This window comes from Nocardioides terrae (assembly GCF_900112345.1).
GTDB lineage: Bacteria > Actinomycetota > Actinomycetes > Propionibacteriales > Nocardioidaceae > Nocardioides > Nocardioides terrae.
Genome location: NZ_FOLB01000005.1, coordinates 114,953 through 171,243 on the forward strand (window position 1 = coordinate 114,953; position 56,291 = coordinate 171,243).

53 protein-coding genes and 1 tRNA gene (2 of these 54 running past the window's edge) are annotated in these 56,291 nt (G+C 72.0%); 19 read left to right on the forward strand and 35 right to left on the reverse strand.

Annotated features, from left to right (window positions below; genetic code table 11):
• Positions 1-2,705 carry the 5' portion of an IPT/TIG domain-containing protein gene (locus BM236_RS08495; RefSeq protein ID WP_091122478.1) on the reverse strand. The gene continues 850 nt to the left of window position 1, outside the view, so 2,705 of the gene's 3,555 nt are visible here — the first part of the coding sequence; it begins with the start codon at positions 2,703-2,705; its stop codon lies beyond the left edge, outside the window.
• 158 nt (positions 2,706-2,863) lie between these two features.
• The gene (gene hflX, locus BM236_RS08500) at positions 2,864-4,375 is read right to left on the reverse strand and encodes a GTPase HflX (protein ID WP_139230063.1); all 1,512 of its coding nucleotides are present in this window, start codon (positions 4,373-4,375) and stop codon (positions 2,864-2,866) included.
• A gap of 219 nt (positions 4,376-4,594) precedes the next feature.
• Between hflX and BM236_RS08505 the strand changes: the two genes are divergently transcribed.
• Positions 4,595-7,723: a patatin-like phospholipase family protein gene (locus BM236_RS08505; protein ID WP_091122480.1), complete on the forward strand. Its 3,129-nt coding sequence runs from the start codon at positions 4,595-4,597 to the stop codon at positions 7,721-7,723.
• On the opposite strand, the gene BM236_RS08510 is transcribed toward BM236_RS08505, so the two are convergent.
• On the reverse strand, positions 7,666-8,442 hold the full coding sequence (locus tag BM236_RS08510; RefSeq protein ID WP_091122482.1) for an SDR family oxidoreductase: 777 nt from the start codon (positions 8,440-8,442) through the stop codon (positions 7,666-7,668). The two genes, BM236_RS08505 and BM236_RS08510, sit on opposite strands and share 58 nt — an antisense overlap.
• Before the next feature lie 37 nt (positions 8,443-8,479).
• Between BM236_RS08510 and BM236_RS08515 the strand changes: the two genes are divergently transcribed.
• Complete coding sequence (locus BM236_RS08515; protein WP_139230064.1) at positions 8,480-9,460, forward strand: alkaline phosphatase family protein; 981 nt, start codon at positions 8,480-8,482, stop codon at positions 9,458-9,460.
• A gap of 18 nt (positions 9,461-9,478) precedes the next feature.
• On the opposite strand, the gene BM236_RS08520 is transcribed toward BM236_RS08515, so the two are convergent.
• The 6 genes from BM236_RS08520 to BM236_RS08545 all read right to left on the reverse strand — a co-directional run bounded on the left by BM236_RS08520 (position 9,479) and on the right by BM236_RS08545 (position 17,225).
• The gene (locus BM236_RS08520) at positions 9,479-11,638 is read right to left on the reverse strand and encodes a bifunctional diguanylate cyclase/phosphodiesterase (protein ID WP_091122486.1); all 2,160 of its coding nucleotides are present in this window, start codon (positions 11,636-11,638) and stop codon (positions 9,479-9,481) included.
• Between the two features lie 164 nt (positions 11,639-11,802).
• Positions 11,803-12,645, reverse strand: coding sequence for a diaminopimelate epimerase (dapF, locus tag BM236_RS08525; RefSeq protein ID WP_091122488.1), 843 nt, complete (start codon positions 12,643-12,645; stop codon positions 11,803-11,805).
• Positions 12,645-13,268 carry a pyridoxamine 5'-phosphate oxidase family protein gene (locus BM236_RS08530; RefSeq protein WP_091122491.1) on the reverse strand — a complete coding sequence of 208 codons (624 nt, stop codon included), beginning with the start codon at positions 13,266-13,268 and terminating at the stop codon, positions 12,645-12,647. The genes dapF and BM236_RS08530 overlap by 1 nt, the downstream gene beginning before the upstream one ends.
• A gap of 132 nt (positions 13,269-13,400) precedes the next feature.
• The gene (gene ggt / locus BM236_RS08535) at positions 13,401-15,242 is read right to left on the reverse strand and encodes a gamma-glutamyltransferase (RefSeq protein ID WP_091122493.1); all 1,842 of its coding nucleotides are present in this window, start codon (positions 15,240-15,242) and stop codon (positions 13,401-13,403) included.
• A gap of 30 nt (positions 15,243-15,272) precedes the next feature.
• A complete protein-coding gene (miaA, locus tag BM236_RS08540; protein ID WP_091122496.1) occupies positions 15,273-16,253 on the reverse strand; it encodes a tRNA (adenosine(37)-N6)-dimethylallyltransferase MiaA in 981 nt (326 codons plus the stop codon).
• Between the two features lie 201 nt (positions 16,254-16,454).
• Positions 16,455-17,225: a DUF559 domain-containing protein gene (locus BM236_RS08545; protein WP_175507615.1), complete on the reverse strand. Its 771-nt coding sequence runs from the start codon at positions 17,223-17,225 to the stop codon at positions 16,455-16,457.
• 354 nt (positions 17,226-17,579) lie between these two features.
• Here BM236_RS08545 and BM236_RS08550 point away from each other — a divergent pair, with 354 nt between their 5' ends.
• Positions 17,580-17,927 (forward strand): hypothetical protein, encoded by a 348-nt coding sequence (locus BM236_RS08550; RefSeq protein WP_091122499.1) that lies wholly within the window; start codon positions 17,580-17,582, stop codon positions 17,925-17,927.
• 88 nt (positions 17,928-18,015) lie between these two features.
• Here the strand turns inward: BM236_RS08550 and miaB are convergent, their stop codons facing one another.
• Entirely contained in the window at positions 18,016-19,488 is a 1,473-nt protein-coding gene (miaB, locus tag BM236_RS08555; RefSeq protein ID WP_091122501.1) for a tRNA (N6-isopentenyl adenosine(37)-C2)-methylthiotransferase MiaB, read from the reverse strand.
• A 104-nt stretch (positions 19,489-19,592) separates the two neighbouring features.
• Here miaB and BM236_RS08560 point away from each other — a divergent pair, with 104 nt between their 5' ends.
• The 4 genes from BM236_RS08560 (at position 19,593) to BM236_RS08575 (ending at position 22,879) form a co-directional block, all read left to right on the forward strand.
• Positions 19,593-20,354 (forward strand): amino acid ABC transporter ATP-binding protein, encoded by a 762-nt coding sequence (locus BM236_RS08560; protein WP_091122504.1) that lies wholly within the window; start codon positions 19,593-19,595, stop codon positions 20,352-20,354.
• Positions 20,355-20,383: 29 nt separating this feature from the next.
• Complete coding sequence (locus BM236_RS08565; protein WP_245750218.1) at positions 20,384-21,268, forward strand: glutamate ABC transporter substrate-binding protein; 885 nt, start codon at positions 20,384-20,386, stop codon at positions 21,266-21,268.
• A gap of 85 nt (positions 21,269-21,353) precedes the next feature.
• Positions 21,354-22,007 carry an amino acid ABC transporter permease gene (locus BM236_RS08570; RefSeq protein ID WP_091122509.1) on the forward strand — a complete coding sequence of 218 codons (654 nt, stop codon included), beginning with the start codon at positions 21,354-21,356 and terminating at the stop codon, positions 22,005-22,007.
• The gene (locus BM236_RS08575; RefSeq protein WP_091122511.1) at positions 22,004-22,879 is read left to right on the forward strand and encodes an amino acid ABC transporter permease; all 876 of its coding nucleotides are present in this window, start codon (positions 22,004-22,006) and stop codon (positions 22,877-22,879) included. The genes BM236_RS08570 and BM236_RS08575 overlap by 4 nt, the downstream gene beginning before the upstream one ends.
• A gap of 6 nt (positions 22,880-22,885) precedes the next feature.
• Here BM236_RS08575 and BM236_RS08580 read toward each other — a convergent pair whose 3' ends face one another.
• A complete protein-coding gene (locus BM236_RS08580; RefSeq protein ID WP_091122514.1) occupies positions 22,886-23,350 on the reverse strand; it encodes a hotdog fold domain-containing protein in 465 nt (154 codons plus the stop codon).
• 37 nt (positions 23,351-23,387) lie between these two features.
• Positions 23,388-24,143 (reverse strand): methyltransferase domain-containing protein, encoded by a 756-nt coding sequence (locus BM236_RS08585; protein ID WP_091122849.1) that lies wholly within the window; start codon positions 24,141-24,143, stop codon positions 23,388-23,390.
• A 91-nt stretch (positions 24,144-24,234) separates the two neighbouring features.
• Here BM236_RS08585 and BM236_RS08590 point away from each other — a divergent pair, with 91 nt between their 5' ends.
• On the forward strand, positions 24,235-24,720 hold the full coding sequence (locus BM236_RS08590; protein ID WP_091122515.1) for a MarR family winged helix-turn-helix transcriptional regulator: 486 nt from the start codon (positions 24,235-24,237) through the stop codon (positions 24,718-24,720).
• 94 nt (positions 24,721-24,814) lie between these two features.
• On the opposite strand, the gene BM236_RS08595 is transcribed toward BM236_RS08590, so the two are convergent.
• From BM236_RS08595 to rsmI, 6 genes are all read right to left on the reverse strand, one after another.
• Positions 24,815-26,614, reverse strand: coding sequence for an ABC-F family ATP-binding cassette domain-containing protein (locus BM236_RS08595; RefSeq protein ID WP_091122518.1), 1,800 nt, complete (start codon positions 26,612-26,614; stop codon positions 24,815-24,817).
• Between the two features lie 40 nt (positions 26,615-26,654).
• Entirely contained in the window at positions 26,655-27,587 is a 933-nt protein-coding gene (locus BM236_RS08600; RefSeq protein WP_091122520.1) for a 4-(cytidine 5'-diphospho)-2-C-methyl-D-erythritol kinase, read from the reverse strand.
• A gap of 22 nt (positions 27,588-27,609) precedes the next feature.
• On the reverse strand, positions 27,610-28,464 hold the full coding sequence (gene rsmA, locus BM236_RS08605; RefSeq protein ID WP_091122522.1) for a 16S rRNA (adenine(1518)-N(6)/adenine(1519)-N(6))-dimethyltransferase RsmA: 855 nt from the start codon (positions 28,462-28,464) through the stop codon (positions 27,610-27,612).
• 189 nt (positions 28,465-28,653) lie between these two features.
• Complete coding sequence (locus BM236_RS08610; protein WP_281247636.1) at positions 28,654-29,799, reverse strand: resuscitation-promoting factor; 1,146 nt, start codon at positions 29,797-29,799, stop codon at positions 28,654-28,656.
• Positions 29,800-30,032: 233 nt separating this feature from the next.
• A complete protein-coding gene (locus BM236_RS08615; protein WP_091122525.1) occupies positions 30,033-30,872 on the reverse strand; it encodes a TatD family hydrolase in 840 nt (279 codons plus the stop codon).
• Entirely contained in the window at positions 30,869-31,699 is an 831-nt protein-coding gene (rsmI, locus tag BM236_RS08620; RefSeq protein WP_091122528.1) for a 16S rRNA (cytidine(1402)-2'-O)-methyltransferase, read from the reverse strand. The genes BM236_RS08615 and rsmI overlap by 4 nt, the downstream gene beginning before the upstream one ends.
• A 94-nt stretch (positions 31,700-31,793) precedes the next feature.
• Here rsmI and BM236_RS08625 point away from each other — a divergent pair, with 94 nt between their 5' ends.
• The 3 genes from BM236_RS08625 to BM236_RS08635 all read left to right on the forward strand — a co-directional run bounded on the left by BM236_RS08625 (position 31,794) and on the right by BM236_RS08635 (position 35,928).
• On the forward strand, positions 31,794-33,503 hold the full coding sequence (locus BM236_RS08625) for a dolichyl-phosphate-mannose--protein mannosyltransferase (RefSeq protein WP_091122530.1): 1,710 nt from the start codon (positions 31,794-31,796) through the stop codon (positions 33,501-33,503).
• A 114-nt stretch (positions 33,504-33,617) separates the two neighbouring features.
• The gene (locus BM236_RS08630; protein ID WP_139230066.1) at positions 33,618-34,334 is read left to right on the forward strand and encodes a hypothetical protein; all 717 of its coding nucleotides are present in this window, start codon (positions 33,618-33,620) and stop codon (positions 34,332-34,334) included.
• 157 nt (positions 34,335-34,491) lie between these two features.
• Positions 34,492-35,928, forward strand: coding sequence for a PepSY-associated TM helix domain-containing protein (locus BM236_RS08635; protein ID WP_091122535.1), 1,437 nt, complete (start codon positions 34,492-34,494; stop codon positions 35,926-35,928).
• A gap of 21 nt (positions 35,929-35,949) precedes the next feature.
• Here BM236_RS08635 and nicT read toward each other — a convergent pair whose 3' ends face one another.
• Positions 35,950-37,086 carry a Nickel transporter NicT gene (nicT, locus tag BM236_RS08640; RefSeq protein ID WP_245750219.1) on the reverse strand — a complete coding sequence of 379 codons (1,137 nt, stop codon included), beginning with the start codon at positions 37,084-37,086 and terminating at the stop codon, positions 35,950-35,952.
• 168 nt (positions 37,087-37,254) lie between these two features.
• Between nicT and BM236_RS08645 the strand changes: the two genes are divergently transcribed.
• From BM236_RS08645 to BM236_RS08675, 7 genes are all read left to right on the forward strand, one after another.
• Complete coding sequence (locus BM236_RS08645; RefSeq protein WP_217645278.1) at positions 37,255-38,115, forward strand: cation diffusion facilitator family transporter; 861 nt, start codon at positions 37,255-37,257, stop codon at positions 38,113-38,115.
• Between the two features lie 49 nt (positions 38,116-38,164).
• Positions 38,165-39,619 (forward strand): NADP-dependent phosphogluconate dehydrogenase, encoded by a 1,455-nt coding sequence (gene gndA, locus BM236_RS08650; protein WP_281247637.1) that lies wholly within the window; start codon positions 38,165-38,167, stop codon positions 39,617-39,619.
• Positions 39,620-39,646: 27 nt separating this feature from the next.
• Positions 39,647-41,011: a cryptochrome/photolyase family protein gene (locus BM236_RS08655; RefSeq protein ID WP_091122542.1), complete on the forward strand. Its 1,365-nt coding sequence runs from the start codon at positions 39,647-39,649 to the stop codon at positions 41,009-41,011.
• Between the two features lie 34 nt (positions 41,012-41,045).
• Positions 41,046-42,572 carry a molybdopterin-dependent oxidoreductase gene (locus BM236_RS08660; protein WP_091122545.1) on the forward strand — a complete coding sequence of 509 codons (1,527 nt, stop codon included), beginning with the start codon at positions 41,046-41,048 and terminating at the stop codon, positions 42,570-42,572.
• 89 nt (positions 42,573-42,661) lie between these two features.
• Positions 42,662-43,303 (forward strand): fasciclin domain-containing protein, encoded by a 642-nt coding sequence (locus BM236_RS08665; protein WP_091122547.1) that lies wholly within the window; start codon positions 42,662-42,664, stop codon positions 43,301-43,303.
• Between the two features lie 36 nt (positions 43,304-43,339).
• Positions 43,340-43,951, forward strand: a complete 612-nt coding sequence (gene sigK, locus BM236_RS08670) for an ECF RNA polymerase sigma factor SigK (protein ID WP_091122549.1) — start codon at positions 43,340-43,342, stop codon at positions 43,949-43,951.
• Positions 43,941-44,660 (forward strand): anti-sigma factor, encoded by a 720-nt coding sequence (locus BM236_RS08675; RefSeq protein WP_091122551.1) that lies wholly within the window; start codon positions 43,941-43,943, stop codon positions 44,658-44,660. Before sigK ends, BM236_RS08675 begins: the two co-directional genes overlap by 11 nt.
• Positions 44,661-44,684: 24 nt before the next feature.
• On the opposite strand, the gene BM236_RS08680 is transcribed toward BM236_RS08675, so the two are convergent.
• The 5 genes from BM236_RS08680 to BM236_RS08700 form a co-directional block, all read right to left on the reverse strand.
• Positions 44,685-45,290 carry a PALP domain-containing protein gene (locus tag BM236_RS08680; protein WP_091122554.1) on the reverse strand — a complete coding sequence of 202 codons (606 nt, stop codon included), beginning with the start codon at positions 45,288-45,290 and terminating at the stop codon, positions 44,685-44,687.
• Positions 45,291-45,377: 87 nt separating this feature from the next.
• Positions 45,378-45,881, reverse strand: a complete 504-nt coding sequence (locus BM236_RS08685; RefSeq protein WP_091122556.1) for a GNAT family N-acetyltransferase — start codon at positions 45,879-45,881, stop codon at positions 45,378-45,380.
• Positions 45,878-46,273, reverse strand: a complete 396-nt coding sequence (locus tag BM236_RS08690; protein ID WP_091122559.1) for an arsenate reductase ArsC — start codon at positions 46,271-46,273, stop codon at positions 45,878-45,880. Before BM236_RS08690 ends, BM236_RS08685 begins: the two co-directional genes overlap by 4 nt.
• A complete protein-coding gene (locus tag BM236_RS08695) occupies positions 46,273-46,950 on the reverse strand; it encodes an aquaporin (RefSeq protein ID WP_091122561.1) in 678 nt (225 codons plus the stop codon). Before BM236_RS08695 ends, BM236_RS08690 begins: the two co-directional genes overlap by 1 nt.
• Positions 46,947-47,354 (reverse strand): ArsR/SmtB family transcription factor, encoded by a 408-nt coding sequence (locus tag BM236_RS08700; RefSeq protein WP_245750220.1) that lies wholly within the window; start codon positions 47,352-47,354, stop codon positions 46,947-46,949. Before BM236_RS08700 ends, BM236_RS08695 begins: the two co-directional genes overlap by 4 nt.
• Before the next feature lie 29 nt (positions 47,355-47,383).
• On the opposite strand from BM236_RS08700, the gene BM236_RS08705 reads away from it, so the two are divergent.
• Positions 47,384-47,821, forward strand: a complete 438-nt coding sequence (locus BM236_RS08705) for an ArsI/CadI family heavy metal resistance metalloenzyme (RefSeq protein ID WP_091122565.1) — start codon at positions 47,384-47,386, stop codon at positions 47,819-47,821.
• 325 nt (positions 47,822-48,146) lie between these two features.
• Here BM236_RS08705 and BM236_RS08710 read toward each other — a convergent pair whose 3' ends face one another.
• The 11 genes from BM236_RS08710 to BM236_RS08760 all read right to left on the reverse strand — a co-directional run.
• Positions 48,147-48,434 (reverse strand): HepT-like ribonuclease domain-containing protein, encoded by a 288-nt coding sequence (locus tag BM236_RS08710; RefSeq protein WP_245750221.1) that lies wholly within the window; start codon positions 48,432-48,434, stop codon positions 48,147-48,149.
• A 29-nt stretch (positions 48,435-48,463) separates the two neighbouring features.
• On the reverse strand, positions 48,464-48,784 hold the full coding sequence (locus BM236_RS18950) for a nucleotidyltransferase family protein (protein ID WP_175507617.1): 321 nt from the start codon (positions 48,782-48,784) through the stop codon (positions 48,464-48,466).
• Positions 48,785-48,978: 194 nt separating this feature from the next.
• A tRNA-Ala gene (locus BM236_RS08720) sits at positions 48,979-49,051 on the reverse strand.
• Positions 49,052-49,106: 55 nt separating this feature from the next.
• Positions 49,107-50,225: an ABC transporter permease gene (locus tag BM236_RS08725; RefSeq protein ID WP_217645269.1), complete on the reverse strand. Its 1,119-nt coding sequence runs from the start codon at positions 50,223-50,225 to the stop codon at positions 49,107-49,109.
• Positions 50,226-50,233: 8 nt separating this feature from the next.
• Positions 50,234-51,118, reverse strand: coding sequence for an ABC transporter ATP-binding protein (locus BM236_RS08730; protein WP_091122855.1), 885 nt, complete (start codon positions 51,116-51,118; stop codon positions 50,234-50,236).
• Between the two features lie 47 nt (positions 51,119-51,165).
• Positions 51,166-52,071, reverse strand: coding sequence for a divisome protein SepX/GlpR (gene sepX, locus BM236_RS08735; protein ID WP_091122573.1), 906 nt, complete (start codon positions 52,069-52,071; stop codon positions 51,166-51,168).
• 91 nt (positions 52,072-52,162) lie between these two features.
• Positions 52,163-52,759 (reverse strand): GNAT family N-acetyltransferase, encoded by a 597-nt coding sequence (locus BM236_RS08740; RefSeq protein WP_091122856.1) that lies wholly within the window; start codon positions 52,757-52,759, stop codon positions 52,163-52,165.
• A complete protein-coding gene (locus tag BM236_RS08745; RefSeq protein WP_091122575.1) occupies positions 52,752-53,231 on the reverse strand; it encodes a MogA/MoaB family molybdenum cofactor biosynthesis protein in 480 nt (159 codons plus the stop codon). The genes BM236_RS08740 and BM236_RS08745 overlap by 8 nt, the downstream gene beginning before the upstream one ends.
• Positions 53,228-53,707 carry a cyclic pyranopterin monophosphate synthase MoaC gene (gene moaC / locus BM236_RS08750; RefSeq protein ID WP_091122578.1) on the reverse strand — a complete coding sequence of 160 codons (480 nt, stop codon included), beginning with the start codon at positions 53,705-53,707 and terminating at the stop codon, positions 53,228-53,230. Before moaC ends, BM236_RS08745 begins: the two co-directional genes overlap by 4 nt.
• Positions 53,707-54,921, reverse strand: coding sequence for a molybdotransferase-like divisome protein Glp (gene glp / locus BM236_RS08755; RefSeq protein WP_091122580.1), 1,215 nt, complete (start codon positions 54,919-54,921; stop codon positions 53,707-53,709). Before glp ends, moaC begins: the two co-directional genes overlap by 1 nt.
• Positions 54,911-56,291 carry the 3' portion of a UTP--glucose-1-phosphate uridylyltransferase gene (locus tag BM236_RS08760; RefSeq protein ID WP_091122582.1) on the reverse strand. 5 nt of this gene lie beyond the right edge of the window, so only the last 1,381 of its 1,386 coding nucleotides appear in the window; its start codon lies off the right edge, out of view — the gene reads right to left on this strand; it ends in the stop codon at positions 54,911-54,913. Before BM236_RS08760 ends, glp begins: the two co-directional genes overlap by 11 nt.

Genomic DNA, 56,291 nt, shown 5'->3' on the forward strand with positions numbered 1-56,291 from the left:
TGGGCCGGGATCATGAACGGCAGCACCATCGAGTTGCCGTAGAACCCGAGCAGCTGGTTGGCCACGCAGGCGAGCAGCGGGATGTCCTGGGTGTCGTCCTCGACCCCGCCGGCGACGCCGATCGTGTAGCCCTCGAGCAGCATCACCCGCTCCTCGGACGTGAGCGACATCCACACCGCCTTGGAGTAGGTGACCGTGTTCGAGACGACGTGCTGGAGGGTCTTCTCGATCTCCAGCAGCGCGGTGTAGGCCAGCTCCGGCGGCAGCATCGTGGCGGGGAACGGCAGCGGGGCGGGCGTGAACTCGGCGCCACCGAGCGCCTCGTCGAGCAGGGTCGGCCCGGTCCCACCGGTCGAGGGCTCGATGATCGCGGCCTTGACGTTGTCCAGGTGCGGCCCGCCGACCTCGCGCTCGAGCCGGTCGGGCGCGAACCAGACGTCCCGCGCCGGGATGACCCGGCTGGCCAGCGTCTCGAGCAGCCCCTCGAACGCGACGCCGCCCTGCGCGAGGCGGGAGGCCTCGCTGGCCACCGAGGAGGCGAAGTGGCGCTGAACGCCGCGGAACTGGCGGGTCAGCTCCACCCCGACCACGTCGGTACGGGGCAGCCACTCGGGCAGCATGATCGAGCGCGAGATCGTCGCCGGGCTCCCGTCGCGGCGGTCGCGCAGCGCGCCGATGATCTCGGCCTCGCTCGCCAGCGCGGTCGTCGGGTCGGTGCCGTCGGGCAGGCCCGGGATCCCCGACGTCGGGACGGGGTACGGGCCGAGCCGACGACCGCCCGTGGCGAGCAGGGTGACCCGCACGTCGTCGTACGGCAGGAAGGTGCCGGTGAGCGAGACGGTCACCATGTCGGCCGCGGAGTCGGTCGGCGACTGCACCGTCGCGCGCGGGTCGGCGGCGAACTCCTCGAGGACCGCCAGTCCCTTGCGGTAGGGCCGCTCGACCGAGCGGCGCAGGATCGCTGCGTAGTTGAGCAGCTGCTCATAGCGCCGCAGGACCGAGGTGCGGTCGAGCGAGGCCCCGCCGAGCACAGTGGGCTCACCGGCCGGGAGGAACCGGACCGGGTCCAGCGGCACGAAGCACACCAGCGTGGTGCCCTCGACGGCCGAGCGGACATCGAAGATCCGCAGCACCTCCCAGTACTGCATGGTCAGCGCGCGGGTGCGGTTGTGGTTGGCGATCACCTTGGTGACGACCTCGGTCCGCTCCGAGGCTGCGGCCAGTCGCACGCTGAGCCGCTGCAGACTGCGGTTGGCGTTGGCCGCCCGCTCCACCGAGGCGTGGCTCGCCTGGGCGGCGTTGGACGCGTAGTTGCTCACGCCCTGCATCCAGTTGTTGGTCTCGCCGCTGGAGTCCGAGGAGCCACTGCCGCCGGCGGCGCCGCCGCCGATCGCGATCGGGCCGAGGGCGAAGCCGATGCCGCCCGCGGCGCCCCACGACGACGAGTGCGCCTCGGTGCTGAAGCTCGACCCGCCGGAGGCCTGCTGCGACATGCCGGACTCGAAGGTCGCCCGCGTCGAGGCGTCGTCGCGCTCGCGGAAGGACTGCGCCTCCTGCACGTCGAGCCGCTCGGACTCGCTGACGGTGCTGGTGGCCCGACGGTCCACGATCGCGATGCGCTGCTGCTCACCGGGAGCGAGCGGGAGCGAGTAGACGAGGTCGCCCAGCGCCAGCGCCTTGGGCGTCCACGTCTGGGCCATGTGCACGATGTAGCCGAGCCCGAGGGTCCCCGCGATCGGCACGGTCGCCGCGTCGCTCCCGAACCCGCCCGGGGTGATGCCGGCGACGCCGTCGCGGAAGGCGTCGACGTTGACCGGCTGGTCGATCGGCAGCCGCTCGACGTGGCGGTAGGGGTGGTCGGCCGCGTTGAGGGTCTGCAGGTAGGCAGCGGAGACCCGCACGCGGTGGTTGTCGTCGCCGAGCACCACGCCGAGGCTGCCGACGCTCGGTCGCGGCTCGACCAGCCGCACCAGCACCCCATAGGGGAACCGGTCGACGGAGAGGTCGGTGCGGAAGACCTGCGCCGCGGCGTCGACACCGAGGGCGACGGCGCGCGACGCCTCCGGACCCGGCTCGGGCGGTACGCCGGGCAGGTTGCCGTCGAGCCCGCCGACGACGGCGCCCAGCTGGCTGATCACCGAGAGCGGCAGCGGATCCACCGCGCCGCTGAGCGCGAGGACGCCGGCGGATCCGGTGGCGTCCAGGTCCGCGAGCGCGATCTCGAGCTCGGCGGACCTGGTCCCTCCGGTGACCTTGAGTGCCAGGGACTCCAGGTTCTCGACCGAGCGCACCGCCTGCGGCACCGCGATCGTGAAGGAGCCGTCGGTCCCGGTGACGGCCGTGCCGGCACCCGGACCGCCCGGGAACGGACGGGTGATCGTCACCTGCACGCGCGCCGCGGGCAGGCCGTTCGGCTGCTGGAGGACACCGGAGAGCTGCCCCGGCACCGTCGGCGCCTTCGTCGTACCGATGTCGAACGCGGGGTCGGCGATCAGCTGGCCGAGGCGGTCGGAGAAGTGGGTGGCCGCGAGCAGGCGTTGCTGCACGAGGTCCTGGGCGAGCTGGGGGTTCTTCTCGAGCAGTGCGTCGAGGTTGCCGTCCAGCGGGTCGATGCGCGGCGCAGCGCCGCGACGGAACGGGGTGACGTCCGGGTCGATGTCGATCACGGGGCGTCCGAGCCCGTCCTTGGGCAGACGAGTGGCCATGGTGTTGTCCTCCTCGGGCCCCGACGTGCCGGGACCCTGTCAGGTCCGGTGCTGTCAGACGCACAGCCGACCCGAGTCGGCTCTTCGCCTTGGGGTGAGGAGGAGACGCGACGCCGGGGAGATACCCCGGCATCGCGGGCAGGATCAGACGGGCAGGATCAGACGGCGGCGATCGAGTACGGCTCGAGCTCGCCGGCCAGCGCCCCGGTGGCGCGGCCCTTCACGAGGGTGCCGTCGGCGGTGTGCTCGAGGGTGTCGATCTCGCCCTGCTGGTGGATCTTGTTGACCAGGTCGCCGCGGGAGTAGGGCAGCAGCACCTCGAAGGCGACGGCCGGGCGGGGCAGGTCGGCCTCGACGGCGGCGAGCGCCTCGGCGATGCCCTGGCCGGTCCTGGCCGAGACGGCGACGGAGTGCGGCTCGGTGCGCAGCAGCCGCTGCACGACGAGCGGGTCGGCCGCGTCGATCTTGTTGATGACGACGAGCTCGGGCACGTCGGCGGCGCCGATCTCCGCGAACACCTCGCGGACGGCCGAGAGCTGCCCCTCCGGGTCCGGGTGGGAGCCGTCGACGACGTGCACGACGAGGTCGGCGTCGGCCACCTCCTCCAGCGTCGACCGGAACGCCTCCACCAGCTGGTGCGGCAGGTGCCGCACGAAGCCGACGGTGTCCGACATCGTGTAGACCCGGCCGTCCGAGGTCGTCGTACGCCGCGTGGTCGGGTCCAGCGTGGCGAAGAGCGCGTCCTCGACCAGGACGCCGGCGCCGGTCAGCCTGTTGAGCAGCGAGGACTTGCCTGCATTGGTGTAGCCGGCGATGGCGACGGCGGGGATCTCGTGGCGCTGGCGGGAGGCCCGCTTGGTGTCGCGGGTGCCCTTCATCTCGCCGAGCTCGCGGCGGAGCTTGGCGATGCGGTTGTTGATGCGGCGGCGGTCGGTCTCGATCTTGGTCTCACCGGGGCCACGGCCACCGATGCCGGCACCGCCGGCGACCCGGCCGCCGACCTGTCGGGAGAGGTTGCCGCCCCAGCCGCGCAGGCGCTGCTTCATGTAGTTGAGCTGCGCGAGCTCAACCTGGGCCTGGCCCTCCTTGGACTTCGCGTGCTGGGCGAAGATGTCGAGGATGAGTGCGGTCCGGTCGACGACCTTGACCTTGAGCCGGTCCTCCAGGTTGCGCAGCTGCGACGGGGCGAGCTCGCCGTCGCAGATGACGGTGTCGGCGCCGGTCACCTGGACGATCTCGCCGAGCGCCTCGACCTTGCCGCGGCCGATGTAGGTCGCCGGGTCGGGCGCCTGCCGACGCTGGTAGATCGCCTCGAGCACCTCCGAGCCCGCGGTCTCGGCGAGCAGCGCGAGCTCGGCCATGGAGTTGTCGGCGTCGGTCGAGCTGCCACTGGTCCACACGCCGACCAGCACGACGCGCTCGAGGCGCAGCTGGCGGTACTCGACCTCGGTGATGTCCTCGAGCTCGGTCCGCAGGCTCGCGACGCGGCGCAGCGCGTGCCGCTCGGCCAGCTCCATGGCGCCGATCGTCGGGTCGTCCTCGGGGTCGTCCCCGGTCACCCCGATCTCGACGGGCTCGTCGTCGGGATCCCAGTCGGCCGTCACCTCGAGCTCGTCGTCGAGGGTGAAGTCGGGGCTGGCGTCTGGGCGGGGTTCAGGTCGGTTCGTCATACGGGTCCAAGGATACGGCGGCACGCCAGCGTGCGGCGAACGGTTTGAGGGGCGAGGGCTGCGATGGTCTCGAGACGGTCGCTGCGCGACCTCCTCGACCCAGCGGGAGCGGAACGCGTCTAGTCATTTCGGACTATGCACCCCAGGCCCTAGCGGGATCACACTCGGAGGATGCCACGGCGCGAACGCCCGCCGTGACGAGCCGAGGAGGGCAGGCTCGTGAGGACAACGACAGCATGGACACCGACCGCGCTCTACGAGCGGCTGCAGGAGCGCAGCGCCCGCAGACGCGCGTACGCCGCTCTGGCGGCCCTGACCGTGGCGGCCGCACTCCTGGCCTGGCCCGGCGCCGCGGCCGACCCGGGCGCCCGGCGGGTCCCCGACCGGCTGCTCCTGTCCGTGGCGGGCTCGCAGGAGGTCGCCGACGCATGGGCAGAGGGCCGCTACCCGCTCACCTCGATCACCGAGGCGCTGGTCTGGGACCTGCCTTTCGCCGTCGCCTGGTCGGCCCTGCTGGCGCTCGCGGTGCTGCTGGCCGCCCGCTACTTCCGCACCGTGACGATCAGGCGCTGGGTGGCACCGCTGACGATCGCGGCGCTGTCGGCCGGTGCGCTCAACCTGGTCGCCGACCTCGTCCTGCTCCGCCAGGTCCACGGCGGCCTGCCGCTGGGCTGGCGCATCGCCGCCATCGCCTCGTGGGGCGGCCTGCTCATCCTGCTCGGGGTCGTGGTCTACGTCATCGGGGGCTTCCTGTCCGCGCTCACCGGCCGCGCCATCATCGAGGCGCTCCACGACGCCGACCGCGCCGACGACGGCACGACCGACTCGGGCGAGGTCAAGCACGCGGACGAGGAGTGGATCCGCGACGACCTGGGGCTCGCCTTCTCCGGCGGCGGCATCCGGGCGGCCTCGATCAGCCTCGGCGCCCTGCAGGCGTTGGAGGAGACCGAGCCCGGTCTGGACTGGGCCCGCGCCAAGCGGGTCACCGCGGTCTCCGGCGGGTCCTACATGACGGGCGGGTGGAGCCTGGCCCGCACCCTCGACAGCCAGCACCTGGAGCCGCGGCCGTGGGTCGACGTACCCACCGGCGGACCGGGGCCGGAGGAGCAGCACCTGCGGGCCAACCTCGGCTACCTGCTGTCCAACACGCCCCGGCGAAGCACGCGCGACAAGATGACCGACAGCAACGGCGAGGGCCCGGCCACGCGGTCCCGGCTGGACCGCGCCGAGCGCACGCCGGGCGTGATCGCCACCGTCATCACGGGCATCGTCTTCAACTGCTTCGTCTTCCTGGCGATGCTGTGGACGGCGGCCCAGCTCACCGGCTGGGTCTACCGCTGGTACTACGGGCTGGCCTGCCCGGACTGGCGCTCGCACACCCAGGCGCTGACCTTCGCCGACCACGGCTGCCTCACCGCGACCAGCCGGCCGGGCTGGCCGATCCTCGGCTGGCTGGCGGTCGGCGTCGTCGGCGTCCTCGTCTGGGTGCTGGCCGCGAAGGTCGCGGAGGTCCGCGGGGTCGCCGAGCCCCCGACCTGGCTCACCCTCCCCAAGTACGTCGGCTACAGCGGTCTCGGACTGGCGGCGGCGCTCGCCGTGCTGCTCGCGGGCGTCCCCGCGGCGATGGACCTGCTCTGGCGCCCGGTCAGCGCGCACGCGGTGATCACCCACCTCGTCGCCGTCGTCGGCGGGCTGGGCTCCGGCGGCGCCGTGCTCCGCCTGCTGCGCAAGCCGCTCGCCAACGTCGCGCCCGTGCTCGGCGGGACCCTCTTCGGCCTCGCGCTGGCCTACATCGGCGTGCTGTGGACCCTCGAGGGGATGACGGCCGACCCGGCCGACCGGCACCGCACGATCATGCTCGGGCTGATCGTCGGCCTCCTGCTCATCCACTTCCTCGGCGCCATCGAGTTCTGGTCGCTCGCCGCGTTCTACCGCGGCAAGATCCGGGCCGCGTTCGCGACCTACCGCCCGAACGACGAGCACAGGCAGGGATCCGGCCCGCTCGAGGCCCGGCCCTACGACAACGGCGGGGCGGTGCGAGGCCGGACGCCCGAGCCCCTGCTGCACTCGCTGACCCTGCGCGGCGACGACCTCGTCGGCACCCCGCTCAAGATCTGCGCGTCGGCGACGGTGACGGGGCGCAGCGTCCGCACCCATGCGGGTATCCCGGCGCTGAGCGTCACGTTCGACCCCGAGCACGTGCGCATGTACGTCCCGCTCGAGGGTGACGGCCGGTGGAAGCAGTACTCCGCCCCGACCGAGGCGATCGACGCCCTCCTGCAGCGCGACGCCGGCCCGGTCGGCCGTGACCTCCGGCGACTCGCGACAGGGCTGCGACCGCGCCTCACGACGATGCTGGCGGTCGGCCTGTCCTCCGCGGCCGTCTCCCCCGCGATGGGCCGCTTCCGGATCGGCCCGGTCAGCATGCTGCTGGCGTTCTTCAACGTCCGACTCGGCATGTGGATCCCCAACCCGCGCTACGCCGAGCAGCTGGCCGCGCAGGGCGTCACCCTCCCGCGCCCGGGGCTGGGCTACCTGCTCAAGGAGTTCATCGGCTTCCACGACCCCAGCGACCTCTACCTCTACGTCACCGACGGCGGCCACTGGGAGAACACCGGGCTCGTGGAGCTGCTCCGCAACCGGCTCTACAAGGAGGTCGTCTGCGTCGACGCCGACTCCGGGCCGGGCAACACGGCGCGGTCGATCTCGAAGGCCATCGACTTGGCCCAGCTCGAGTGCGGCGCGACGGTCTCCATCAACCTCGACTGCCTGCGCAGCGACCCGGCGCCGACACCGGGCCGCGACTACTCCCACCGCTCGGTCAACCTCGGCCTCGTGCGGCGCCGGGTCGGCGACGGCGACCACCTGACGGTGCTGTGGTACACCAAGCCGGCCCTGACGCAGGACATGCCGCCCCAGCTCCTCGCCTACCGCGAGGTCGACCCGACCTTCCCGCGGGTGAGCACCGTCGACCAGTTCTTCCACGTCGCCCAGTTCGCCGCCTACCGCGACCTCGGCCGCTACAACGCCCGCGTGGTCCTGCAGGCGCGCGCCGAGCTGTCCCGGCGACTGGCCGAGCACCCGACGTACGAGGCCTTCCGGAGCTGGTGCGCGGCCCAGACCCTGGCCGGCGGTACGCCGCCCCAGCACTGGATCCTCGAGGAGCTGGTCAGCCTCGTCGACCAGCTGGGCCGGGCGAACCCCTGCGAGCCGGACTACGTGGAGCGGGCCTACCGCCAGGTGCGGGCGATCCTCGTCGAGGACGCCCCCGACGACCCGGGCTCCGAGACCTACTTGGGAGGCATGCGGATGCCGCCGTCGACGCGGACCGTCTCCCCGTTCATGTAGTCGTTGGTGAGCAGCTCGACCACCATCGACGCCAGCTCGTCGGCCGAGCCGAGGCGGTGCGGGAACAGCACGCTCTCACCGAGCTTGGCCTTGAACTCCTCGGGATCGGGGAAGCCGTCGTAGATGGGGGTGTCGATCAGCCCCGGCGCCACGGTGTTGACCCGGATGCCCACGGCGGCCAGGTCGCGGGCGAGCGGGAGGGTGAGCCCGACGATGCCGCCCTTGGACGCGGAGTACGCCGCCTGGCCGATCTGGCCGTCGAACGCTGCCACGCTGGCCAGGTTGACGATGGCGCCACGCTGGCCGTTGGCGTCGGGCTCGTTGCGGCTCATCACCGTCGCGGCCTGGCGGACCACGTCGAAGGTGCCGATCAGGTTGATCTCGAGGACCTTGCGGAAGTTGTCGAGCGGGAACGCGCTCTCGATCTGACCGTCGCGCCCGATGGTGCGGAAGGCGCTTCCGATGCCGGCGGAGTTGACCGCCGCCCTCAGGGGCGCGATCGACGCGGCCTGCTCGACGGCGGCGGTGATCTGCTCGGTGTCGGTCACGTCGACCCGGGCGAAGACGCCCTTGATCTCGTCGGCGAGCGCCTCGCCCTTGTCGGCCTGCAGGTCGGCGATGATCACCGTCGCGCCCCGAGCGGCGAGCGCCCGGGCGCAGCCGGCGCCGATGCCGCTGGCGGCGCCGGTGACGAGGGCTGTGCTGTTGGTCAGATCCATGGCCGGGATCTAACCACCATCGACTAGCGTCGTGGAGGTGGCCCCGGACGCGAAGCTCCTCACCCGCCTGCTCGCCGGTTGTGCGGTCGGCACGCTCCTCCTCGGCGTCGCCGGCTGCGGCAGCGACGCCGACTCGACCGCCGCGCCGTCGGAGGCCGCCTCGCTGACGGCGGCTGCGCCCGGCTCACCCGCCGCGCCCGTCTCCCCCGCGGCGCCCGCCCGTGCCGACAGGTCCGCCGGCGTCACGAAGGTCGTCGTCTTCATGGTCGAGAACCACTCCCTGGTTCAGATGCGGGCCGGCATGCCGAAGGTCTACGGCTTCGCCGCCCGGCATGCCTACGCCACCGACTACCGCGCCATCCGGCACCCGTCGCTGCCCAACTACATCGCGATCGCCGCCGGCTCGACGCTGGGCGTCGCCGACGACGCGGACCCCTCCGCCCACCGGCTGACCGGCAACAACGTCTTCCGTCAGGCGCTGCGCTCGGGCCACACCGCCAAGGTCTACGCCGAGTCGATGCCGCGGCGTTGCGCGCTCACCAACAGCGGCCGCTACGCCGTCCGGCACAACCCGTGGACCTACTTCTCCGCGTCCGCCGACCGCGCCGCCTGCAAGAAGTACGACGTCCGGGCCGGCCGACTGGCCCGCGACTCCCGCGCCGGGAGCCTGCCGAACGTCGGCTTCGTGATCCCCGACATCGTCGACGACGCCCACGACGGCACCCTCGCGCAGGCCGACGCGTGGATCTCGCGCCAGATCGGAAGGCTCACCGCGGGCCCCGACTGGAGGGCCGGCCGGCTCGCGATCGTGGTCACCGCCGACGAGGACGACTCCCGCAGCGGCAACAAGGTGCTCACCGTCGTGGCGACGAAGGACCAGCCGCGGCGCGCGGTCGCGACGCCGCTCGACCACTACTCCCTGACCGGCTTCCTCGAGGACGTGCTGCACGTGCGGCACCTGCGCCACGCCCGGACCGCGCCCTCGCTCGCCCAGGCGTTCGGCGTGAAGGTCGGCTGACCCGACACCCGTGTGCGGTCAGCGCGACCCGAGCACGTCGAGGCTGTCCGCCGGGGCCGGGCGGCCCAGCAGGTAGCCCTGCCCGAGCACCACGCCCAGGTCGATCAGGCAGCGCAGCTCCTCCTCGGTCTCGATGCCCTCGGCGACGACCCTGGTGCCGGTCATGTTCTGGTAGAGCAGGCAGCCGCTGACGACGGCCTGCAGGGTCTCGTCGGCGTCGATGCCGCGGATGAGGGACATGTCGATCTTGACGAGGTCGGGTCGCATCCTCGCGACCCGGTGCATGTTGGAGAACCCGGCGCCGAAGTCGTCGATGGCGATGCGCGCACCACGGGCGCGGGCCCCGTCGAGAGCCTGGGCGATCTCGGCGCCGAAGTCCAGCACCTCGCCCTCGGTGATCTCGAGGACCAGCGAGCTCAGGTCGTCGGGCAGCGCGGCCTGCACCGCCGGGCTGGCCAGGCTCGACAGGCCGACGTTGACCGAGAGGAAGCCCTCGCCGCTCCATCCGCTGATCGCCTTCGCGATCGCGGCGGCCTCCAGCGCGGCGGCCGTGCCGTCGCGCTCGGCCCGGTCGAAGACCGCCCGCGGGTTCTGCCCCTCGAAGCGGCTCAGCGCCTCCGCGCCCACCACGGCACCCGTCCGGAGGTCCTTGATCGGCTGGTAGACGACACGCATGGCGTTCAGCGACGCGGCCTCGTAGGACGCCGGCGTGATCACGGTGATCGACCCCTCCTCGTGGACGGCGATCCGGTCACGACCCGACCGCTTGGCGCGGTAGAGGGCGTCGTCCGCACGCGCCATCAGCTCGGCGGTGGCCTCCACCCCGTCCCAGGTCGCCACGCCGATCGAGCACGACTGCCCGTGCGTCACCGCCAGGCGCAGCCGGTCGAGCACCGTGCTGGCCTCGGCCACCTCCAGCTGAGGCAGGAGCACGGTGAACTCCTCGCCGCCGTAGCGGGCGAGCAGGCCCCGGCCCCCGAGGATCGACGCCCACGCGGCAGCCGTCTCCTTCAGAGCCACGTCGCCGGCCAGGTGCCCGCGGCTGTCGTTGAACTCCTTGAAGTGGTCCATGTCGAGGACGGCGACGGTCAATCGCGAGTCGTTCTCGAGCGCGAAGGAGCAGGCACGGGCGAGCTCGTCGTCCCACCTGCGCCGGTTGGCGACACCGGTCAGCGCGTCGCGACCGGCCAGGCCGGCCAGCTGGACCGCCTTGCGCTGCAGGTCCTTGAGCAGGTCCCACAGCCGCGCGACGACGAGCACGGCGGCCACGCAGCAACCGACGAACACGATCCACGGGTAGTCGCTGAACCGGCTGACGTCGGCGACCAGGCCGGTGAGCGGTGCGAGCACGAGCGCGACGCCCAGCCAGGAGATGCGCACGGCGGTGATGCCGCCGGCCCGGTCGGGCGCGGCCTGGGAGAGCGTCCGCGCCGACGGGTGCAGGGACGCGAAGCCGATCAGCAGGTAGGAGAGGAGGTAGCCGCAGTCGATCCAGGACGGGTAGTCCAGGGCCAGGGTGACGCTGATGCCGTAGGCGATGTCGATCACGAGGAGCGAGACCAGCGAGGCGAGCATGGCCTGCAGGGACACGTTGCGCGCCATGCCGTCCGCCAGGAGTCGGAACGCGACCGCGAGCACGAGCAGGTCCCCGACCGGATAGGCGGCCGACACCACCTGCTCGCCGAGGGTCAGGTCGGCGGCCGCGAAGGCCGGCAGGATCAAGAAGACCAGCCCGGCGACGGTGACGCCCGTGGTGAGGATGGCGGCGTCGAGGAAGGCGGCGCGGTCGCGACCTCGCCGCCGGGTCCGGACCAGCCACAGGATGCCCAGCGCGAAGGCCGGATATTGCGCGAGGTAGCCGGCGTCCGCGAGGGAGGGCGAGGGACTCACGTCCAGGACGTTGTCGTAGATCGTCCAGAGCACGTCGCCGGTCAGGAAGAAGACCTGGGAGACGGCGAAGGCCACCCAGGCGAGCCGGTGGGAGCGCGGCATCCGGATCGCGCCGGTCACCGTCAGCGCCGTCCCGTAGACGGCACCGACCAGGTAGACCCACGGGTTCGCCGCGGTGTCCTGCACGCCGGCGAAGATGGCGATGATCAGCAGACCGACCGCCAGGGCGACGTACGCCAGCCGCGCCGGCCACGGGTTCGCGACCTGCGGCTGTTGTACGGCCTCCATGCGGTGCATGGTTCCTCCCGGGCTGCTACTGCTCCGACGACCGCCCTCGCGGGCGGCGTCTGGATGTCCGGTCATTCCCCATCAGTGACCAGGGAGGCCACCGTGCACACCGGACGAGCCGCAGATCGGCGGTGCGGCGCGCCACCTGAGCGGAACCGGCGGAGTCAGAGGTCGGTCTCACCAGCGGCGACGATGAGCGCGGGGCCCGTGAGCAGCACCCGGCCGGCCGTGGTCCAGGTGACCCGGAGCCGTCCGCCCGGCACGTCCACGACGTACGTGGCCGGGGCGATCGCGCCGTCGCCGATCATCGCGGCCACACCGACCGCGCCGGCACCGGTCCCGCAGGAGCGGGTCTCGCCGACGCCGCGCTCGTGGACGCGCATCGCGACGTGCCGCTCCCCGACCCGCGCGACGAACTCGACGTTGACGCCCTCCGGGTAGACCGCGGCGTCGTGGTCGGGCGCCTCGAGCAGGCTCCCCACGGGTCCGTGCGGGTCCAGCGAGTCGACGAACGCGATCGCGTGCGGGTTGCCCATGGAGACGTGCTGCGCGGGCCAGGTGTAGTGCCCGACGCCGACCTCCGTCTCGCCGAGCAGGGTCGCCTCGCCGAGGTCGACGGTCCAGTCGGCGCCGTCGAAGGTGAGGGTCTTGTCCCCGGCCCGGGTGGCGATCGTGATGCGGTCGCCGGTGTCCCGGCCGCTCTCCCGCAGGTACTGGACGAAGACGCGGGTCCCGTTGCCGCACATCTCGGCGACGGACCCGTCGGCGTTGCGATAGTCCATGAACCACTCGGCGTCGCTGCCGCCGGTCTCGGCGGGGTCCACGGCCGACGTACGCACGAGCCGGAGGACGCCGTCGCCGCCGATGCCGGCGTGCCGGTCGCACAGGGCCTGCACCCGGGCCGCCATCCGGTCGGGCGCCAGGTCGCCGTGGGCGGTGCCGTCCGGGTCGGGGAGCAGCACGAAGTCGTTCTCCGTGCCGTGGCCCTTGAGGAACGGGTAGGTCATCAGTACAGGCCGTCCGCGTAACTGTCGCCGTAGTAGGCGTCGAGCTCCTCCAGGGTGCCCGGAGCGTGCTCGACCTCCTTGGCGATGACCGCCCGGCGCGGGACGCCCGCCTCGGGAGCCCAGGTCTCCGGCTGCCACAGGCCCGAGCGCAGGAGCGCCTTGGCGCAGTGGAAGAAGACCTCCTCGACGTCGACGACCAGCGCGAGGAGCGGTCGCCGGCCGCGCACGGCCATGTCGTCGAAGAACGGCGCGTCCCTGACGAGCCGGGCGCGACCGTTGACGCGCAGGGTGTCGCCGCGACCGGGGATGAGGAACTCCAGCCCGACGTGCGGGTTGGCGAGCACGTTGCGGTAGCCGTCGACGCGCTTGTTGCCGGGCCGCTCAGCGATGGCGATCGTCCGGTCGTCGAGGACGTGGACCAGCCGCCCCGCCGGGTCGCCCTTCGGGGAGGCGTCGCAACGGCCGTCGGCGTCGGCGGTGGCGAGCACGCAGAACGGCGTGGCCGCCAGCCAGGCGCGGTCGACGGCGAGCAGCCGGTCGCGGCCCTTGGTGCGGGCCCGCTCGTTCGGCTGTCCCACCAGCTCGACGAGCTCGTCGACGGTGGCGATCTCGGTCCAGGTCACCGCCCGATCGTACGGGGGTCGGCGTCGCCCTTCACCCGCGTTTCGCCGCCGCCGCCCCGGTCACCGCCTCGGTCACCGCCCCGGTCACCGCCCCGGTCACCGCCCCGGTCACTGCACCGGTCACCGCACCGGTCACCGCCTGGCCGGCCTGACCACCCGTGCGGAGCCTCCTCCGCGCCGGGTGGGCTCGGCCACCGCGATGAGCCGCCCGTGCCGCCCGATCTGGATCGCCGTCGCGGCCCCGATCTCCTGCGCGCTCGTGGGTCCGGTCAGCTGCTTGAGCGTCTGGCCGAAGGGCGCCAGCGCCGCGGCGTACTTGGCGACGAAGGCCGGCTCGGCGCTGCTCGCCGTCGTGTTGGCGTTGGCCAGCCGCGGCTCGGTGATCGCCTCGGCGATCGACATGCCGCGGTCGATGCGGTCGACCAGCAGCTGGCTGACGGTGTTGATGATCGTCGCGCCGCCGGGCGAGCCGAGCGCCAGCCACGGCTTCCTGCCCTTGAGCACGATCGTCGGCGAGATCGAGCTGCGCGGGCGCTTGCCGGGCTCGATGCGGTTGGGGTCGCTCGGGTCGTAGGCGGCACTGAAGTCGGTCAGCTCGTTGTTGAGCAGGAAGCCTCGGCCGGGCACCACCATGCCGGAGCCACCGGTCTGCTCGATGGTCAGCGTGTACTCGACGACGTTCCCCCAGCGGTCGACGACCGTCATGTTGGTGGTCTCGACGTTCTCGGTGTCGGGGCGGGCGGCGCCACGGGCGGGGGCCGCAGCGCACTTGCCGTCGTACGACGCCACGTTGCCCGCGGGCACCGGCTTCGGCGCGGCGGTCTGCTCGTTGATCGAGCAGGCGCGCTCGGCGGCGAACGTGTCGCTGAGCAGCTGGCGCAGCGGCACCTTCACCGACCGCGGGTCGCCGACGTAGGCGTTGCGGTCGGCGAACGCGAGGGCCGAGGCCTCGATGTAGTGGTGGTAGAGCGCGCCCGCATCCATGCCGTGGAGGTTGTAGTGCTCGAGGATGTTGAGCATCTCGCCCACGGTCGAGCCGCCGGACGACGACGGTGCCATGCCGTAGATCCTCAGCCCGCGGTAGCCGATCCTCGTCGGCTTGCGATCGATCGTCCTGTAGCGGCGCAGGTCGCGCAGCGTCATCCGGCCGGGTGTGGCGGGCAGCGTCGCGCCGGCGACCTTCGGCGGGTGCTGGACGGTGTGCACGATCTGGCGGGCGAGCCGGCCGCGGTAGAGGCCGTCGACGCCCTTCCGGGCGATCAGGTCGTAGGTGCGGGCGAGGGCGCGGTTGCGGAACCGGCTCCCGACCGCCGGCGGCTGGCCGCCCTTGAGGAAGAGCCGCCTGGTCGACGCGAACTGCGCGAACCGCGCCTGGTTGTCGGCGGTCTGGTCGTGGAAGGTCTGGTCGACCACGAAGCCCCTCCGGGCCAGCCTCGTCGCCGGCTTGAGCGACCGGGCCAGGCTGCGGGTGCCCCAGCGGTTCAGCGCGCGCTGCCAGGTCTTCAGCGACCCCGGCACGCCGACGGCGACACCGCTCGAGACCCGCTCGGGGGTGAAGTTGTAGGGCTCGCCCGTGGCCGGGTCGATGAAGGAGTCGTGCCGCATCCTCCGCGGCGCGGTCTCGCGGCCGTCGATCGTGCCGACCTTGTGGGTCCGCGCGTTGTAGTGGACGAAGTAGCCGCCACCGCCGATGCCCGAGCTGTAGGGCTCGGTCAGGCCGAGCGCCGCCGCGGCCGCCACCGCTGCGTCGACCGCGTTGCCGCCGTGCTTCAACACCTGCAGGCCGATCCTGGTGGCGTCCGGGTCGACGGTGCTGATCGCGCCACCGCGCCCGATGCTGGTGGCGATCCTGGGTGGCGCCTTCGGCCGCGTGGCGTCCGGTGCGGCGGCACCGGCGTGCGGCGAGGTCGTGAGCACGAGGGCTGGGCAGATGAGGGCCGCGGCGAATGCGGCTGCGGAGGTCCGAGAACGCATGAGTTGTTCAGTCCCCCCTTGAGACCTACCTCACACCTCCTGGATCGCCCGGATCGCTTCGATCGCCGTCCCGGCCCGGTCGGGGTCGTCGTACCTCACCCAGACCACGCGGGGGTCCTTGCGGAACCACGCGTCCTGGCGGCGCGCGAACCGGCGGGTCTTCACCACCGTCTGCTGCTTCGCCTCCGGCAGGGTGAGTACGCCGGCCAGGAGCTGCGCCACCTCCCGGTAGCCGATCGCCGTCGCGGCCGTCCTCGAGGTCGCCAGGCCGGCGTCGAGCAGCCGCTCGACCTCCTCGACGAAGCCGGCGTCGAACATCTCCTCCACGCGCTGCACGATCCGGGTGTCGAGGGTCTCCCGGTCGATGTCGACGCCGATCTGGATCGAGTGCGGGTCGACGTACTCCTGCACGGGGAGGCGGGCGCTGAAGGCGTCGCCGGTGAGCTCGATGACCTCGAGCGCGCGGACGATCCGGCGGCCGTTGCCCGGTGTCATCTCCTCGATCCGGGCGGCCGCGACGGGGTCCTGCTCGCGCAGCCGCTCGACGAGGGGCTGCACCCCGTCCCGGGCCAGCTCCTGCTCGAGCCGCTCGCGGACGGCCGGGTCGGTGCCCGGGAAGTCGAACCGGTCCAGCACGGCCCGGGTGTAGAGCGCGCTGCCGCCGACCAGCACCGGCGTCCTGCCGCTGCCGCGGAGGTCCGCGATGACCGCACGGGCCACCGCCTGGTACTCGGCGACCGTGGCGGCCTCGGTGATGTCGAGGATGTCGAGCAGGTGGTGCGGGATGCCGCGTCGCTCGCTCTCGGGCAGCTTGGCCGTGCCGATGTCCATGCCGCGGTAGAGCTGCATCGCGTCGCTGTTGACCACCTCGCCGCCGAGCCGCTCGGCGAGGTCGAGGCTGAGCCCCGTCTTGCCCGCGGCGGTGGCGCCGACGACCGCGACGACGGGTGGGACGACGGGTGGGACGACGGGTGGGCCGCTGGCCTCGCGCCCTGCCCCCGCCGCCGTCATGAGGGCTAGTGTTCCAAACGGCTCGGTCCCCGCTCGGTGGCCACTGACCTGATGGAGAACGACATGAGCTTCCTCGACAAGGCCAAGGACGCGCTCGACGGTCTCGACGGCCGCAACGACGACATCCGCTGACGCACGCTCCGGCACCGCGCTTCGTGGTTGCTGCGTACCGATCGGTGACGAAGTGACCTCTGAGGCTGTTCATGCCGCGCTTCCGCCTCCCGCGCCCCGATTGGTACGCCGCTCGGTGATCGCCCCGAGCAGGATCCTGCGCACCTGCTCGGGCTGGAACATCACCTGCTCCCAGGTGAAGCGCAGGACGAGCCAGCCGTTGATGACGAACTCGTTGTAGCGGCTCGCATCCCGCCGCAGCGCCGCCGGTGTCCCATGGCTCTCGAACGAGTCGGCTTCGAGGATGATCCGAAGCTCGATGTCGACCAGGTCGGGCCGACCGAGGTAGTAGTCGCCTCCCAGCCTGACCTGGGGCTGCACCCGGAGGCCGACGCTGAGAGCGAGCGCTCGCAGGACGGACTCGAACGGGTTCGCTGCGAGCGGCGACGCATGGTGGGCCACCCATCGGATCCGGCGCGATCCCGGGCCCTTCGCGCCGGCGGCGAGGTCCAGGAGCCGCTGCTTCGACATGCCGGAGCGAAGCGCTGAGTCTGCGACACACAGCCCTTCGTCGAAGCTGAGCGAGCGCGTGCAGTCCAGCACCGTCCGCTCGATGGAGGTGACCGCCCCTCGTTCGACGTCGCGAGGCGGCAGGTCCAGCCGCCTGATCTGGACGTTGGCGGCTCGGTCCCGGTCGACACGCTGATTGCGACCTACCGTGATCTGAGGGCGCGTCGGCAGCGCCTTGATCTGCCACCGATGGACGAGCGCCGCACACAACAGGCTGATGACACCGTGGAACTCAGCAGCGGCATCGGCCGTCTGCGCGAGGAGCAGCTCCCGCTGTTCGTCTGGCGTCATGGAAGCCACCCTGATGGAGGACCGCGACGGGCGCAGGTCGTCATCCACAGGCCGAGGCTCGGCGTACCGATCGGTGCTGGAGAGACCAGAGGGGCGGATCATCGCCACAGCAGCCACAGGGACCTCGATCGGTACGCAGAGGATCGCCCGCGCGTACCGATCGGGGCGGAAGTGGCTCCAGGACCGAGTTCTCGCCTCATACGCCTCGCCAACCCCGATCGGTACGCACACCATCGGCCACACCCGCCCCGCGAGCGGCGCGGCGCACCGAAACAGCAGAGCGTCAGTGAGCGATACGACGCCGCCGACCGGTTACCGGACCTCGGAGCAAGATCCGATCAGGGAGGAAAACGCATGGAGCTGGGACCGCAGCCACCGGCGAAGACGGAGCCGCCGGAGATCGTGCCGGGCGGGCCGGACGCCCTCGACCACGAGGGCGGCGGGGTCGTCCGCGACATCCGCGCGTCCAACCCACCAACCCCGGGCGACGAGGAGGTCGGGATGGGGGTCAGCAGCGAGCGGGTCGGCCACACCGGGCCCGGTCAGACCGGCACCGACGGCGTCAAGGACACCTCGGTGACCGAGGACGGCGACACCGACGTCCCGCCCGAGCAGCGCCCGGGCAACGTCGAGACCAATCCTGAGGGTCTCGAGCCGAAGGCCGGCTACCCCTCCCTCGACCCGCGGTCGAAGGACGAGTAGCACCCCGGGTAGCGGTCATGGTGTGGCCGGACGCGCGTCACGTGCGCACCGGCACGCACGATGACCACGAGAAGGACCACGAAAAGGATCAGGATCCGCAGACGGGCGCGTCCGGCAACGGCGCGGGTACGCCGACCACGGGCATGCCCAGCGAGACGCCGGCCGCGGCGGCCGGTGCTGCGGTGCGCGCCTCCCAGGCGTCGCCCGACCGCGTCCGGCGGATCGAGAGCACCGCGCCGTCCGCCTCGAGGTAGTGCGGCGCGCCGCGGGTGATCGCGACGGTCACCACGTCTCCGGGTCGGACGCCGTCGACGCCGACCGACGAGAAGTGCACGAGCCGGTTGTCGGGCGCGCGCCCGGACAGCCGGCCGGTGGCGCCGTCGCGCCGGCCCTCGCCCTCGGCGACCATCACCTCGACGACGCGGCCCTCCTGCCGCTGGTTCTCCTCCCAGGAGATCTGGTTCTGCAGTGCGGACAGCCGCTGGTAGCGGTCGGCCACCACGTCGGGCGGGACCTGGTCGAGCAGGTCCGCGGCCGGCGTACCGGGCCGCTTGGAGTACTGGAACGTGAACGCGCCCGAAAAGCGCGCCTCGCGGACGACCTTCAGCGTCTCCTGGAAGTCCTCCTCGGTCTCGCCGGGGAAGCCCACGATGATGTCGGTGGTGATCGCCGCGTCGGGGATCGCCTCCCGCACGCGCGAGATGATGCCGAGGAACTTCGACTGGCGGTAGGACCGCCGCATGTCCTTGAGCACCTTCGACGAGCCCGACTGCAGCGGCATGTGCAGCGACGGCATGACGTTGGGCGTCTCGGCCATCGCCTCGATGACGTCGTCGGTGAACTCGGCCGGGTGCGGGCTCGTGAAGCGGACCCGCTCGAGGCCCTCGATCCCCCCGCACGCGCGCAGCAGCTTGGAGAACGCCTGCCGGTCGCCGAACTCGACACCGTAGGCGTTGACGTTCTGCCCGAGCAGGGTGATCTCGGAGACGCCCTCGGCGACCAGCGCCCCGATCTCGGCAAGGATCTCGCCCGGCCGGCGGTCCTTCTCCTTGCCGCGCAGCGCGGGGACGATGCAGAAGGTGCAGGTGTTGTTGCAGCCGACCGACACCGACACCCAGGCGGCGTACGCCGACTCGCGCTTGGTCGGGAGCGTCGAGGGAAAGACGTCGAGCGACTCGAGGATCTCGACCTGCGCCTCCTCCTGCACGCGGGCGCGCTCCAGCAGGACCGGCAGCGAGCCGATGTTGTGGGTGCCGAAGACGACGTCGACCCAGGGCGCTTTCTGCGTGATCGTGGAGCGGTCCTTCTGGGCCAGGCAGCCGCCGACGGCGATCTGCATGCCCGGCCGCTGCGCCTTGACCGGCGCCAGGTGGCCGAGGTTGCCGTAGAGCTTGTTGTCGGCGTTCTCGCGCACCGCGCACGTGTTGAAGACGACCACGTCGGCGTACTCGCCGTCGGGCGCCGCGACGTAGCCCGCGCCCTCGAGCAGCCCGGAGAGCCGCTCCGAGTCGTGGACGTTCATCTGGCACCCGTAGGTGCGGACCTCATAGGTGCGCGTCATAGCAGTTCACAAGCGTACGGCGACCCGCCGACCGCTCCCGAATCGAACGGCCGCACGACACCGGTGATGGCCGCTGACCTCGTGACTGGATAGGGTCTTGCGCCATGACAGACGTCGGAACTGTCGGCCGTGAGCCGCTGGTGGCCCTGGACCACGTCGACAAGTGGTTCGGCCAGCTCCACGTGCTGCAGGACATCAACCTCGTCATCGGGCGGGGCGAGGTCGTCGTGGTCATCGGCCCCTCCGGGTCGGGCAAGTCCACGCTCTGCCGCGCGATCAACCGCCTGGAGACGATCGACAAGGGCACGATCGCGCTCGACGGCCAGCCGCTCCCCCAGGAGGGCAAGGCGCTGGCGCAGCTGCGCGCCGAGGTCGGCATGGTCTTCCAGAGCTTCAACCTCTTCGCCCACAAGACGATCCTCGAGAACGTCATGCTCGGACCCGTCAAGGTCCGCAAGCAGCCGAAGGCGGACGCCGAGAAGAGGGCCCGCGAGCTGCTCGACCGCGTCGGCGTCGGCCACCAGGCGGAGAAGTACCCCGCCCAGCTCTCCGGCGGCCAGCAGCAGCGCGTCGCGATCGCCCGGGCGCTCGCGATGGAGCCGAAGGTGATGCTCTTCGACGAGCCGACCTCGGCGCTGGACCCCGAGATGATCAAGGAGGTCCTCGACGTCATGGTCGACCTCGCTCGGGGCGGCATGACGATGGTGGTCGTCACCCACGAGATGGGCTTCGCGCGCACGGCCGGCGACCGGGTGGTCTTCATGGCCGACGGCCGCATCGTCGAGGAGAACACCCCCGAGGAGTTCTTCGACAACCCGCGCAGCGAGCGGGCGAAGGACTTCCTCTCCAAGATCCTCAAGCACTGACAGCAACCTAGGGAGACAGAACGATGCGCATGACCAGGATCAAGGCCACCGCGGTCGCGACCCTCCTGGCGCTCGGGCTCGCAGCCTGTGGCAACGCCGGGAGCGACGACGACAGCGGGCCGGACGTCAAGGTGAGCGACAACGCTGCCGCCAGCTTCCCCGACGGCAGCCGGATGAAGGCGCTCGCCGACTCGGGCACCATCAACATCGGCGTGAAGTTCGACCAGCCGGGCATCGGCTTCAAGGGAGCCACCGACGACATGCCCCAGGGCTTCGACCCGGAGATCGGCAAGATCCTCGCGGCGTCGCTCGGCATCGAGCCGGACAAGATCAAGTGGACCGAGACGATCTCGGCCAACCGCGAACCCTTCCTCCAGAAGGGCCAGGTCGACCTGGTCATCGCGTCGTACTCCATCACCGACGAGCGTCGCCAGGTCGTGGGCCAGGCCGGCCCCTACTACGTGACCGGCCAGCAGCTCCTGGTCAAGAAGGACAGCGACATCTCCTCGATCGACGACGTCAAGGGCAAGGAGGTCTGCTCGGTGACCGGCTCGACGTCGCTCGACCAGATCGAGGCGAAGGGCGCCACGCCGCGCGGCTTCGACACCTACTCCGAGTGCGTCGACCAGGTCCTCAACGGCACCGTGGACGCGATGACGACCGACGGCGCGATCCTGTTGGGCTACGCCGCCGAGCACCCCGACGACCTGAAGGTCGCCGTCGACCCGTTCTCCGAGGAGCGCTACGGAGTGGGCTACGGCAAGGACCACCCGGAGATGTGCCAGTGGATCGTCGACACGATCAAGAAGGCGCAGGACGACGGCGACTGGGCGAAGGCCTTCGAGTCGACGCTCGGCAAGTCGGGCGTGGAGACGCCCGAGCCGCCGACCATGGATGCCTGCCCGGCGTCGTGATCTCCGCGCACCTGACCTTCTGCACGACCGACCGGCCTGTCGTCGTACAGAAGGTCAGGTGCCTGACCCATGGTGAGGTGATGACGTGAACGAGGTCTTCTCCAACTTCGACCTGGTGCTGCGCGCGTTCTGGCTGACCGTCCAGATCGCGGCACTGTCCGGTGTCGTGTCCCTCGTGCTCGGCACGGTGCTCGTCGCGATGCGCATCGGCCCGATCGGCGTGCTGCGGCAGTTCGCGACGACCTACGTCACGCTGGTGCGCAACACGCCGCTGCTGGTCGTCTTCATCTTCATCTTCATCGCGGCGCCGAACGTCGGCTGGTTCGTGCACACGCCGTTCCTGCTCAAGGGCGTCATCGCCGTCTCGCTCTACACCTCGACCTTCGTGTGCGAGGCGCTGCGCTCGGGCATCAACGCCGTGCCCGTCGGGCAGGCCGAGGCCGCGCGAGCGATCGGCATGACCTTCAGCCAGAACCTCGCCCACGTCGTCCTCCCGCAGGCCTTCCGGGCTTCGGTCCCGCCGCTCGGCTCGACCATGATCGCGATGACGAAGAACACCTCCGTCGCCGCGGTCTTCGGACTCATGGAGGCCACCGGCCGAATGCGCTTCTTCACCAACCGCCACGCAGACGACGCGGTGGGGATCCTCATCGTGTTCGCGGTCGGCTACATCGTGATCGTCGAGCTCATCTCACTGGCCTCCTACGGCCTCGAGCGGCGCTGGAGGGCCGCCCGATGAGCACCTCCGTCCTCTTCGACGCGCCGGGACCCCGCACCCGCGCCCGCCATCGCGCCTACTCGGTCGTCGCCATCGTCGCGGTCGCCGCGCTCGTGGTCGCGCTGGTTCTGTTCCTCAACGCCAAGGGAGAGCTCTCCTACTCGCTGTGGGAGCCGTTCCTCACCCCGGACTTCGTCCGGGTGCTGCTCGTCGACGGTCTGCTCAAGACGCTGGAGATGGCGTTCTCCTCGGTGGTCCTGGCGGTCGTCTTCGGTGCGCTGTTCGGTGTCGGCAAGCTGTCCGACCACGCCTGGGTGCGCTGGCCGTGCCTACTCGTCGTGGAGTTCTTCCGTGCCGTGCCCGTGCTGCTCCTGATGATCTTCATCTTCTTCTTCTGGGGCATCACGCACGGCGACTCGGGCCGCTACTGGACGGTCGTGGCCGCGCTCACGCTCTACAACGGCGCCGTGCTCGCCGAGGTCTTCCGCGCGGGCGTGCTCGCCCTGCCGAAGGGGCAGTCGGAGGCGGCGTACGCCATCGGGCTGCGCAAGACGCAGGTGATGACCTCGGTGCTGCTGCCGCAGGCGGTGAAGATCATGCTGCCCGCGATCATCAGCCAGTGCGTGGTGGCGCTCAAGGACACCAGCCTCGGCATGTATGTGGTCGCGCCCGGCCTGACCCGCGTCGGCAAGCAGATCTACACGCAGTTCAACAACCAGCTGCAGACCGCGATCGTGCTGGCGGCGCTCTACGTCATCGTCAACCTGCTGCTGACGCTGGTGGCGACCTGGCTCCAGAGGCGCCTGGTCGGCGAGCAGAAGCCGCTCGATGTGGGGATGACCGCCCTCGTCAACACCGGCGAGAACACAGGCGGAGCGGCCGGCGGGATCTGACCGGGGTCACTTCTTCGGCGTGACCCAGAGCCGGATGACGCCCTCGACGACCACCGTGCCGTCGTCGCGAACGCCCTTGACCCGGACGGCGAGGTCGCCGTTCGCCTCGTCCCACTGGGTCTGGTCGGTCTCGGCGATGCAGCGGATGTCGCTGGATGCCTTGGCGGTGTAGGCGACCTCCATCCCCTTGGGGATCCAGCGCTTGTCGCTGGGGATGGTGACCTCGGCCAGCGCGCCCATCGCCATCTCGAGACCGTTGCACAGTGCGATCGCGTGCACGGTCCCGATGTGGTTGTGCACGCGGCGCCGGTCGGGAATCCGCACCTCCGCGTAGTTGGGCCGCAGCTCGGTGACCGTCGGGCGGATCGTCGCGAAGTAGGGCGCCTTCTGGCTGAACGCGATCGAGAAGATCCTCCTGCCGACGACCGGCACCCGGTTGGTCGTGTTCCACAGTGACGCGAGCTGGCTCATGGACCCGACATTACTGGCCGGTAACTATGCGCGGCAACTAGGCGCGGGTGGCCACGACGAAGATCCGGCGGAACGGCAGCACCACCTGGCCGTTGCGCGCCGGGTAGGCCAGCCGGAGGCGACGCCTGAGCTCGGCCGCGAACCGCTCGAACAGCTCCTCGGGGAGCGCGGCGCGGGTCGGGAGGAGGCTGGTGCCGCTGATCCAGTCGAAGACCGCGTCCTCGCCGTCGAGCACGTGCAGGTACGTCGTCTCCCAGGCGTCGACCTCGAACCCCTCGCCCTGCAGGAGCTGGAGGTAGGTCACCGGATCGTGGCTGCTCGGCCGGGCGAGGCCGCGGGTGTGCTCGCGGTAGGGGTCCTCCGCGGCGAGGTCCTCGCGGAGGGTGTGGCTGGGCTCGGCGAAGTTGCCGGGCACCTGGAACGCGAAGACCTGGCCGGCCCTCGCCGCGAGCCGGGGCAGCAGGTCGAGGTGGCCCGGCACCCACTGGAAGGTCGCGTTGGAGACGATGACGTCGGCGCTTCCCCGCCAGTCGGCCACGTCGGCGAGCTGCCAGTCGATGTCGCCATCGGTGGCACGGGCGCGCTCGATCATCGGTGGGCTGCTGTCCACGCCCGCGATCCGGGCGCCCGGCCAGCGCTGCCGCAGCAGCGCGGTGAGGTTGCCCGGACCGCAGCCGAGGTCGACCACGGTGGCCGGGGCCTCCGCCGGGATGCGGCCGAGCAGCTCGACGAAGGGTCGGCCACGCTCGTCGGCGTACGCGAGGTAGCGGTCGGGGTTCCAGGGCTGGGTCATCGCCTGCTCCATGTCTCTTGACGTCAAGATACTTCCACTGTCCTCGCACCATGTCTCGATGTCAAGAATCTCGATCGGCTAGGATCGGGCCATGAGGGACGAGGTCGACGACCTGGCCGAGGCGTGGGCGCGGGAGCGGCCGGACCTCGACCTGGCTCCGGTCGCGGTCTTCTCGAGGCTCTCCCGGCTCTCGCGGCACCTCGACCTGGCCCGCCGCGAGGCGTTCACCGCTCAGGGCATCGAGCCGTGGGAGTTCGATGTCCTCGCCGCGCTGCGGAGGGCCGGGTCGCCGTACGAGCTCTCCCCTGGCCGGCTGCTGCGCGAGACGCTCGTGACGAGCGGGACGATGACCAACCGCGTCGACCGGCTGGCGACGCGCGGCTTCGTCGAGCGCTACCCCGACCCCGAGGACCGGCGCGGTGTCTTGGTGCGGCTCACGCCCGAGGGCAAGGCCGCCGTCGACGGGGCCTTCACCTCGCTGCTCGAGGCCGAGCGCGGCTTCCTCACCGACCTGACCCCGCGCCAGCAGTCCGAGCTCGCCGACCTGCTCCGCAAGCTGCTCACGCCGTTCAGCTGAGCCGCTGGTTCATCGAGGTATGCAGCCGAACCGCTACTTCCCGTGCGGAGCTCCGCACGGGAGCCGACCGTTTCCCTGCATACCTCGATGACCATCACTCGAGCAGCTCGGCGGCCTCGAGCCACTCCAGCTCGAGGGACTCCTTCTCATCCAGGACGGCCTGGAGCCGGGCGCCGAGGTCGGCGAGGCGCTCGTAGTCGGTGGTGTTGGCCTCGAGCTGGGTGTGCAGGGTCGCCTCCTGCTCGGCGAGCCGGGCGAGCTGCTTGTCAATGCGGGCGATCGCCTTCCGCGCCTCGCGCTCCTCGGCGGAGCCTGCCTTCGCGGTGCGTACCGATCGGGGCGCGTGTGCCTCCTGGGGCGCCGGATCGGCGACAGGCGGCGCACCGGCACCGATCGGTACGCCGGACCCCTGCCGACGCTCGAGGTACTCCTCGACGCCGCGCGGCAGCATCGCGATCTGCCCGTCGCCCATCAGCGCCCAGATCGAGTCGGTCACCCGCTCGAGGAAGTAGCGGTCGTGGCTGACGACGACGAGGGTCCCCGGCCAGCCGTCGAGGAAGTCCTCCAGGACCGTCAGCGTCTCGATGTCGAGGTCGTTGGTCGGCTCGTCGAGCAGCAGGACGTTGGGCTCGTCGAGCAGCAGCCGCAGCAGCTGGAAGCGGCGCCGCTCACCACCGGAGAGGTCGCCGATCCGGGTCGTCAGCCGGTCGCCGATGAAGCCGAACCGCTCCAGCAGCGACGTCGCGGTGATCTCGCGTCCGTCGGCTGTCCGGTTGACCTGCCGGATCTCCGAGACCGCGTCGAGCACGCGCTTGTCCGTGTCGACGATGTCCAGGTGCTGCGTGAGGTGCGCGAGTACGACGGTCCGGCCCTGCTTCACCCGGCCGCGCTGCGGCTCATGGGTGCCGTCGATCAGCCCCAGGACCGAGGACTTCCCGGCGCCGTTGACGCCGACGATGCCGATTCGGTCGCCCGGGCCGATGCGCCAGGTGGCCCGGTCGAGCAGACGGCGCTCGCCGCGGGCGAAGTCGACGTCCTCGATGTCGACCACGTCGCGACCGAGCCGTTGGGTCGCGAACCGCTCCAGCTCGAGCCGGTTGCGTGGCGGCGGCTCGTCGGCGATCAGCGCGTTGGCCGCGTCGATGCGGAACTTCGGCTTCGAGGTGCGCGCCGGCGCCCCGCGGCGCAGCCAGGCGAGCTCCTTGCGGACCAGGTTCTGGCGACGCTGCTCCGACGCGGCCGCCTGACGGCTCCGCTCCGCCTTGGCGAGCACGAAGGCGGCGTACCCGCCCTCGTAGACGTCGACCTGGCCGTCGTGCACCTCCCAGGTCCACTGGCAGACCGCGTCGAGGAACCAGCGGTCGTGGGTGACGACGACGAGCGCCGACGGCCGCGCCGCGAGGTGTGCAGCGAGCCAGGCGACGGCCTCGACGTCGAGGTGGTTGGTCGGCTCGTCGAGGATGAGCAGGTCGTGGTCGCCGAGGAGGAGCTGGGCGAGAGCGCAGCGGCGACGCTCGCCGCCGGAGAGGCTGTGGACGATCCGGTCGAGCGAGACTCCGGCGAGGAGCACCTCGACGACCTCCCGGGTGCGGGCGTCGGCGGCCCACTCGTGGTCCTGCATACCGCCGAGGACGGCCTCGCGGACCGTGTGGGTGTCGTCGAGCCGGTCGCCTTGGTGCAGGTAGCCGACCAGCAGCCCGCGCTGGCGCGAGACCCGACCGGTGTCCGGCTCCTCGAGGCCGGTCATCACCTCCAGCAGCGTCGTCTTGCCGTCGCCGTTGCGACCGACGATGCCGACACGGTCGCCCGCGTCGAGGCCGAGGCTGACGTCGTCGAGCAGCGGACGGATGCCGTAGGACTTGGAGACGTGCTCGAGGTTGAGAAGGTTCGCCATGACCGGCCCAGTCTCGCAGCCGAACGGCCGGGGGCGTGATTCAGAGCAGCTCGATGACGTGGCACCCGGCGACCGGAGCGGGCGCCAGCCAGTGCAGGATCCCCAGGCCGGTCAGCCGGGCCGCGGCGTCGCGGGCCAGGTCGACGTCCTCGAAGAGGGCGAGCTGCGTCGGCCCCGAGCCGGACAGCAGCACCGCTTCGGCGCCGAGCTCCTCGAGCCGGGCGCGCAGCTCCGCGAGGTCGGGGCGCAGGTCGTACGCCGCCGGCTCCAGGTCGTTGGACAGCAGGTAGCCGATCGGCTCGCCGACCTCGAGGGCGTCGAGCAGGTCACTCGGGACCTTCGGATCGGCCGGCGTGACGGCTCCGCGCTCCGCCAGCACGTCGAAGTGCCGGTAGACGCCCGGCGTCGACAGCCCGATCTCGTGCGGCACGACGAGCCACCACAGCTGGCTGGTGTCGGGGACCGACCTGACGACCTCCCCGCGGCCCGAGCCGACGGCGGTGCCGCCGATGAGCGCGAAGGGTACGTCGGACCCGAGCTCCGCCGCGATGGCGAGCAGGTCCTCGTCCGACGTCTCCAGGCCCCACAGCCGGTCGAGCGCGACCAGGGTGGCGGCGGCGTCGGCGGACCCGCCGGCCATGCCGCCGGCCACGGGGATCCCCTTGTGGATCTCGATCTCCGCAGTCAGGCCGAGGCCGTGGTGGGCGGTCAGCGCCCGCCCGGCCCGGATCGCGATGTTGTCGTCGCCCTCGGGCACCGAGCCCAGGTCGATGCCCGCGTCGGCGGCGACGTGGACCGACCACTGCGGGCCGTCGGTGACGGTCACGTCGTCGTAGAGCCCGATCGCCTGGTAGACGGTCTCGAGCGGGTGGAACCCGTCGTCGCGGACCGGCCCGACGGCGAGGTGGAGGTTGATCTTCGCGGCAGCGCGGACCGTGACCGAGCTGCTCTCGGGCTCGGCCAGCTGGCTCATCGGGCCTGCCCGTTCGCCCCGGTCACCGGAGCTCCTCCGCGATCCGCACGAAGTCGCCGATCTGCAGCGACTCGCCGCGGGCGAGCGGGTCGATGCCGGCCCGCTCGAGCGCGGCCTCGGTGTCGCCGCCGAGGCCCTTGAGCGCACCGCGCAGAGCCTTGCGGCGGTGTGCGAAGGCCGCGTCGACGACGGCGAAGACCCGCTCGCGGGAGACCGCCGTGGACGGCGGGTCGCGGTGGACCCAGTGGACCAGGCCGCTGTCGACGTTGGGCGCGGGCCAGAAGACGTTGCGGCCGATCGAGCCGGCCCGGCGTACGTCGGCGTACCAGGCGGCCTTCACGCTGGGGATGCCGTAGACCTTCGACCCCGGGGTGGCGGCGAGCCGGTCGGCGACCTCGGCCTGGACCATGACGAGCCCGTGCCGGAGCGAGGGCAGCAGCGCCATGAGGTGGAGCAGGACCGGGACGGAGACGTTGTAGGGCAGGTTCGCGACCAGTGCGGTCGGCGGCGGTCCGGGGACCTCGGCGATCCGAAGCGCGTCGGCGAGGACCACCTCGAAGGACGCCGCCTGGTCGGGCGCGAACTCCTCGATCGTGCGCGGCAGGCGGTCGGCCAGCACGGGGTCGACCTCGATCGCCGTCACCCGGCCGGCCACCTCGAGCAGCGCCAGGGTCAGCGAGCCGAGCCCGGGTCCCACCTCCAGCACCACGTCGTCGGGTCCGACACCCGACTCCCGGACGATGCGGCGGACGGTGTTGGGGTCGATGACGAAGTTCTGCCCGCGCTGCTTGGTCGGCCGCAGGTCGAGCTCCGCGGCCAGCGTCCGCACCTCGCCCGGGCCCAACAACCGGGGCAGGCGCGGAGCAGTCGCAGGCATGGGGGCCACCCTATCGATGCGCCGAGGAGTCGATCCCCCCGCATCGAGGAGTCGATCCCCCCGCACCGAGGAGTCGATCCCTCAGCACCGAGGGGTCGATCGCGGGACGGCGATCGACCCCTCGATAGCGAGCGATCGACTCCTCGCGCCTTGAGGATTGACTCCTCGGGAGGTCAGCGGGGCGGGGGGTCAGCGGGGCAGGCCGAGGGAGGCCGAGCAGCCCGGCCAGGCGCCGTAGCCGCCGGCGTTGTCGCGGACCCGGGTGGCGACCCGGATCTGCTCCTCGCGGCTGGCCTGGTCGGGCCGGCCGGAGCCGCCGTTGGCCTGCCACGTGCCGATGTTGAACTGCAGGCCGCCGTAGTAGCCGTTGCCCGTGTTGATGTGCCAGTTGCCGCCCGCCTCGCACTGGGCGAGACGGTCCCAGACGGAGCCGTCGGCGATCTCGGGCGCCTGCTTCGTGCCCACGGACACGACCTCGGGCACCGGCTCGCGGGTGACCGCGGAGGTCACCACCGACTTCCGGGCGAGGTCGCCGTCCTTGTAGACGAGGCGGTAGGTCACGTCGCGGACGCCGTCGGCGCCCGGGCGGGTCACGTCGCGGGTGCCCGCGAAGGCCGACGCGTCGGGCTTCTCCACGGTGTCGAACGGGATCGTCTCGTCGTCGACGCGCTTGGTGGCGACGCGGATCTTGGTCCAGGTGACCTTCGCGCCGTCGGTGAGGACGGTGTCCGCAGCCGGCTTGACGCGGTCGTCGGCGTCGGGGGTGGCGCCGGCCTGCTCGAGCGCCTCGCCGACGGTGCGGGCGGTGAGCGTGCGGTGCACGGGCCGGTGGCCGGCGAGCGCGAGCACCAGCGTCTTCGGCGTGGTGACCGCCAGGGCCAGGCCGTCGCGGCCGATGGTGGCGCTGCGGCTGACCGAGAGCGACGCCTTGGTGAAGCCGCGGCCGATCTCGGAGAGAGCGGGCGCGACGGCGGTCGACGTGACCCAGTAGGTCCGCTGCGTGCCGTCGAGGTCCACGGTGAGCGGCCGGCCGAACTTCACGCTGATCCGGCTGCCGTCCTCGACCTTCTCGTCCAGGCCGGGGCGGACCTGGTCGTGGTCGCCGACGTGGACGTGCTCATCGCGCAGGACGTCGGCGACCGTGTCGCCGCGGACCGACACCACGCGGCTCTTGCCGTCGAGGGTCAGGTTCACGTCCTTGGCGAGCGCGGTGTAGCCGGCGGTGACGCCGACGACCGCGAGGAGGGCCAGGGCGCTGAGGCCGATGAGCAGCGGGCGGCTGCCACGGGCCAGAGCGATCTTGAACATGCGGCTCTGGGCGAGCTTGGAGGACACAGGGCTCCGAACGTCGTACTGTCCGGGCCTCGAGCACCGCGGGTGATGGCCCCCGAGGGGCACCCCCGCCGCGGTGACGTCGGTCCGCAGACTGACCCCGATCCCGGCTTTCAGCCCTCCACACGAACAAATCCGGGCATCGATCGCAAATCACGAAGCCGTCCGGTCGACTGCGACGTGACCCATGTCTCGGCGAGGTGGGGCCGGTGTGGCTGCTGGGACGAACGTCCCGGTTACCAGGCTCCGCCGAACGCCGCCTCGGTGTTCCGGTCGATCTGCGCGCACAGCGTGCCCAGGTCGGCACCCCGTACCTCGGCCATCACCTGCAGCGTGTGCGGGATGAGGTAGGGCGAGTTGAGCCGGCCCCGGTGGGGCGCCGGCGTGAGGAAGGGCGCGTCGGTCTCCACCAGGATCCGGTCGCGCGGGGCGACGGCGAGCGCCTCGCGCAGGTCGGCGGCGTTCTTGAAGGTGACCGTCCCGGCGAAGGACAGGTAGGCACCGCGGTCGAGGCAGGCGCGGGCGAAGTCGGCGTCTCCGGAGAAGCAGTGCATGACCCAGCGGTCCGGGGCGCCCTCGCTGTCGAGCACCTCGAGCACCGCGTCATGGGCGTCACGGTCGTGGATCTGCAGCGTCTTGTCGTGCCGCTTGGCGATCTCCACGTGCCGACGGAAGGAGTGGGTCTGCGCCGCGACCCCGTCCGGTCCGGTGCGGAAGAAGTCCAGCCCGGTCTCGCCCACGGCGCGCACCCGGTCGTGCGCGGTGGCGAGACGCTCGATCTCGTCGAGCGCGGCCTCGAGGTCCGCGCCGTGCAGCGGCGCGTCGTTGGGGTGCAGGGCGACGGCGGCGATCATCTGCGGGTGCTCGGCCGACGCCTCGACGGCCCAGCGCGCCGACGGCAGGTCGCAGCCGACCTGCACGAACCGCGTCACCCCCACCGACGCCGCCCGGGCCAGGGCCTCCTCGACCGGCAGGGCCGCGCCGTCGCGGGCGATGTCGAGGTGACAGTGGTTGTCCACGACCGGGTGCGGGAGCACGAGATCCGGGACGGGCGGGAAGCCGCTGCGCTCGCTCATGAGCGGTGCACCAGGTCGTAGACCTCGCGCTTCGGCACGCCGGCCCGACGGGCCGCCTCTGCGATCGCGTCCTTGCGGGTCATGCCGTCGCGCTCGAGCGCGGCGACGGCGGCCCGCAGGTCCTCGGGCTCGGTCGACGCGGCCGTCGGCGACGCGCCGGACACGACGATGGTGACCTCGCCGCGCACTCCCTCGGCCGCCCAGTCGACGAGCGACCCGAGCGGGCCACGCCGGATCTCCTCGTGGGTCTTGGTCAGCTCCCGGCACACCGCGGCCGCCCGGTCGGCGCCGAAGGCGTCGGCCATCGCGGCCAGCGCGACCTCGGTGCGGTGCGGCGCCTCGAAGAAGACCATGGTCCGTTCCTCGGCCGCCAGCGCGGCGAGCCGCCGCGCGCGCTCCCCGGCCTTGCGGGGCAGGAACCCCTCGAAGCAGAAGCGGTCGACGGGCAGGCCCGACACGGCCAGGGCGGTGAGCACGGCCGACGGCCCCGGCACCGCGGTCACGAGTACGTCGGCCTCCACGGCGGCGGCCACCAGCCGGTAACCCGGGTCGCTGACCGAGGGCATCCCGGCGTCGGTGACGAGCAGGACCCGCTCCCCGGCCAGCAGCGCCTCCAGGAGGAGAGGCGTGCGCGCCGACTCGTTGCCCTCGAAGTAGGAGACCACCCGTCCGGCCGGCGTGACGCCGAGGTCGCCGACCAGCCGCTTGAGCCGTCGGGTGTCCTCGGCCGCGATCACGTCGGCGGTGGCGAGCTCGGTCGCGAGCCGTGGCGGCGCGTCCTCGACGCGCCCGATCGGCGTTGCGGCGAGGACGAGCGTTCCGGTCACGAGATGATCATTCCAGGTGGTCTCGACGCGCTCGCCGGCGCTCGCGGCTCGACGAGCGGAAGACCGATTGGCGCGGCCTCTAGGCTGTGCCACCGTGACCGTCACCGAGCCCGAGGAGCAGAGGGAGCGCGCGTCACTGTCGCGCACCGCCTCGGGCGCCGTGCTCCCGACCGCCTGGCAGCGGGCGCGTTCGCGGATCCGCGACCAGGATCCGCTCGTCGGCTGGTGCGCGACGGTCGTGGTGACGCTGCTGGCCTTCGTTCTGCGGGTCTGGCATCTGGGCACGCCCCGGGAGTTCGAGTTCGACGAGACCTACTACGCCAAGGACGCCTGGTCGCTGCTCCACTTCGGCTACGCGCGCAACTACGCCGAGGGCGCCAACGACAAGATCCTGGCCGGCCACACGACGGGCTCCTTCCAGGGCACCCCCGAGATGGTCGTCCACCCGGACGTCGGCAAGTGGCTGATCGCGCTCGGTGAGAAGGCGTTCGGGATGGACCCGTTCGGCTGGCGGATCGCCTCGGCGGTCGTCGGCTCGCTGATGGTCTGGGTGATGATCCGGCTGGTACGCCGGATGAGCGGGTCGACGCTGATCGGCGTGGTGGCCGGCCTGCTGCTGGCCTTCGACGGCCTGCAGTTCGTGCTCTCCCGGCTGGCGCTGCTCGACATCTTCGTCGCGTTCTTCACGCTCTGCGCGGTCTCGTGCGCCGTCGCCGACCGGGACTGGTTCCGCGAGCGGCTGGCCCGCCGCCTGCAGGCGCCCGTCACCGGCTGGGGCCCGCGGGTGCTCTGGCGGCCGTGGCTGCTGGCGAGCGGCGTCCTGTGGGGGCTCGCGATCGGCACCAAGTGGACGGCGCTCTACCCCCTCGCCGCCTTCGGCGTGATGGTCGTGCTCTGGAGCGCCGGGGCGCGCCGGTCGTTCGGCGTCCGCCTGCCGCTGCTGCGGAGCGCGGTCGCGGACGGCGTACCCGCGTTCGTGCACCTGGTCGTCGTCGCGGCGGCCGTCTACACCGTGTCGTGGACGGGGTGGCTCGTGCACGCGGGCGCCTACGAGCAGTCGCTCTCGTCCACGCAGTACACCCAGTACGCCGGCCAGGGCCACTGCGACAAGCAGACCTACGTCAGCGACGACGCGGACCCGAACAGGAAGTGGCCGACCGCGACCGAGCCGGACGCCCACGGTCTCGGCGAGGTCACCCAGTCGCTTCGCTCGCTGTGGTCCTACCACCAGGACGTGTGGACGTTCCACACCCACTTCCTGCAGTGCGCGACCCACATCTACGCCTCCTCCCCCACCGGCTGGCTGCTGCTGAACCGGCCGGTCGGGGTCGCGGCGTCGACGGGCATCGACCCGGGCGACCAGGGCTGCACCGCCCCCGAGGGGTCCGACTGCATCAAGCAGGTGCTGCTGCTCGGCACCCCGCTGCTGTGGTGGGGCGGGGTGGTCGCGCTGCTCAACGCCGTGGCGATGTGGATCGGCGGGCGCGACTGGCGCTTCGGCGTCGCCGTGGTGGGGGTCGCCTCCACCTGGCTGCCCTGGTTCGCGTACGCCGACCGGCCGATCTTCAGCTACTACGCGGTCGTCACCCTGCCGTTCGTGGTGCTCGCGCTCGCGCTGGCCGTCGGCAAGCTCATCGGCCACTCCCGCGGGCCGTCGAGGCGGCGCACGCTCGGCGTCGTGGTGTCGGGCGCCTACCTCGCGCTGGTGATCGCGAACTTCGCCTGGTTCTGGCCGATCTACACCGACCAGCTGCTGACCCATGCCGAGTGGTTGGACCGCATCTGGTTCCAGCGCTGGATCTGAGCCGGCATGCAGACCGCGACGAAGGAGCGGGCCGCTTGCCGGCAGGGTCGAGCGAGCGCACGTCCGAGCTCGCGAGGACGTGACCGCGAGTCGCGGCCACGTCATGATGGTGCCGTGCAGCCCAGGATGGACCCGTGCCTGCTGTGGGCACGTGCCGCCATCGTGGGCTCGCTCGCCTTCGGGCTGGGCGTCGTCGGCCACGTGACCGCGGGCGGCCTGCTGCCCGGAGGCACGGCCCTCGCGGTGATGGCGGTGGCGGCCGTCGTGCTCAGCGGTCCGATGCTGGCCAAGCCGGCCTCGACGGTGCGGCTGCTCGCGATGACGCTCGGCGGGCAGACCGTCGTGCACGCCGTGCTGACGGTCACCGCAGGTCACGTCGGCGACCCCGTGCGACCCGGGACGCACGCGTCCGTCCCCCCGCCGACCGCCGACCCCTACGCGACCCTGCCCGTCGTCAACGGGCACCGCGTCGGCTCCCTGCAGGACGCCTTCCAGGTCGGCACCTCGCCCTCCAGCGCCGAGCCGGCCCTGCCGGTGCTGCCGATCGGCCACCTCCTCCACGACATGTCCGCGCACGCGCCGATGATGGTCGTCCACCTGGTCGCCGGCGTGCTGGTCACCCTGTGGCTGGCACGCGGTGAGCACTGCCTGTGGACGTTGCTGGCGCTGACCGGTCGACGGATCACCCTCGTCGCGCTCCTCCACCTGACGGTCGTGCTTCCGCGCACGTCCCTGCGCGGCTACCTGCGGACCCAGGCGCCCGCCGGCCCGGTGTCGGTCTGGCTCAGCCGGCCCGACACCCGACGCGGCCCACCTCTCCTCGCCGCCTGAGCCCACCACCCGGCCCCGGCCGGGCCGTTCGCACACCCGGCACCGCGCCGGGTCGTTCCCCTGCACGCCCTCACCGGCGCCGGCGGGCGCCGTCGGCGTGCTCCTTCGTGCTTCTGCGTGCTTCTTCGTGCTTCTTCGTGCTCCGAGGAGAGATCCCATGTCCGACGTACTCCTGCCTGCGCGCGCGCCGGCACGCCTCCGCCGCCCGAGACCGGGTGGCGGCTGGCACCGCGCCGTGTGGCGCTGGCACTTCTTCGCCAGCTTCCTGGTCGTCCCCATCCTGCTGGTGCTGGCGACGACCGGCCTGATCTACCTGTTCCGCTTCCAGCTCGAGCCGATGCTCCATCCCGCGCTGATGCGGGTCGAGCAGCAGCCGCACACCATCGCCCAGCCGTTCTCGACCCAGGTCGGCATCGTCGAGTCCGCCTATCCCGGGTCGACGGCCGTCTCGATGACGGAGCCGCGCGACCAGCACTCCCCGACCGTGGTGTCGATCGTGACCGCCTCCGGCCGGGCCCGTGACGTCTACGTCGACCCCTACGTGCCCGAGGTGCTCGGCTCCCTCGACCCGGACCGGACCCTGTCCGGCACGGCGATCCGGATCCACCGGGACCTGATGGCTGGGAAGTGGGGTGACCACGTCATCGAGGTCGGGGTCTGCTGGGCGGTGGTGATGGCCCTGACCGGCTACTACCTCTTCGTCCGCGGCTGGCGGGCACGTCGTCGCGCCCGCCGCTCGAAGGGCTCCGGCGCGCGGCTCCGCTCGCGACACGCCCTGGTCGGGGCGTTCGCCGGCATCGGGCTGCTCACCTTGCTGGTCACCGGCCTGCCGTGGACCGGCTTCTGGGGCGCCCACGTCCAGTCGCTCGCCACGAAGCACGGCTCCTCGATGTGGAGCATGGACCCCGGCGCGATCAGCAACCCGACGTCCACGCTGGACGAGTCGCTCCCGCACAGTCACACGCAGGACGTCCCGTGGGCGCTCGGCGACACGGAGGTCCCGTCGTCGCAGCCACCCAGCGGCGGCACCGGCGCCGGCGAGCACAACGTCGCCAGCGTCGACACCGCGCTGACCGTGGCCGACCAGGCGGGGCTGCGGCATCCGATGACCGTGGCCCTGCCGTCCGGTGACGACCCGAAGGGCGTCTACTCGGTGATCGGCTACGCCTTCGACGCCCCCTCGGACGAGCGCACGGTCCACATCGACAGGTACGGCGGCCAGGTGGTCTCGACCTACGGGTACGCCGACTACCCGCTGCTCGCCAAGGTGGTCTCCCAGGGGATCGGCCTGCACGAGGGGCGCAGCCTCGGGCTGTGGTCGTTCTGGGCGTCGACGCTGATGTGCGTCGGGATCATCGTGATGTGCGTGACCGGCCCGCTGATGTGGTGGCGGCGACGGCCACGGGGTGCCGGGCGGATCGGCGCCCCGCGGGGCCGGATGCCGATCCGGCGTACGCCCGCGCTGGCCGTCCTGCTGGTGGCGCTGGGGGTGTTCCTGCCGCTCTTAGGGGTGTCCCTGGTCGCCGTGCTGCTGCTCGACCAGCTCGTCCTGCGGCGGGTGCCGGCGCTGACCCGCTGGTTCGACGCCGGCTGAGGCACCGGAGGGGAACGCTGGTCAGCCGGCGAGGTCGGCCGACCAGCGCTCCTCGATCCGCAGGCCCTTCCAGACCGCGATCGCGACGACCCAGGTGACGACGAAGAGCAGCACGATGCCGTAGCCGACGTAGTCGAGCGGGATGCTCGCGACGGCGGCGAGCGGGCCGCTGGTGATGTCGAACCGGTCCGCGAAGACGCCGACCAGCTCGATGGTGCCGATGACGAGCGCGACGGCGACCGAGATCGAGGTGATCGTGAGGTTGTAGAACACCTTGCGCACCGGCTTGGCGAAGGCCCAGCCGTAGGCGAGGTTCATGAACACGCCGTCGATGGTGTCCATCAGGCACATCGCGGCGGCGAAGAGCACCGGCAGCACGAGGATCGTGTAGAAGGGCAGGTTGAAGACCGCCGCCCCGCCGGCCAGGACTAGCAGGCCGACCTCGGTCGCGGTGTCGAAGCCGAGGCCGAAGAGGACGCCCACGGGGTAGATGTGCCACGGCTTGCGGACCGACTTGGTCAGGCCGCCGAGGATGCGGTTCATGAAGCCGCGCGAGTCCAGCTGGCGCTCGAGCTCGGCCTCGTCGTACTCGCCCCGGCGCATGCTGCGGAAGACCCGGAGGATCCCCATCAGCGCAGCGAGGTTCAGCAGGCCGAGCACCCACAGGAAGACACCGGAGACCGACGGGCCGATGAGGCTCGTGACGGTGTGCAGCGTCGAGTCGTCGTCCTCGACCGAGCCGAGCAGGGCCTTCACGCCGAGCATGAGCAGGAAGGACAGCGCGAAGACGATCGAGGAGTGCCCGAGGGAGAACCAGAAGCCGACCGACAGCGGCTTGCGCTGCGGCACCCCGGTCTCGGCCTCGACGGCGTGGGCGTCGCCGAGCAGCTTGCGGGTGGTGTTGTCGACCGCGGCGATGTGGTCGGCATCGAAGGCGTGCCGCAGGCCGAAGGTGTAGGCGAGCAGGCCGACCCCGACGGTGAAGACCGGGTGGTCGCCGCCGAGCCTGAAGTGCTGGGGCGCGACGACGCCGAGCAGGAGGCCGAACCCGATGACGTGCAGCAGGACGACCACACCGCCCATCCACCACAGCGATCGCCTGTCGGCGACGGTCAAGGTGGTGCGGGTACGGGCAGCAGTGGCGACAGCCGTGCTCACGGGCGGCTCCTCTCGACGTTATTGCGAACATATCGCAACAACCACCGGCCGGCATCTGCCGGGTGGCCCGGTGGCTGGGAGGATGGTCGGGTGTCCACCTCGACCCACGGCGCCCACCACGCGCACGACCACGGCCACGTGCCCTCGGCCGACGCCGACCGGCGACACCTGGTCGCAGCGCTCGCGCTGCTGAGCACCTTCCTGGTGGCCGAGGTCGTGGTCGCCGTGGTCGCCGGGTCGCTGGCGCTGCTCTCCGATGCGGGCCACATGCTCACCGACGTCGCCGCCATCGCCCTCGCGCTGGTCGCCGCGCGGCTCGCGAGCCGGCCGGCCGCAGGCGCGTGGACCTTCGGCATGCACCGCGCCGAGATCCTGTCGGCCGCCGTCAACGGCGTGACGCTGGTGGCGATCTCGCTCGTCGTCGCCGTCGAGGCGGTACGCCGCTTGCTGGACCCTCCCGGCGTCTCCGGCTGGCCGGTGGTGGCCACGGCTCTGGTCGGCTGCCTGGTCAACATCGCCGTGGCCTGGCTGCTGGCCCGCGCGGACCGCCGCTCGCTCAACGTGGAGGGCGCCTTCCAGCACGTCCTGACCGACCTCTACGGCTTCGTCGGCACGCTCGTCGCCGGCCTCGTCATCCTCGCCACCGGCTGGACCCGGGCCGACCCGATCGCCTCGCTGCTGGTCGTCGCGCTGATGCTGCGAGCGGGATGGCGACTGCTCCGCGACTCCGGCCGGATCCTGCTCGAGGCGGCGCCGGCCGACACCGACCTGGCCCTCATCCGCAGCCACCTCCTCGGGGTGCCGCACGTGCGGGAGGTCCACGACCTGCACGTGTGGACGGTGACCTCGGCGCTGCCCGCGCTCTCGGCCCACGTCGTCGTCGACCAGGCCTGCTTCGCCGACGGTCACGCGCCCCAGATCCTCGACCAGATCCAGGCGTGCCTCGCCGGGCACTTCGACGTCGAGCACTCGACCTTCCAGCTCGAGCCGCCCGGGCACGCCCAGCACGAGGCGGGCGCGCACTCCTGAGGTCTCGCAGTGTGGAGGCCCTGGCCGCCGGACACTCCCTCGCGACACACTGCAGAGCATGACCACAGCGAACATCGGCGTCGTCGGCCTTGCCGTCATGGGCTCCAACCTGGCTCGCAACCTCGCGTCCCGCGAAGGCAACACGGTGGCAGTCTTCAACCGCACCTACGCCCGGACCCAGGAGCTGCTCGACGAGCACGGCGACGCGGGCTTCGTGGCCGCCGAGACGATCGACGACTTCGTCGCCTCGCTGGCCAAGCCGCGCACCGCGATCATCATGGTCCAGGCCGGCAAGGGCACCGACGCCGTCATCGAGCAGCTGGCGGAGCGGTTCGAGCCGGGCGACATCATCGTCGACGGCGGCAACGCCAACTTCCTCGACACCATCCGCCGCGAGCGCGAGCTGCGCGAGCGCGGCCTCAACTTCGTCGGGACCGGCATCTCGGGCGGCGAGGAGGGCGCGCTCAAGGGCCCGTCCATCATGCCCGGCGGGTCCGACGAGGCCTGGGAGACGCTCGGCCCGATCCTGCGCTCGATCGCCGCCGTCGCGCCCGACGGCGAGCCGTGTGTCACCCACGTCGGCACCGACGGCGCGGGCCACTTCGTCAAGATGGTGCACAACGGCATCGAGTACGCCGACATGCAGCTCATCGCCGAGGCCTACGACCTCCTCCGCCGGGTCGGCGGAGCGTCGGTCCCCGAGCTGGTCGACGTCTTCCGCAGCTGGAACGAGGGCGACCTGGAGTCCTACCTCATCGAGATCACCGCCGAGGTGCTCGGCCAGCAGGACGCCGCCACGGGCGGGCCGCTGGTCGACTCCATCCTCGACGAGGCCGGCTCCAAGGGGACCGGCGTGTGGACGGTCCAGAACGCGCTCGGGCTCGGAGTCCCCGTCTCCGGGATCGGCGAGGCGGTCTTCGCCCGCGCCGTCTCGAGCAAGCCCGAGCAGCGGGCCGCGGTGCGCGGGACGGTGACGTCGCGTCCTGAGCGCCCGGAGGTCCCCGACAGGTTCGCCGACGACGTCCGCGCGGCGCTCTACGCCTCGAAGGTGGTCGCCTACGCGCAGGGCTTCGACCTGATCGTGGCGGGTGCGAAGGAGTACGGCTGGGAGATCGACCTGGGCGCGATCGCGAAGATCTGGCGGGCCGGCTGCATCATCCGGGCGCGGTTCCTCGACCGGATCACCGACGCCTACACCGGCGACCCCGGCCTCATCTCGCTGCTGGCTGACCCCTACTTCGCCGACGCGGTCGCGACCGGGCAGGCGGCCTGGCGCCGCGTCGTCGCGACGGCGGTGACGGCCGGCGTGCCCGCGCCCGGCTTCTCCTCGGCGCTCGCCTACTACGACTCGCTCGCCTCCGAGCGGCTGCCCGCCGCGCTGATCCAGGGGCAGCGGGACTTCTTCGGGGCGCACACCTACCACCGCGTCGACCGCGAGGGCGTCTTCCACACGCTCTGGTCCGACGACCGTCGCGAGATCGAGACGGAGCCCTCGACGCACTGATCCGGCCCCGATCGGGAACCGGCGCGCATGCCGACCACCGTCTTGTGGCTCCGTCGCGACCTGCGCCTCCACGACCATCCCGCGCTCGTGGAGGCCGCCCGCGACGGCGCCGAGGTGGTGCCGCTGTTCGTGCTCGACCCGGGGCTGCTGAAGCCGTCCGGACCGGCTCGGACGGCCTTCCTGCTCCGGTCCCTGCGGGCGCTGGACGACGACCTGCGCGCGCACGGCGGTCGGCTGGTCGTCCGGCACGGCCGTCCCGAGGACGTCGTGCCCGCCGTCGCAGGTGAGGTCGGCGCCGCCGCCGCGCACGTGAGCGAGGACTTCGGCCCCTACGGCCGGGTCCGGGACGAGCGCGTCTGCGCGGCGCTCGCGGCGCAGGACCCGAGCGTCCCGATGGTCGCCACCGGGTCGCCGTACGCCGTCGCGCCCGGTCGTGTCACCACGAAGTCGGGCGGTCACTACCAGGTGTTCGGGCCGTTCTACCGCGCCTGGACGGAGCACGGCTGGCGCGCGCCCGCGGACTCCGACCCGTCGACGGTCGCCTGGCGGACGGCGCGCTCCGACGACCTGCCGGACGAGCCGGCGTCGGCGCGCGACGTACGGCTGCCCGAGCCGGGCGAGGAGGCCGCACACGCCGCGTGGCACGCGTTCCGCGACCGGATCGCTGACTACCCCGCGGACCGGGAACGGCCGGGCGTGGACGGCACGTCGCGGATGTCGGCGTACCTCAAGCTCGGGACCGTGCACGTCCGGACCCTGCTCGCCGACCTCGGCCACGACGACGGCAGCGACACGTTCCGGCGCGAGCTGGCCTGGCGGGAGTTCTATGCAGCCGTGCTGGCCGCCCGACCCGAGAGCGCCCGCGACTATCTGCACCCGCAGCTGGAGGCGATGCCCTACGCGACCGGCCGGACCCTCGAGAAGCGGCTGCAGGCGTGGGAGCGCGGCGAGACCGGCTACCCGATCGTCGACGCCGGGATGCGGCAGCTGCTCGCCGAGGGCTGGATGCACAACCGGGTCCGGATGATCGTGGCGTCGTTCCTGGTCAAGGACCTGCACGTCGAGTGGACGCACGGCGCCCGCCACTTCATGCGTCACCTCGTCGACGGCGACCTCGCCAGCAACCAGCACAACTGGCAGTGGGTGGCGGGCTGCGGCACCGACGCGGCGCCGTTCTTCAGGATCTTCAACCCCACCACCCAGGGCCGAAAGTTCGACCCCGAGGGCGCCTACGTCCGCCGGTGGGTCCGCGAGCTCGCCGACGTCGAGGGCAGGCACGTGCACGACCCCTGGGAGCTGCCCGAGCAGCCCGAGGGCTACCCCGAGCCGATCGTCGACCACGCCACCGAGCGCGCCGCCTCGCTGACGGCCTACGAGGCGCTGCGACGCTGACATCCGAAAGGGGGGTCCGCTCCGAACAGCGACCATGACGTCTTGGAGCGACCGCCTCATCCTCGCCGCCCTCGGGCCGGTCGCCGCCGCCGTGGGGCTCGCCGCAGGGCACTTGGAGGCGGCAGCGACCACCCCCGCGGCCTCGCCGGTCCTCGCGGTCGGCTCGACCGTCATCGACCGGACGCCGACACCGCTCAAGGAGTGGGCGATCGCGCACTTCGGCACCAACGACAAGACGATCCTCGTCGGCTCGGTCCTCATCGTGGTGCTCCTGGCCGCGACGGGTGTCGGCTTCGCCGCGCGACGCTCGCGGGTGCTGGGTGCCGGCTTCCTCGTCGCGCTGGCGGCGGTCGCCGGAGTGGCAGCGGTACGACGCCCCGCGGCCGGCCTCGCCGACGCGGTGCCCAGTGTCGTCGCCGCGGTCGTCGCGGTCCTGGTGCTGCTCGGCCTGCTCGCGCTGTGGTCGCCCCGACGGGCCGCCGGCGCCGGGACGGCGTCGCCGTCGCGGCGCCGGGTCCTCCTCGGTCTGGGCGTCGCGACCGTGGGCGCCGGAACCCTGGGCCAGCTGGGCCGTCGGCTGATCTCGACCCGCGGTCGCCCCGAGGACATCGCGCTGCCGGCGCCTGTCGAGCCGGCGCCGGCGTTCCCGGCCGGCCTCGACCGCACGGTGCCCGGGATCACGCCGTTCCGGACGCCGTCGAAGCGGTTCTACCGCGTCGACACGCGCCTCGACGTCCCGGTGCTCAGCAGCTCCGACTGGCGGCTGGTGATCGACGGCGACGTACGCCGCCCCTTCACGCTGACCTTCGAGGAGCTGCTGGCGATGCCGATGATCGAGCGCGACATCGCCCTGACCTGCGTCTCCAACAGCGTCGGCGGCCCGTACACCGGCGGCGCCCGCTGGCTCGGCGTCCGGCTCACCGACGTGCTCGACCGGGCCGGGGTCGGCGACCGCGCCGACCAGGTGCTCAGCACCGACTTCGCCGGGATGACCATCAGCACCCCGCTCGCCCTGGCGACCGACGGCCGGGACGCGATGGTCGCGGTCGGCATGAACGGCGCGCCGCTGCCGCGTGCGCACGGCTTCCCGGCCCGCCTGGTGATCCCCGGGCTCTACGGGTTCATCAGCGCCACGAAGTGGCTCACCCGGTTGACGCTGACGACGTACGCCGACCGCTCGGCCTACTGGACCGACCGCGGATGGGCGACCGACGGACCCATCAAGATCTCCAGCCGGATCGACACGCCACGGCCGCTCGCGCAGCTGTCCTCGGGCGAGGTCGTCGTGGGCGGCGTCGCCTGGGCGCAGGGCGCCGGCGGCGTGCAGCGCGTCGAGATCAGCATCGACGGTGGCGCCTGGCAGCCGGCGAAGCTCGGGCCGTCGGCGGGCGAGGTCTATTGGCGGCAGTGGTTCCACCGCTGGGACGCGCAGCCCGGGTCGCACACGCTGGCGTGCCGGGTGGTCGACAACGCCGGCCAGACCCAGACCGCGGTGCGGGCGAACCCGTTCCCCGACGGCGCCAGCGGCATCCACACCATCAACGTGACCGTCGCCACATGATCCGCACCCATCCGGATCGGCCGGCGCACCGAATACCAGGTGCAAGACACCGACAGCCCCTCGATCGAAGCCCACGGAAGGCAACCGCCATGAAGACCACGATCCTCCGCTCCACCGGCCTCGCGGCCGCACTCGTCCTGTCGCTCAGCGTCGCCGCCTGCGGCGGCAGCGACTCCGGCTCGGGCGACGACGCCGGAGCCTCGTCCTCGTCGGCGCCGATGGCGTCCGACTCCTCGGCCGCCGCCATGGACGCCGGCTCGAAGCCCTTCGGCCCGGGCTGCTCGTCGATCCCGACCAGCGGCGCCGGCTCCTTCGACGGCATGGTCAAGGACCCGGTCGCGACGGCTGCCAGCAACAACCCGCTGCTCAGCACGCTCGTCACCGCCGTGACGAAGGCCGACCTGGTCGATACCCTCAACGGCGCCGACGGCCTCACCGTGTTCGCGCCGACCAACGACGCCTTCTCGAAGATCCCGAAGGACCAGCTGGACAAGGTGCTGGCCGACAAGGCGATGCTCACCGCGATCCTGACCCACCACGTGGTGGGCGGGAAGCTCGACCCGACCGCCGTCGCGGGCACCCAGACCACGCTCAACAAGGACTCGGTGACAGTCACGGGCGACGCCTCGGGCATGACCGTCGACGGTGCGAACGTGGTCTGCGGCAACATCCCGACCGCGAACGCGACCGTCTACGTCGTCGACACGGTGCTCATGCCGCCGTCCATGTGACCGGACCCGTAGACCAGGACCCGAGAGACTAGGACCGTGAACCACCTCAGGCCCGTGCCCGACGGCGCCCCCGAACCGGGGGCGCCGTCGGCGCCCGACCTCGGAGACCTGCTGCGGCGATCGGCCCGGGGCGACCAGACGGCCTTCGCCGCCGTCTACGACGCCGTCGCACCGAAGGTCTACGGCCTGGCGCTCCGGGTGTTGCGCGACCCCGCGCAGGCCGAGGAGGTCGCGCAGGAGGTGCTGCTGGAGATCTGGCGCACCGCCTCGCACTTCCGGGCCGAGCGGGGTAGCCCGCTCGCCTGGATGCTGACCATCACCCATCGCCGGGCGGTGGACAGGGTCCGCGCCGCGGAGTCGGCGACCCGGCGTGACGTCGCCTACGGGCATCGGAACCAGTCGGTCAGCCACGACGCGACCGCCGAGGCGGCGCACGCCTCGCTCGACGCCCGCCGGGTCCGCGGCGCCCTCGACGCACTGACCCCCGTCCAGCGCGAAGCCGTCCAGCTCGCCTACCTCGGGGGCTACACCCACACGGAGGTCGCCAGCATGCTGGACCTGCCGGTCGGGACCGCCAAGACCAGGATCAGGGACGGCCTGATCCGCCTGCGAGACACGATGGGAGTGGGGACGCGCGATGAGCTCTGACATCCACGCACTGTCGGGCGCCTACGCCCTGGACGCGCTCGACGCCGACGAACGGGCCGAGTTCGAGCGACACCTGGTGGGCTGCGACGCCTGCCGGACCGAGGTCGACAGCCTCCGTGAGGCGGCCGCCGAGCTGGGCCACCTCATCGAGGCGACGCCTCCCGCCGGCCTCCGCGAGCGGGTGCTCGCGGACGCCGCCGTGGTCCGGCCGCTGCCGCCGGCTATCGCAGCCGTCGACCGACGCAGGCGCCGCCGTCCGCTGACCGCGCTGATCGCGGCCGCAGCAGCCGTGCTCCTCGTGGGAGGCGGCGTGGCGTGGCATCCCTGGGACCGCTCCTCGGAGCCGACCACCGTCACCGCAGCCGACCGGGTCCTGCACGCCCCCGACACCCAGCGCACCGGGACGGTCACCCTGCCGCACGGCGGCAGCGTGACGGTCTACCGCTCGGTCAGCCTCGACAAGGCCGCCGTGGTGGTGAAGGACCTGCCCGATCTCCCGGACGGCGAGGTCTACCAGATGTGGCTCCAGGACTCCCGCGGCGCCATGGCACCCGCCGGCATCGTCGGGAAGGGCGTCGCCACGGCACGGATGGTGCTCGACGGCCCCGCATCGGCGGCGGTCGGAGCCGGGATGACCGTGGAGCCTGCCGGTGGCTCCTCGCAGCCCACGAGCGCTCCCGTCGCGCTGCTGTCGTTCACGGACGCCTGACGGCCACCGGGCATCGGCGGTCGCTCAGCCCTCGTCCTCGGCGGCGAGCTCGAGCAGGACCGCGCGGACCTCGGCGATCTCGACGTCCTCGGTGCGCCGGCCCCACTGCTCGGGCTGGCGCGCCCGGACGCAGCCGAACGGGTCCGGACACGGCGCCGCCACGAGCATCGTGTGCAGCGCCTGCAGCTCGCCGGCCAGACGAAGCGTCTGGCCGTAGGCCGGGTGGAGCCGCTGGTCGTCGAGCGGGACGCCCGCCAGGTCGCGGACGAGCTCCAGGACGACCCGTCCCAGGGTCGCCGCGAGCTTCCGCTCCGCGGCGCAGCCGCCGAGCCCGACGACCCGGTCAGGCAGGTCACGCGCGGCCTCACCGGCCGCGGAGAGCGCGCCGGTCACGGTGAGCACCTCGGCGGCCGCCACGTGCTCGACGGCGCGACGCCGCAGCCCGCGACGCTTCGTCTCCGTGTCCTCCGACGGAGCCGCCGGCAGAGTGAGGGACGCGGTGCCGGACCACTGGTCGACGCGAGCAAGGTCCTGGTACGCCGCCTCGGCGACGTCGGCGAACCGCTCCTGAGTCGCGGGGTCGGCGAACAGCACGTAGCGAGCCACCGGCTTGCGACGGTCGACCAGCATGCGGCGTACCCCTTTCCCGACCCCCTCGGCGCAGCCTGCGGGGGTCCAGCCTTCTCATCGGCCGTCAGGGGTGACTTCTGAGACCTCTCACCCGCCGACGACGGAACTGCGGCGCTCGACGAGGACGACGTCGCGCCACTGCCCCGCCAGGGGACCGGTGACCATCTGGCCGAGCCGTACACGGGTGCCGACCACCCGGAACCCCGCCGAGAGGTGCAGTCCCAGGCTCGCCGCGTTCTCCGGGAAGATCCCCGACTGGATCGTCCAGATCCCCTCCGCCTCGGTGGAGGCGATGAGACCGTCCAGCAGCGCTCGGCCGATCCCCCGACCGGCGACCGACGGGTCGACGTAGACGGAGTGCTCCACGACGCCCGCGTAGACGCACCGGTCGGAGACCGCCGAGGCGGCGACCCAGCCGAGCACCCGGCCGTCGTCGAGCGCGACGAGTCGCTGGCCCGGCAGCTTGGCCGCGTCGAACGCCTCCCACGACGGCGGCTCGCTCTCGAACGTCGCCTGGCCGGTGGCGATGCCGGCGGCATAGATGCACTCGACCTCGGGCCAGTGCCCGGTGGTCAGGGGGACGATGGTCACGTCAGCTCCTCGATGAGCGTCTCCACCCGCTTTCGGATCTCGTCGCGGATCGGCCGGACCGCGTCGATGCCCCGGCCGGCGGGGTCGTCGAGCGCCCAGTCCTCGTAGCGCTTGCCCGGATAGAACGGGCACGCGTCTCCACAACCCATGGTGACGACCACGTCGGCCTTCTGAACAGCCGTGTCGCTGAGCAGCTTCGGGGTCTCGGCTGCGATGGCGACGCCCTCCTCCGCCATCGCCGCGACGACCGCGTGGTTGATGCGATCGGCGGGCGCGGAGCCGGCGGAGAGCACCTCGATCCGGTCGCCCGCGAGGTGCCGCAGGTAGCCGGCGGCCATCTGGGAGCGGCCGGCGTTGTGGACGCACACGAAGAGGACGGTCGGGCGCGACATCAGGCCTCCTGGATCTCGGGGTGGGATTCCGGGTGGAGCAGAAGCACGAGCCCGGCACCCAGTGCACCACCGATGAGCTGCATCAGGACGAAGACGGGCACCGAGCTCGGCGCGATGCCCGCGAAGGTGTCGGTGAGCGTCCGAGCGAGGGTGACGGCGGGGTTGGCGAAGCTGGTGGAGCTGGTGAACCAGTACGCCGCCGCGATGTAGCCGCCCACCGCGATGGCAACCGTCTCGATCCGCGCCGATCGCAGTGAGCCGAAGACGACAACCACCAGACCGACGGTCGCGACGACCTCGCCGATGAGCGGTCCCTCACCCCTGCGATGGTGGGTCGAGATCCCGACCGCGTCGAGGTCGAACATCAGGTTGGCGACCACGCTGCCGAGTGCACCGCCGGCGACCTGGGCGGCGACCAGCACCAGAGCGTCCGTGGTGGTCACCCGCTTGAGGGCCAGCTCCACGAGCGTGACGACCGGGTTGAACGAGGCGGACACCGGCTGTAACGCGAGGATCAGCGCGACCAGCACGGCCCCGGTGGCGATGCTGTTCTCCAGCAGCTGGAGCCCGGTGTCGCCCGGCGAGAGCCGCTGGGCCGCGATGCCGGAGCCTACGACGGCCGCCACCAGGAACGCCGTGCCCAGGAGCTCGGCCGTCGCCCGGCGTACCAACGTCACGCGGTCACCCCGCCGAGCAGGGTGGCCAGGTCGCTGAGCGCGCCCGCGTTGACGCGGTAGTAGACCCAGACGCCGCGCTTCTCGCGTTCGAGCAGCCCGGCCTCGTGCAGCAGCTTGAGGTGGTGGCTGATCGTGGGCTGGGAGAGGTCGAAGGCGTCGTTCAGGTCGCAGACGCAGGCCTCGCCGTCCGCGTGGGAGGACACGAGGGAGAGGAGCCGCAACCGCACCGGGTCGGCGATCGCCTTCACCAGCGGCGCGATCCGCTCGGCCGCCTCGGCGGACAGCGGGTCCCGCGTGACCGGCGAGCAGCAGGCGACCGCCTGGACCGGCGTGAGCTCGAGGAGCGACTTCGACATGTATCTATATTGACGGATGTCGATATGTGGTGGCAAGGTCGCAGACATCGATGTTCATCAATATGTAGGAGGAAACCATGTCCCGCATCCAGCTCGCCCTCAACGTCGCCGACATCGACGCAGCAGTGGAGTTCTACTCCACGCTCTTCGACACTCCGCCCGCCAAGCGGCGGCCCGGCTACGCCAACTTCGCCGTCGAGAACCCGCCGGTGAAGCTCGTGCTCTTCGAGAACCCGTCCGCGACCGGGACCCTCAACCACCTCGGCGTGGAGCGCTCCTCGATCGAGGAGGTCCACACCGAGGCCGACCGCCTCGAGGCCGCCGGCCTCGCCCTGGAGGAGCAGGGCGACGTGGTCTGCTGCTACGCCCGGCAGGACAAGCACTGGGTCACCGGCCCCGACAACCAGCGCTGGGAGAACTACGTCGTCCTCGCCGACGCGCAGCCCGAGCTCGAGGGCCGGACGTCGGCCGACCTGCCGCTGGTCGAGGCAGGGAGCGCGGCCTGCTGCTCCTGAGACGTGGCGCGGGCCGTCACGCCGGGCGAAGGGAGCCTTTGACCAGCTCTGCGCGATGTGAGGCGGCCAAAGGCTCCACTCGGCACCGGAACGGGACGAGCGGCAGGCCCGGACCACGCCTGCGAGACGACCGGAGATGACGAAGGGCGGTCCTCGCGGACCGCCCTTCGCTCGGTGGAGGTAAGGGGATTCGAACCCCTGGCCTTCTCATTGTGAAGGCGCCCGCAGGTACGAGGCGCCGCGCCTGACAGCCACTTCCATGCTTGCGGTCGTTGCAAGGAATGCACCGTCTCGCGTCGTGGGGGTACCAAGGGGGTACCAAGCCTCAGCGAGCGCGTAACTGATCGGCGAATGGGGCGAGCTGGTTCTCGACGATGTCGCGGACCACGTCCGGATCGACACGGAAGTACTCGTGAATGACGACGTTGCGGAGTCCTGCGATGGCTGGCCACGGCACATCCGGGTACTCAGCGCGGGCTTCCTCGGGCAGTGCCCGCACCGCCTCGCCAAGGACGGCAAGGTTCCGCAGAATCGCGTCGTACGCCATCGAACTCAAATCGCCGACATCAAGATGCGGCGCATACGCCTGGCAGCGTTCGATCGCCGCAAGCATGTCAGCGAAACGCTCGTCAGCCGACCGACTCATACCGCGATCGCATCAAGCAGGGCGCTCGCCGCGACCGGCTCGCGGAGCAGCTCCTGCGACACGACGTCGACCCGCACGCCGAGCAAGACGCTCAGCTCCTCGCTCAGCCCTGCGATCCGCAGGAGCGCGTTGCCGCGATCTGGGAGCAGCTCCACGAGAAGATCGATGTCGCTCGTCGCGGTCGCATCACCCCGTGCCACGGACCCGAAGACGCGCGGGTTCGTCGCCGCATAACGGTCGAGGATCGCTGCGACGGCGTCGCGGCGCGCGAGTAGCCCCTCGCGAAGCGAGATGCTCTCAGCAGATGCGGCGCCCACAGATCGAGCGTAGCCGAGGGACACTCCTGCGCGCCTCAACCACCGAGGCTCGGGTTCGCGAAAGTGAGACGCGCAAGATCCGCATCTTCGAAACTCACGGCGCCCGGATCGGGGGTACCAGCACTCCGGCCGAGAACGACGGAACCCCCGATTGATCCTGACGTTTCCGCAGGTCAACCGGGGGTTCCACTCGGTGGAGGTAAGGGGATTCGAACCCCTGGCCTTCTCATTGCGAACGAGACGCGCTACCAGCTGCGCCATACCCCCGCGAGTGCGTCGCCAAGGCTAGCACCGGGCCTCGCGCGACTCGAAATCAGGCCGGCTACCGTCCGGCGACCGCGTCGCGCACGGCGTCGCGGAGCGGGATCTTGCCGCCCGTGCGCAGCAGCGAGTTGCGGTAGACCCGCTCGCCCACCGCGATGACGGCCACCGTGGTGACCACCAGCAGCGCGAGTGAGCCGAGCGGCTCCCACCAGTGGGCGTCGCCGCTGAAGACCAGGCTCGGCATCGAGATCGGCGCCGAGAACGGCAGCCAGGCCAGCACCCGGGTCAGCAGCACGTTGTCGTGCGCGACGAACGAGAGCACGTAGGGGATCATGATCAGCATCGTCACCGGCGAGGTGGCCGAGCCGATGTCCTCCGACCGCGACACCAGGCTCGCGGTGGCGGCGAACAGCGCGGCGACCATCACGAACCCGAACGCGAAGAACACGACGAACCAGAGGATCGGTGCGCTGAGGTCGCCGACCGAGATCGCGTCGCCGGTCAGCGCGAGGCCGAGGAGCGCCACGGCCGCGACACCGACGATCTGTGCGATCGCGAGCGCCGAGTTGCCGAGCACCTTGCCCGTGAGCAGCGCCCGCGCCGGCACCGTCGAGAGCAGGATCTCCACGATCCGCGTCGCCTTCTCCTCCACGACGCTCTGGGCGATCTGGGTGCCGAAGAGCGAGGCGGCGAGGAAGAACAGCACGCCGAAGGCGATGGTGACGAAGTAGGCGACGGCGGGGTCGTGGCCCGTCGGGTCGACGAGCTCCACCTTCGGCGCGGCCGAGAAGGCCTGGACCGCGCGGGTCGGTGGGTCGCGCAGCCCCAGGACGGTGAGCGAGTCGTCGCCGAAGACGAGGACGGCGTCGACGTCGCCGTCGCGCAGCAGCTGCTCGGCGGCAGGACGGTCGACCGAGCGGTCGCGCACGTCGAAGTACGCCGCCCCGTCGGAGTCCTTCATCGTGTCGAGGTCGACCGGGGAGGTGCCCACGACCGCCACCGACACCGGGTCGGCGCCGCCGACGAGGTTGGGCAGCACGGTCGCCGCGGCGGCCGCCAGGAGCAGCAGCCCGAACATCCAGCGGAACGCCTTCGACCGCAGCCGCGTCGTGATCTCGCGCTCGGCGACGAGCCGGACCGTCGCGACGAACGTCGGCTGGGTGATCTGGTCACTCACCGCGGCACTCATCCGACCACCTCTCGGAAGATCTCGGCCAGGGACGGCTGGACGTGGCGCCAGGAGTGCACCGGTCCTCGGGCGATGGCCGTGGCCAGCAGGTCGCGGCGTACGTCGTCGGGCGCCTCGAGCTGCACCGAGGTGTCCGTGGTCGCGCCGACCGTCCCCCGCCCGTCGAGCCACCCGGGCACCCAGTCCGGGTCGTCCACTCCGAGCTCCCAGACGCGCCTGGCGTACTGCGCCCGCAGCTCGTCGCGTCGGCCGGCGGCCCGGATCTGCCCCCCAGCGATGATCACCAGGTCGTCGCACAGGCGCTCCACGACGTCGAGCTGGTGGGAGGAGAAGAGGACGGGGACGCCTCGGGCGGCCTGCTCCTTGAGGACGTTCTGGACCAGGTCGACCGCCATCACGTCGAGCCCCGAGAAGGGCTCGTCGAGCACGAGCAGGTCCGGCTGGTGCACGAGAGCGGCGGCGATCTGCGCCCGCTGCTGGTTGCCCAGCGACAGGCTCTCCAGGGGGTCGTCGGCCCGCGCGCCGAGCTCGAGCTGCTCGAGGAGTCCGTCGGCGCTGCGTCCGGCGGCCGCCGCGGTCCAGCCGTGCAGCCGGGCGAGGTAGACCAGCTGCTCCCGCACCCGCATCTTCGGGTAGAGGCCGCGCTCCTCGGGCATGTAGCCGAAGCGGCGCCGGGCCGCCGCCGAGACGGGGATCCCGTCGATCAGCACGCTGCCCGAGTCGGCCGCGAGCACGCCGAGGATGATCCGCATCGTGGTGGTCTTGCCGGCTCCGTTGCCGCCGACGAACCCCGTCAGCCGGCCGGCCTCGATGGTGAACCCGACGTCGTCGAGCGCCCGACGCTCGCCGTAGCTCTTGGTCACACCGTCCAGAACGAGCACGCCCGCCACCCTAGTAGGGGGTGACGGGTGGGAGTCGGGCGGTGGTTTCAGGCGCCGCTGACGCGGCGCTGGGCCGGCGCGACCGAGGGCGCCACCGACGATGCGCCGGCAGCGCGGACGGCGTCCGCCTGCTGGGCCAGGGCGCTGTCGGCGGCGGTGTGGCCCGAGGTCCACACACCGGTCGAGTCGAGGTCGATGGTGCTGATGGCGCGGCGCGCCTTCGGCTTCGAGACGTACGTCGGCAGGGTGACCGGGACCAGCTCCCAGCCGTCGCCCGAGGCGATCGGCTCGGCGGCCGCCACCCGCTGCATCGAGCCCGTGGGGGCGTCGTCGCGCACGGTGGGCACCTCGCTCGTCTCGTCGGACAGGCTCGGCTGGTCGACGGACTCGTCGGCCGCCACCGGAGCGACTGGGCGGCGCACCGGAGGCCGGGCGGCCGGGCGCTGGGAGCGCTCGTTGCGGACCATCAGCCGGCAGGCGACGAGCCACGCCACAAGCAGCGTGACGGGCGCGACGATCCACCACGCACTGATGACCCGGCCGGCGGCGACCGCGGCGACCATCGCCGTGAGGACCAGGATGACGCCGAGGACGCGGCGGCGCCGGCGGGCGGCGTGGGAGGTGGCCGAGCGGCGGACGAACGTCTGGGCCGCGAAGAAGCCGGTCTGCTCCGGATCGGCGGCCACGGGCGGCGCGACCGGCGGTGCGGCCGGCGGTGCGGCCGGCGGCGCAGGCGGAGCGGCCGCAGCGGGCGTCGACGGCTTGCGGCCGGTCACCAGCTGCGTCCTGCTCCGGTCGACCGGCTCGCGACGCGCGAGGACCCGCATCGTGTGCGAGAACTTGTCGACCGTGCGGCTGCGGGCGCCCGCATCGTGGTGCTCGAGCGCCTTGGGGATGAGGTAGGCAGCCCACGCAACAGCGAGGCCGACGAAGATGAAGGCGCTGGGATCCACGTACGAGAGGTTAGAAGCGATAGCGGAGCGCGGCTCGGACGTCCAGTGGTGTGTCGCAAATTGCTGGTGTGACTGATGTGATTTCTGCGCTTCAGCGCACCAGGGAGATCAGGCCACCCGGCGGGACGTCCTCCGCGGTGATGCCGTAGAGCCGGTGGTCGCGCCAGTCGCCGTCGATGTGCAGGTAGCGCGGGGCGTAGCCCACCTCGGGGATGCCGAGCTTCTCGACCACCCGCAGCGAGTTGGAGTTCTCCGGCCGGATCGCCACCTCGATGCGGTGCAAACCGGTCGCGAAGCAGTGGTCGAGGACCAGGGCGACCGCCTGGGGCACGATCCCGCGGCCGGCGTACGCGACGTCGACCCAGTAGCCAACGGAGGCGAACATGGCCGACCCGCGCACGATGTTGGAGACCGTCACCTGGCCGACGAAGTGGCCGTCCACCTCGATCGCGAAGGGGTACGCCGTCCCCTGCCGCGCGGCTCGGCGCAGCCGCCGCACCAGCGCCCGGAACGTGGTCGGGCGGCCGTCGCCGCCGGGCGGGACGGTGGCGTCCCACGGCCGCAACCAGGCGGCGCTGCGCTGGCGCGCGGAGCGCCACTCCACCGCGTCGCGGGCCGAGAGCGGCCGGACCGTGACGTCGCCGGAGCGGAGCGTGACCGGCCACGAGCCCGGTCTCGCGTCAGTGATCACTGCCCACCGACTGCTCGACGGCGTGCAGCAGGACGGGGCGCAGCACGTCGATCGCGTCCTTCACCCCACCGCGCGAGCCGGGCAGGTTGACGACCAGGCAGTGGCCGGCGAGCCCGGCGAGGCCGCGCGACAGCATCGCCGACGGGACGCCCTTCGCGACGCCCGCGGCTCGGATCGCCTCGGCGATGCCGGGGACCTCGTGGTCGAGCAGCTGGCGGGTCTCCTCGGGGGTCCGGTCGGTCGGCGTCAGGCCGGTGCCGCCGGTCGTGAGCACGACCCGCGCGCCGGCGATGACGAAGCCGCGGATCGCGTTGCCGACCGGCTCGCCGTCGGGCACCACGGCCGGCTCGCCCACGAGGAAGCCGAGGTCGGCGAGGAAGGCGGTGAGCAGCGGGCCGGTGGTGTCCTCGTAGACGCCCGCCGAGGCACGGTTGGACGCGACGACGACGCCCGCGGGCAGGTGGGTCATCTGTGCCAGTCCCCCGACTTTCCGCCCGTCTTGGACTCGATCCTCACGTCGGTGATCACGGCGCCCTTGTCGACCGCCTTGACCATGTCGATGACGGTGAGCGCGGCGACCGAGACGGCGGTGAGCGCCTCCATCTCGACGCCGGTGCGGTCGGCGGTCCGCACCGTGGCGGTGATCTCCACCGCTCCCCCTTCGTCCAGGTCGGCGACAGCGAGGTCGATGGTGACGCCGGAGATCCCGATCGGGTGGCACAGCGGGATGAGGTCCGGGGTCCGCTTGGCGCCCATGATCCCGGCGATCCGGGCGACGGCCAGCGCGTCACCCTTCGGGACGCCCGCGCCGCGCAGCAGCCCGATCACCTCGGCCGAGACGAGCACCCGTCCGGTCGCGGTCGCGGTGCGCGCGGTCACGTCCTTCGCGGTCACGTCGACCATGCGGGCGGCGCCGGACTCGTCCAGATGCGTGAACTCGGCCATCAGTCGTCCAGTGGGAGGACGTCGACGGTTGCGCCGGCCTCGAGCCCGGTGGTCTCCTCGGGGACGACGAGCAGGGCGTTGGCCTGGGCGAGGTCGCCGATGAGGTGGGAGCCGGGGCCGCCGACGGGGCTGACCGACGAGCCGTCGTACTCCGCCCTCAGGAACTGGCGCAGCCCCGGCCGCGACGTGACGGCGTGCGTGAGACGCGCGCTGACCGTCGGCGCCACCTCCGGACGCATGCCCATCAGACGGCGCAAGGCCGGCAGGACGAACACCCGGAAGGAGACGTACGCCGACACCGGGTTGCCCGGCAGGGTGAAGATCGGGATCCGGTCCTCGCCGACGCGGCCGTAGCCCTGCGGCTTGCCGGGCTGCATCGCGACGCCGCCGAACCAGACGCCCTCCGGCCGCAGCGCCTCCTTGACCACGTCGAAGTCGCCCTGCGAGACACCCCCGGAGGTGATCACCAGGTCGGCGCGGACCAGCTGGTCGTTCAGCGCCTCGAGGAACTTCGCCGGCTCGTCGGGGACGATGCCGACGCGGTAGGCGATCGCTCCGGCCCGGCGGACGGCCGCGGCCAGCAGGTAGGAGTTGCCGTCGTAGATCGAGTCGTGGCCGAGCGGCTGGCCGGGTTCGCGCAGCTCGCTGCCCGTCGAGAGGATCACCACGCGCGGACGCGGCCGGGTCGCGACCGTGGCGCGGCCGACGGCGGCGAGCAGGCCGAGCTGACGCGGCCCGAGGATCGCCCCCTCGCTGAGCACCAGGTCGCCCTGCCGGACGTCGTCACCCAGGAGCCGGACGTGCTCGCCCCGGTCGCTCGGCGCCCGGGTGATCACGACGCGGGCCACCCCGCGGTCGGTCCACTCGTAGGGCACCACGGTGTCGGCGCCGGTCGGCATCGGGGCGCCCGTCATGATCTTGGCCGACGTGCCCGGAGAGAGGGCGAGCAGGCCGGCCTGACCCGCGGCGATCTCGCCGACCACCGGCAGGTGCACCGGCCTCTGCTCCGTCGCCGTGGCGACGTCCTCGAAGCGGACGGCGTAGCCGTCGTGGGAGGAGTTGTCGAAGCCGGGCAGGGAGACGTCCGCATGGACGTCCTCGGCGCTGGCCAGCCCGAAGGCGTCCATCAGCTGCTGCGGGTAGGCCGGCAGCGGCTCGATGTCGCCGAGGATGCGGTCGCGGAGGTCGTCGACGGAGGTGAGGCTATTCGGCACTCGACGACAGTACCGAGTCCGGGGCGACGCGCTGCGCACCAGCCGCCTGGAGCTCGACCTTGCCGATCACCTGCACGCCCTTGCCGAAGGTCCAGTCGCCGGCGACCGTGAGGGAGCTCGCCTTCCGCAGGGACGGGATGCCCTCGGGGAAGCGCCGGTCGAAGTCCGCGACGACCTTGTAGTACTGGTCGTCGAGCTCGATGAAGGGGACCTCCTCGACCGTCTGGTCGAGCACGAACCCGTCGGCCAGGTCGTAGACGTCGGAGCGCAGCACCATGAGGTCGTTGGTCGTCTTGACCGGGACGAAGCGGTCGCGGCCGACCTCGATCAGCGCCGAGCCCTCGAAGATCTCGATCGCCGCGCCCATCGCCGTCTCGATCTGGACGACTTCGGGCGACTTCTTGTCGGCCGGGTCGACGTTCTTGACGTTGCGGATGAGCGGCAGGCCGAGGATGCCGCCGCGGACGTCGAGCGCCTCCTTCATCGCGCGCAGGTCGAACCAGAGGTTGTTGGTCGAGCAGTAGCGGTGGCGGCTCAGGTCGCGCAGCGCCTCGACGTCGGCCGGCAGCGTCTGCGCGGTCTCGCGCAGGATGATCCGGCCGTCGGACCTCCGGCGGGCGAAGTGGCCGCCCTTGCGGTCGCTCGGGGTCCGACGCACGGCCTCGATCGCGAACGGCGCACCGCTCGTCGCGAACCAGCCGGCGACCTTCGGGTCGGGCACCGCGCCGAGGTTGTCGGAGTTGGCGACGAAGACGTAGCGGTAGCCCTGCTCGAGGAGCCGGTCGAGCAGGCCGCTGCCGCGCAGCGCCGTGTAGAGGTCGCCGTGGCCGGGCGGACACCATTCCTGCTCGGGGTCCTTGGGCCAGCTCGCGGGGCTGAGGTCCTTGACGAGGAGCTTGGGCTCCTTGTTCTGGAGGAACTCCAGCGGCAGGCCCTCGACCGGCAGGTCGGTGTAGCGCGCCAGGGCGGCGAGCGTGTCGGCCGAGGTGCGGAACGAGTTCATCAGGAGCAGCGGCAGCGTTGCGTCGTACTGCTGGCGCAGGTGGAGGACCTGGCGCGCGATGACGTCGAGGAACGACAGCCCCTTGCGCACGCACAGAAGCGACTTGGCGCGGTCCATGCCCATGGAGGTGCCGAGACCGCCGTTGAGCTTGATCACCGCCGTCTGGCGCAGTGCAGCGACCCCGTCCTCGTCGGCGACCTGCACGTCGGCGAGAGCGGGCATGTCGACCGGCTCGATCGACGCCTCCGGGATCATCCCTGTCTCACCGTGCTCGAGGAGTCGGTAGTAGTGCGCGAAGGTCTCGACTGCGACCTCGTCCACCCCGGCGTCCCGCATCTTCGCGACCGCCCGTTGCAGCCCTGCGCTA

Coding starts and splice junctions, on each gene's coding strand:
- BM236_RS08575 (WP_091122511.1), top strand. CDS start 22,004: ATGAGCACCTCCGTCCTCTTCGACGCGCCGGGACCCCGCACCCGCGCC.
- hflX (WP_139230063.1), bottom strand. CDS start 4,375: ATGACGAACCGACCTGAACCCCGCCCAGACGCCAGCCCCGACTTCACC.
- BM236_RS08600 (WP_091122520.1), bottom strand. CDS start 27,587: ATGAGCCAGCTGGCCGAGCCCGAGAGCAGCTCGGTCACGGTCCGCGCT.
- BM236_RS08580 (WP_091122514.1), bottom strand. CDS start 23,350: ATGAGCCAGCTCGCGTCACTGTGGAACACGACCAACCGGGTGCCGGTC.
- BM236_RS08590 (WP_091122515.1), top strand. CDS start 24,235: ATGAGGGACGAGGTCGACGACCTGGCCGAGGCGTGGGCGCGGGAGCGG.
- BM236_RS08565 (WP_245750218.1), top strand. CDS start 20,384: ATGACCAGGATCAAGGCCACCGCGGTCGCGACCCTCCTGGCGCTCGGG.
- BM236_RS08560 (WP_091122504.1), top strand. CDS start 19,593: ATGACAGACGTCGGAACTGTCGGCCGTGAGCCGCTGGTGGCCCTGGAC.
- BM236_RS08550 (WP_091122499.1), top strand. CDS start 17,580: ATGGAGCTGGGACCGCAGCCACCGGCGAAGACGGAGCCGCCGGAGATC.
- BM236_RS08680 (WP_091122554.1), bottom strand. CDS start 45,290: ATGCTGGTCGACCGTCGCAAGCCGGTGGCTCGCTACGTGCTGTTCGCC.
- ggt (WP_091122493.1), bottom strand. CDS start 15,242: ATGCGTTCTCGGACCTCCGCAGCCGCATTCGCCGCGGCCCTCATCTGC.
- BM236_RS08510 (WP_091122482.1), bottom strand. CDS start 8,442: ATGGATCTGACCAACAGCACAGCCCTCGTCACCGGCGCCGCCAGCGGC.
- BM236_RS08690 (WP_091122559.1), bottom strand. CDS start 46,273: ATGTCGCGCCCGACCGTCCTCTTCGTGTGCGTCCACAACGCCGGCCGC.
- miaA (WP_091122496.1), bottom strand. CDS start 16,253: ATGACGGCGGCGGGGGCAGGGCGCGAGGCCAGCGGCCCACCCGTCGTC.
- BM236_RS08660 (WP_091122545.1), top strand. CDS start 41,046: ATGACGTCTTGGAGCGACCGCCTCATCCTCGCCGCCCTCGGGCCGGTC.
- BM236_RS08710 (WP_245750221.1), bottom strand. CDS start 48,434: ATGCTTGCGGCGATCGAACGCTGCCAGGCGTATGCGCCGCATCTTGAT.
- BM236_RS08705 (WP_091122565.1), top strand. CDS start 47,384: ATGTCCCGCATCCAGCTCGCCCTCAACGTCGCCGACATCGACGCAGCA.
- BM236_RS08520 (WP_091122486.1), bottom strand. CDS start 11,638: ATGGAGGCCGTACAACAGCCGCAGGTCGCGAACCCGTGGCCGGCGCGG.
- miaB (WP_091122501.1), bottom strand. CDS start 19,488: ATGACGCGCACCTATGAGGTCCGCACCTACGGGTGCCAGATGAACGTC.
- BM236_RS08635 (WP_091122535.1), top strand. CDS start 34,492: ATGTCCGACGTACTCCTGCCTGCGCGCGCGCCGGCACGCCTCCGCCGC.
- rsmA (WP_091122522.1), bottom strand. CDS start 28,464: ATGCCTGCGACTGCTCCGCGCCTGCCCCGGTTGTTGGGCCCGGGCGAG.
- BM236_RS08675 (WP_091122551.1), top strand. CDS start 43,941: ATGAGCTCTGACATCCACGCACTGTCGGGCGCCTACGCCCTGGACGCG.
- BM236_RS08745 (WP_091122575.1), bottom strand. CDS start 53,231: ATGACCCACCTGCCCGCGGGCGTCGTCGTCGCGTCCAACCGTGCCTCG.
- BM236_RS08615 (WP_091122525.1), bottom strand. CDS start 30,872: ATGAGCGAGCGCAGCGGCTTCCCGCCCGTCCCGGATCTCGTGCTCCCG.
- BM236_RS08700 (WP_245750220.1), bottom strand. CDS start 47,354: ATGTCTGCGACCTTGCCACCACATATCGACATCCGTCAATATAGATAC.
- BM236_RS08665 (WP_091122547.1), top strand. CDS start 42,662: ATGAAGACCACGATCCTCCGCTCCACCGGCCTCGCGGCCGCACTCGTC.
- BM236_RS08595 (WP_091122518.1), bottom strand. CDS start 26,614: ATGGCGAACCTTCTCAACCTCGAGCACGTCTCCAAGTCCTACGGCATC.
- BM236_RS08545 (WP_175507615.1), bottom strand. CDS start 17,225: ATGACGCCAGACGAACAGCGGGAGCTGCTCCTCGCGCAGACGGCCGAT.
- BM236_RS08655 (WP_091122542.1), top strand. CDS start 39,647: ATGCCGACCACCGTCTTGTGGCTCCGTCGCGACCTGCGCCTCCACGAC.
- dapF (WP_091122488.1), bottom strand. CDS start 12,645: ATGACCTACCCGTTCCTCAAGGGCCACGGCACGGAGAACGACTTCGTG.
- BM236_RS08585 (WP_091122849.1), bottom strand. CDS start 24,143: ATGACCCAGCCCTGGAACCCCGACCGCTACCTCGCGTACGCCGACGAG.
- moaC (WP_091122578.1), bottom strand. CDS start 53,707: ATGGCCGAGTTCACGCATCTGGACGAGTCCGGCGCCGCCCGCATGGTC.